Source organism: Microcella sp. (assembly GCF_046293215.1).
Taxonomy (GTDB): Bacteria; Actinomycetota; Actinomycetes; order Actinomycetales; family Microbacteriaceae; genus Microcella.
The window spans coordinates 1-43,674 of record NZ_JBKBPI010000013.1 but is presented as its reverse complement, the minus strand read 5'-3'; the positions used below and the strand labels follow the sequence as shown (position 1 = coordinate 43,674).

The window sequence follows — 43,674 nt, the reverse complement described above, 5'->3', positions numbered from 1 at the left end:
GCGCGGATCGTCGTTCTGGGTAGTTCATACGACTCTTGCGTGGATGTGGGAGTCGCGGACTGCGTCGGCTACATCGCACCCGTCCCTGAACCCCCGAGGTAGACAGTGCGGCACTGCTGTCCTGGCGTGCCCCGTCCACACAGAAACGGGCCGCACCCCGTAAGGGTGCGGCCCGCAGTGACTCGCACAGCGAGGCTCAACCGCTACGCGGTCTGCCCCGCGTGCTCGCCCTCGTAGATCTCCTCGACCGTCTTCGCGCAGAAGGCGGGCAGGTCATCGGGCGTGCGGCTCGAGGTGAGGCCCTGGTCGACCACGACCTCTTCGTCGACCCACTCCGCGCCGGCGTTGATGAGGTCGGTCTTGAGCGATGGGTAGCTGGTGATTTCGCGTCCGCGCACCACGTCGGCCTCGATCAGAATCCACGCTCCGTGGCAGATCACCGACACCGGCTTGCCCTGCTCGAAGAAGTTCTTCGTGAACTTCACGGCCGCCTCGTCCATGCGCAGGTGGTCAGCGGCCACGACGCCGCCGGGCAGCACGAGCGCGTCGTAGTGCTCCGCGTCGACGGAGGTGACCACAGCATCCACCGCCTGGGTGTGGCCGTTCTTGCCGCTCACCTCCGAGGGCTTCGGCGACACGAGCAGCGCGCTGGCGCCCGCCTCGGTGACCGCCTTCCAGGGCTCGGTGAGCTCGCTGTCTTCGTATCCGTCGGTCAGCAGAAAGGCCACCTTCTTGCCAGTCAGGTCGTACGTCATGTGTCTCCTCCTTCGGTGAGATGACTCCACGCTAGGCAGACGATGGGATGCGCGTCACGGCTTCCAAGGCCTCCCTCACGTCGTTCCCACGCCCAGCCCAGAAAGTGCGTGACCAACGGGTCTGTCTGGGTTAGTCTCACGTCGTGGCTGCGGAAGAAATCTCGAAAAGCGCGGAGGCGCGACCCGCGTCGCGGCGCTTTTCGACCGTGACCGCGGCCTCGCTGTACGTGCTCGGGGCGACGATCGCCGCGTTCGCCACGGCCGTCGTCGTGGCGGTGCTGCGGCTCACGCCGGCGGCGCTGCTATCGCCCGGTTCGGTCCCTACCGCCGACCTCCTCGCCGCCATTGCCCGCACCGTCGAAGGGACGGCGTGGCTTCTGCCCATCACTCTCGCTGGGGCCGCCGTAGGCGGCATCGTGTCGCGCACCGAAAACCTCACGCCCCAGACCGGCATGGTCGCCGTCGCGGTGGGAGCAGCGGTGGGCGCCCTGTCGGCGACGCAGTTGATGCCGCCTCCGGGTGTTCTGCCGCACGACCTGGCCGCCTGGGCGGTGCTGGCCCCCGCCCTCGCCCTGCTGCTGGCGATCCTGCCGTGGCCGGGTGCGCTCGTGCACCCCGACGGCGGGACGGAGTCGATGGCCACGGAGGACGAGCTGTCGCCGGGTGAAGCAGACGGCGACCATGCGTAGTCTCGAGTCGTGACCACGAGCATCCCGAGCCGCGCCCTCGTTGTCGTCGACCCGCAGCGCGGATTCCTCGACCCGCGCTGGGGTCCGCGCGACAACCCCGACGCCGAGCGCAACATCGCTCGGCTGCTCGCGGCGTGGCGCGACGCTGGCCTGCTCGTCGTGTTGGTGCGCCACGACTCGGTGGTTGAGGGGTCTCCGCTCGCCCCCGGTACCGAGGGCAACAGGTTTCACGACGGCGTCGATGGGCCGCACGACCTTCTCGTGTCGAAAACCGTCAACTCAGCCTTCTACGGCACGCCGAATCTGCACGACTGGCTGCAGGCCGAAGGGGTGAGCGCCGTCACGATCTGCGGCATCACGACCGATCACTGCTGTTCGACGACGGCGCGCATGGCGGCGAACCTCGGCTACGCGGTCGACTTCGTACTCGACGCGACCCACTGTCACGATCGGCAACTGCCCGATGGCACGGTGATCCCGGCGGCGGAGGTCGCACGCGCGGCGGCCGCGAGCCTGCACGGCGAGTTCGCGACCGTGCGCTCGACCGACGAGGTCATCGCCGAGCTCGCGGAGCTGTACCCGGCGGCCGACTGAGGCCCGCCGTTCCGCACCGCTACGGTGCCGGAACTCGCGGTCTGCCCTGGTACTCGAGCGCCGGGTCTCGTCGATCCCACACCTTGACGATCGCCCACGCCGTCGCCGCGATGGGCACCGACAGGATTGCGCCGACGATGCCGCCCGTGATCGTGCCCACCGAGAGGGCAAGCAGAATGACGAGCGGGTGCAGCTTCAGCGTCTGGGCCATCACGACCGGCTGCAAGAAGTTGCTCTCCAACTGATTGACCAAGACGACGATGCCGACGACGATCAGGGCGGTCACGAGGTCGTTCGTCACGAGGGCAACGAGGGCGGCGAGCGTTCCGGCGAGCGTGGCACCCACAATCGGGATGAACGCGGTAATAAACACGATCACGGCCAGCGGCAGCGCCAGCGGCACCCCGAGGATCCACAGGCCCAGGCCAATGCCGACCGCATCGGCGAGCGCCACGATTGACGTGCCGCGGATGTAGCCGCCGAGGGTTGCGACCGATACGGCGCCAACGCGCTCCCCGCGGCGGAACCGCTCGCCCTCGAAGGGCTTGAGGAAGAACGCCCAGATGCGCGGGCCGTCTTTCAGGAAGAAGAACAGGATCACGATGAACAGGGCGAGCCCCGCGAGGAACTGGCCGACGTAGGTGACCCCGGTGAGCGCTCCCGAGCCGAACTGCGGGCTCGTCACGAAGTCGACCAGCTGGTCGAGCGCTTCGTCGAGTTCGACGTCGGCGATGAATTCCTCGGCGAAGGGTAGCCCCTGCAGGAGGTCGAGCAGCTCGGTGAAGCCTTCGGCGGCCTGAGCCACGAGATCTTCCCACTGGTTGCGTACGGCGATGACGATGGCCCAAATGATGCCGCCGAGCACGGCGAGGGCGCCGAGCAGCGCGATCCACGCTGCGGCCATGTCGGGCACCCCTTTGTCGCGCATCCAGCGCATCAGGGGGTTGAAGGCGGCGGCGATGATGAGCGCCAGCAGCAGCGGAATGACGGCGATGCTGACCTGCAGCAGGGCCCACACCGTGACGGTCGACAGGGTGAGAATGAGCAGGATTTGCAGGCTGCGCGTGCCCAGAACACCCAGGCGGTCGGTCCACATGCCGGCGAGGCTCGGCCGACCCGGGTCGGCGGGGGGAAGCGGGGGGCGGCGTCGGAACATGGTCAGCGGTCCTCTCCGCGGCGCAGGCGCACCTTGTGCAGTTGGGCGTTCGAGTCGTCCAGCTCCGCGATGTTCGCGCGTGAGGCAAGGAACTCGCCGAAGGTCGAATACCCGATGGCTTTTTCGTTGAACGCCGGGTCGAGGCGCACCATTTGGCGTTTGAGCTCTGACGTGTGCAGCCAGTCTTCGTCGTCGCGCTCGTGCATGAGCTCGAGCGCTCGAATGAGAAGCTGGCTCGACGCCTTCTTGCCCGTGGGAGTTTCCGTCGTCGCGGACTCGGCCTTGTCGGGTGAGGTCTCACGGGTATCGGCCTTTTTCGTTGCCGTCTTCTTCGTGATCGGCCGCACGCCGGGAAGTGTGTCGTAGTCGGCGAACTCGTCGCAGGCCGCGGCGAGCGACCTGCTCGTACCGCCCGCCACCCCCACGCCGACGACGTGACGGCCGAGCCGCTTCGCGCGCTGCGCCAGTGCGATGTAGTCGCTGTCGCCCGCGGCGATGACGACGTGCGTGACGTCGGGGAGACGGAAGAGGTCTTCCACCACGTCGACCGCGAGGCGGATGTCGGCCCCGTTCTTCATCTGCGCCGTAGCGGGAAACAGCTGGGTGAGATCGACGGCCCGCTCCATGAGCTGGCCCTGGTACCCGGCGTTCACCCCGATTGACCAGTCGGCGTAGGCGCGGCTCAGCACGGTGGTGCCAAAGCTCGTTGCGTAGTCGATGATCGCGCCGATATCGACTGTTGCGGCCTCGATTTTCGCGGCGATCTCGGGGCTTGCCTCGCCGAGGCCGGGGCCGAGCCGGTACACGTTGTCTTTGCGCCACGCGCCGCGCCCGTGCACCTGGTCGTAGCGGGAAATCACGATGTTGTCGAAGTCGATGTAGACAGCGACGCGGCTCTCGGGCTGCTCGGCCATGGTGCTCCCTGCTGATCGGCGGTCGGGGCGGGGCCATCCTTCCACGCCGCGCCCGCCGAACGCTCAGGCCGTGCCCAGGAGCCTGGGTCTCAGTTGCGCGCGAAGAGGGGAGCGCACTGGCGCCCGATCGCCTCGATGTGCCGAATGTCGGTTCCGCAGCAGCCGCCCAGCACCGTGAGTTCACCGAGCACGTCGAGTACCGCGGCGTATCGGTCGCCGAGATCGTCGGGGTCGCCGCTGTCGAGCTCCTCAGCGACGTCGAGCTCGGCGTGGCTCATCGTCGACGCGTTCGCCCGCAACCCGCGCACCCGGGTGAGCGCCGGCTCGGCGCTGTCGACGGTGTCGACGAAGTGCGTGGGGTGGGCGCAGTTGATCATGAAGTATTCGGCGGCGCTCGCCGTCGCGGCATCGACGGTGTCGATGGCGTCGGCGAGCGTGTCGCCAGACGGCAGACGCCCGTCCGTCTCGAGGGTGAACGAGATCACGACCGGTACGCCGACATCGACAGCCGCCATGACAACCCCCGCGGCCTCGGCCGACGAGGTCATCGTGAGGGCGGTCACGAGCTCGGCCCCACCGTCTGTCAGAGCGGCGATCTGCGCGCGGTGGTAGTCGGCCGCCTCGTGCGCCGTCATCGCGTCATCGGCGACATAGCCGTCGCCCCGAGGCCCCACGCAGCCGCTGATCACCACCCGGTCCGAGAGGTCGGCGTGACGGTCGCGCACGCTGTGGAGGTGCGCGACAGCCCGGCGGTTCGCCTCGGCGAGGGCGGCCGCGCTGTAGCCGAGCACGGTTCCCCAGTCAGGGTTTGCCCGCCAGGTGACGGTTTCGAGCACGAAACCGGTGCCGTAGCGCCGCGCGACATCCAGGTGCGCGTCGAAGTACGCGTCGAGGCGGCGTCGCCCCGTGTCGTTCTCGAGCAACGGGAACGCGGCGAACTCGGGCAGGTCGATTCCGTCGTGAAAGATCAGGGTCGTTTCGAGTCCGCTGTCGGTCAGATAGAGCCGGTCATCGTGGTGGGGAAGGGTGGTGGTCATCGCTGCGCTCCGGGTTCGCAACGGTCGGGTATCCGTTGCACAGCACCAGGGTTCTCCGTGAACCGCCGTTGGTCAAGGGTGTGGGCGGCTAGGGCTGCGGGTCGAGCGCGTCGTACGCGCGCAGGGTCCGCTGCACGCGCAGGATGACGGCCGCGGCCACCATGATCACGACCCCGCCGAGCAGCGGCGGGAACCACAGCAGCGCCGTCACGCTGAGCACGCCGACGTAGAGGTCGCCGACGCGAGGGCCGCCCGTGACCACGACCGTGAACAGCCCCTGCAGGCGACCCCGCATCTGGTCGGGAACGCTCGCCTGCAGCATCGTGTTGCGATAGATCATGCTGACCGAGTCGGCGGCGCCGGATGCCGCCAACAGGATGCACGCGGCAATCAGGGCGGCCCAGTTCACGTCGTCGAGACTCTCGCTGACGACCATCGGGCTGAGGGCAGCGAGCAGCAGCACGACGCCGAGCAGGAGGATCGTCGCCCCGTACACGCCCACGCCGATGCCGACCGCGAGCCCCTGGCGCCGCACGCCGCCGAGCTTGCCCGAGAAGACGCCGAGCACGAGCGTGCCGACCGCGACGGCCGAGGTCAGCACGCCGACCGTGATGGCGCCTCCACCGATCAGCACCGCGCCGATCGCGGGAAACAGCACGCGGGGGTTGCCGAACGTCATGGCGAAGATATCGAGCAGGAAGGAGGCGCGGATGTTCGGGGCGCGCTTCAGAAACCGGGCCCCGTCGATGACGGCCCGCATCCCGGGTTTGCCGGGCGAGCCCTCGGGGCGCAGTGACGGCAGGGTCCATAGGCCGTAGAAGGCGGCGACGAACAGGACGACGTCGATCGTGTAGGTCCAGGCGAATCCGACGGTGGCGATGAGCACGCCGGCGAGGGCCGGGCCCACCGTGAGCATGACGCCGCCGCTGATGCCGCCGAGCGCACCGGCGGCGGGCAGCAGTTCACGGCGAATGAGCCGGGGCACCATGGCCTGGCGGGCGACGCCGACCATCGTTGAGGCCACCGTGTTGACGGTGATCAGGGCGTACAGCGGCCAGGTGGGCTCGGCATCCGACCATGAGAAGGCGGCGAGACCCGCGGTGGTGGCCCACGCGACCGTTGCCGAGAGGAGGGCCACCGTTCGTCGGTCGAAGCTGTCGGCGAGCACGCCGCCGTAGAGCCCGAACAGAATCATGGGCCCGAGCGCGAAGGCGGCGACGAGCGAGACGGCGAACGTCGACTGGGTGCGGGCGTAGATGTCGAGCCCGACGGCGACGATCGTCATCTGGCTGCCGATGCCCGTGATCGACCCGCCGATCCACATGCGCGCGAACGCGGGGCTCTCGGTGAGCGGCCGCAGGTCGACGAGGTGGCCGCGGGCGCCACTACGCGCCGGAAGCGCGGCCGAGGGGCGAACCTCCTCGATGGGTCCGGTGGGCGGGTTGGACTCGCTGATGGTGACTCCCAGGCGACACGTGGTGCGTGGCGCGGTCGCGCCGGCCTGCCAGCCTAGCCCCGCGCATCCCTCGTTAGGGTCGATACATGCGCCAACGACTTCTCGGACACAGCGGAACCGCCGTCAGCGACTTCGCCCTCGGCACGATGACCTTCGGGGCGGAAAGCGACGAGGCAACGAGCCACCAGATTCTCGACGCCTACGCGGCCGCCGGCGGCACGCTGATCGACACCGCCGACGTGTACTCGGCGGGAGAGAGCGAGCGCATCGTGGGGCGGTGGCTGGCCGCCAACCCCGACGCCGCTGACCGGATGATCGTGGCCACGAAGGGTCGCTTCCCGATGGGCGAGGGCCCCAACGACGTCGGCCTGAGCCGCCGCCACCTGCGCCGCGCCCTCGCCGCGTCGCTCGAGCGCCTCGGCGTCGATCACGTCGACCTCTACCAGTTCCACGCGTGGGACCCGCTGACGCCCGTGGAGGAGACGTTGCGCTTCGCCGACGACGCGATTCGTGCCGGCGACATCGCCTACTACGGCTGGTCAAACCTCACGGGGTGGCAGCTCGCCGAGATCGTGCACACGGCCCGCGCGATGGGCGTTCCGCAGCCGGTCACGCTGCAACCGCAGTACAACCTGCTGGCGCGTGAACTCGAGTTCGAGGTCGTCCCCGCGGCCGAACGCTACGACGTGGGGCTGCTGCCGTGGGGCCCGCTCGCGGGCGGCTGGCTGACCGGCAAGTACGCGAAGGATGCGCGCCCGAGCGGTGCGACGCGCCTCGGCGAGAACCCGAATCGCGGCATGGAGGCCTACGACCGGAAGGCGGGCAGCGACCGCACGTGGGCCGTTCTTGACGCGCTCACCGCCGTCGCAGCCGAGGTCGACGCGAGCCCCGCGCAGGTGGCGCTCGCCTGGCTCGTCGACCGGCCCGCCGTCACCTCGGTGATTCTCGGGGCCCGCACGGTCGAGCAGCTGGAGGCCAACATGGCGGCGGCATCCGTCGCCCTGAACGCCCACCAGCGCGCGCGGCTCGACGCCGCGAGCGCGGTGCACGCCCCCGACTACCCCTACGGCGAGTTGGGGCTCGAACAGCGCTCGCGCAGCCTGGGCGGCGGCCGCTAACACCCGCGGCGTACGGGGTGTGCTACGCCCCGCCCGACATCAGCTCGAGCGACGTGATGACGGCGTCACGCGCTGCGGGGAACGCGATCAGAGTGAAGGCGATCAGTGTGACGAACACGGTCACCCAGAACGCGCCGACGAAGCTCGCCTTCGTCGTCTTGTGCCGGTACCAGCGCATCGCCGCGATGGCCCCGGGCCAGCCGCCGAGCAGACACAGCAACAGCAACGAGCTCTCCGACGTGCGCCAGCGGCCCTCCTCGGCGCGGCGCTTGTCGTCGGCGTAGGCGAACGCCGTGACGACCGAAATGAGAATCACCACCAGCGGGATCGCCGCGCTCATGTCGTAGAGCAGGACACCCGTGGCGAGCAGCACGGCGAAGCCCAGCACCGCGAGCATCTCGACCACGCTCCAGCGCTGCGGGCGGCGCCTCACCGGCGCGACCGCCTCGCCGGCGTCGCCGTGAACGGTAACGCGTGCCGCGTGCATCCGGCCACGATCATCGCGCTCGAGCGCGTAGTCGACCCGGTCGCCGACGTGCGGGCGGGGGGAGCCGGGCGCGAGGTCGGAGACGTGAACGAAGACGTTGGACCCGCCGTCATCGGGCGCGATGAAGCCGAAGCCGCGGTCGTTGTCCCACCGCACCACTTCGCCCACTCGCGTCGTCAGCACGCGGTCCCCCTCCTTGGTCGAGTCCCTAGTGTGACGGGCGCGCCTGAGATCGGCCAGGGTCTTTCGACCTTTGCGACGCGAAGTGGGGGAAGACGAATCGGTTTCGGCCGCTAGCGCGCCACGCCGAGGCCGAGCAGGCGTCGCGCCTGGGCGACGAACAGTTCGCGTTCGATGAGCGGAAGAGCCTTCGTGGGCCCGGCGAGCAGGGCGATCGGCACGACCGCCGACTCGTCAGACGGACCCACCTCGACGTTCAGCGTCGGCACCCGAATGAGGCTGTCGGTCATGGCTCCGAGCCGAACGTCGGTGATGCGGGACGCGGGAATGTGCAGCACGACGTCGGCCTCCTCGGTCGCGCGGCGGATGCTCACCCCCGACTCATCGACTTCGACCAGCGCCCACGAGAGGAAGAACACCCGCTGCGGGCGCAGGTTGTAGCGCAGCGCGAGGGTGCGCATGCCGATGCGGGTCGGGGTGAACGACGCGGTGGCCGCCCGAATTGCGTTCGGTGCTGCCGCCAGGCGGCTCGCCTCCGCGATTCCCATGCGAACGCCGCCGGCGAGCAGCGCTCCCACGATCACGATGGCCGCCCCTCCGACGGTCGAGGCGATGATGAGGTACAGCTCGCGCATCTGGTCGGGGCTCTCGGCGATGACCAGCGGGCGGCTGAGGGTCCAGCCGGCCGACCCGACGAGGCTCAGCATGCTGAACAGGCGCCAGAACGACCAGGTCGGTGCGTTGACCGACGGGTGGTCCATGCTCATCGTGTCACCGCCTCCGTCATCTGCCGCTGCGAGGCCGATTCTAGGCCGCGGTGCTCGGTGCGTGCTGGGATTGTCGGCCGCTACGGCAACAGCAGTGCGGCCTCGGCGACCGCCGCGCGCACTTCGGCTCGGTCCACCTCGAGCGGCCCATCACCGCTCTGCGCGCCGTAGTCACCGAAACTCGCGTGGTTGGCTCCCGGGATGCTCACCCGCGTTGCCGACGAGGGCAAGAGTGCGGTCGCTTCGTCGATCTGCGCGGGCGTGCTCAGCCCGTCGTTCGCGCCCTCCACGCTCACCGCGGTGAGGGCTGCCGTGCTGAGGTCATTGGCGCAGTAGCTGCCGAGCAAGAGCAGCCCGTCGACCTCACCCTCCGCGGCGACGAGGCACGCGCGAACGCCGCCGAGCGAGTGGCCCCCCACCGACCACGACGTCACGCTGGGGGCCGCCGCGGTGAACGTCGACAGGGGCCGCGTGTCGGCGATGGCCAGGTTCAGCGGCGGTAATGCGATGACGACGACGCGGCCGGTGACCGCGGCCACCTCGGCCATGACCGGCACGTACGCGTAGGGGTCGACACGGGCGCCCGGGTAGAACACGAGCCCGTCTTCGGCCTCGGCCGCCCGCGGGGTGAGCACGATGCCGGCGTCCGTGGTCGTGAAGTCGACCCGAGCATCCTCGATAACGGCGACGATCGCCGCGCGGTCGGCGCGGTAGGGGCTGTACGCCCAGACGAGGAAGCCGATCACAACGAGCAGGAGGGCGACGAGGGCGGTCCAGCCCGCGGTGCGGATGCGAGAAAGCGCGGTCATGCCTTCCAGTGTGCCCCGTTCCCAGCCAGAACCTGGCAGAATGGGGACACCATGAAGATCCTGCCCGCCATCGCCGCCATCGCGTTGTTTCTCGCCTCGTTCCCGATGTTCGCGTACTCGTTCGCGGTGCCGGAGGCGTTCGCCCCGTTCCTGTTCTTCGCAGGAATCCTGGCGGTCACGTTCTCGCTCATGATCCCGATCACGATTCTCGGGCGCCGCGACTAGCGTTCGGCGGTCTCGAGAATGCGTGCCGTGAAGGCGCGCACCCGCTCGCTGAGCCCTGTGCTGCGCCGGGCGACCAGCTCGTCGCGTCGCAGCAGCATCTCGCTCTGACCCGGGAAGATGCGAATCATGATGGGGCACGCCAGGTCGGCGCAGATGTAGGTGCCGATCGAGTTGCCGTCTCGTCCGGCAGCCCCGCCGCGCGCGGCGCTGAACATCAGAACCTGCGTCGCCGGCTGCGGCGTGTGGCACAGCGAGCACATCGCACCGATGCCGGGGCGCAACCCCTGTGACGAGGCTCGCACCATGACGCCCACCGCGTCGTCATCCATCCACGTCACGAGGTAGCCGCGCAGCGAGCCCTGCGGGTCGCGCCAGCCGAGGAACTCGCGCTCGTCCCACACGGTCTCGTGGAGTCCGGGAATCTCCATGCGCTCGAGTTCGGCCGCGGGAGCGTTGACGAAGCTCGCACGGATCTGTTCTTCGGTGAGGGGACGCATCGGCTCCAGGCTACGTGAGAGTGTCGAGAGGATGCGCGCCGCGTGAGGCGACGATCGCCGTCAGCGCGCGAAGGGGGCGGTGGCCAGCCAGCCACCGCCCCCTGTGTTGTCCGCGTAGGCGGTGCGCGTCGTTACGCCGCGTCCTGCTGCAGCTCGAACTGCGCCTCGATGATCAGGGTGACCTCGTCCCCGAGCAGCATGCCGCCGGTCTCGAGGGGAGCGTTCCACGTCACGCCGAAGTCGGTGCGGTTAATGACGGTCGTGCCGCTCGCCGCTGCCTTGACGGCACCGGTTGGGTCGGTCGCGATACCCCCGAACTCGCCGCGCAGGGTGATCGGCTTGGTGACGCCCTTCAGGGTGAGCTCGCCATCGAGCAGCACCTCTCCGCCTTCCTGGCGCACGCCGGTCGAACGGAACTCGATCGTCGGGAACTCGCTGGCCGAGAAGAAGTCGTTCGTGCGCAGGTGGGCGTCGCGCGTCTCGTTGCCGGTGTTGATGCTCGTCACGTCGATCGTCACGTGGGCGCTCGACTCGGCCGGGTTCTCGGCCGCGATCACGGTGGCGTCGAAGCGTTCGAACTTTCCGCGAACCTTGCTGATGGCGAGGTGGCGAACCGAGAAGCCAATCTCGGCGTGGGCGTGGTCAACCTTCCAGGTGCCGGCGCGGTACCCGGGGATCATGTCGGCGGTGATGGTCATGCGGAGTCTCCTTCGTCAGGTGGTCACGGTGTTAAGCGGGCTCTGGCGACGCGCATTTTCTATGCGTACGCATGAAGCACACCGAACCATAGCGCCCGCAACTGCAGCCGTATTCCCCGATCTCTCAGAATTTCCGAAAAGGACGGAATGCGTTTGACTGGCCTCGTGACCACCTCCGACCTCAGGGCCGACCTCCTCGCTGCCGACTACACGGTCGATCGGCTTCGCGGGCTGTGGGGACCCGTCGCCGACGCCGCGCTGGGACGCGATAATCCGGTGCCGGCGCGACGCGAACTTGCCGGCCGCGCGCATCCGGCCGCCGTCATGGCGCGCCTCTTCCTGCTCGGTGAGTCGCTCGCTGACGCGGACATTGACGCTGCGTTTCCCGGCACCGGTTCGGCGGGGCTTCGCGCACGCGGCATCCTCGATGCCGACGGGCGCGCGCTCGTGGAGGTGCGTCCATACTCGGCCGTCGATGCGACGGGCGTCGTTCACTGGTGGGTCGTCTCTGACCACGTCGAGATGGTGCGCCGCGGTCCACTCGCTCCCGACCACGTGCTGGGTGTCGGCGGCGCGTCACTCACCCTCGCCGGGCTCGTGCCGACGTCGCCAGCGCGCCGCGTGCTCGACCTGGGCACCGGCAGCGGAGTGCAGGCGCTGCACGCCCGACGCAGCGCCGAGCGTGTCGTCGCGACCGACCTCAGCGAGCGTGCGCTGGCGCTCGCCTCCCTCACCGTCGAGCTGAGCGGTGTCGATCAGATCGAGCTGCGGCGCGGCGACATGTTCGCCCCGGTCGCTGGAGAGCGCTTCGACCGGATCGTCTCGAACCCGCCGTTTGTGATCACGCCGCGCGAGCGAGGCGTCGACATCCTCGAGTACCGCGACGGGGGGCGCGTTGGTGACGGCATCGTCGAAGAGTTGGTGCGCGCGCTGCCGCACCATCTCGAGCCGGGCGGAACCGCGCACCTGCTCGGCAACTGGGAGTACCGCGCCGGCGCTGACGGACTCGACCGGGTTCGCGAGTGGGTGGAGGCCGCGGGTCTCGATGCCTGGGTGATTGAACGGGAGCGACAGGACGCCGCCGAATACGCCGAGACGTGGCTGCGTGACGGGGGAGTGCGGACCGCGACCGACGCTTTCGAGCCGCTCGCCGAGGCCTGGCTCGACGACTTCGCCGCCCGCACTGTCACCCACGTCGGCTTCGGCTACCTGACGCTGCGTCGGCCGGTAGATGAGTCGACACCGCGACTGCGCCGCTTCGAGCGGGTGACAACGGCGGCGCCCGGTGGCGCGTCCGGTCTGGGCGATGCGATCGCCGCCGGCTTTGCCGCGCATGACCGCGTTGCAGCGCTCGATGATCGCGCGTTCGCGCGGCTGCACGCGACGGTCGCCGCCGACGTGACCGAGGAGCGCCACTTCTGGCCCGGCGCCGAGCACCCGACGGTGATGCGTCTCGTGCAGGGCACGGGTCTCGGACGCGTTATCGACCTCGATACGGGGCTCGGCGCCGTCGTCGGCGCCTGCGACGGTGAGCTGCCCATCGGCGTGATCGTCGACGCTGTTGCCGAGCTGCTCGATCTCGACGCCGCCGCCCTCGCCGGCGACGTGCTTCCACGCATGCGCGAACTCGCGGTGGTCGGCATGATCACGCTGGCCGACCACCGCGAGTAGCGGTGACTGTTCTGCCTCTCAGTCGCGCGGTGTCGCCCAGCGCAGCACGAGATACAGGGTGAGGGTGGCGGTCGCCGTGACAACGAGTGTCCACGCGGCGGTGCCGAGCACGCCGGCGTCGACGAAGAACCGGCCGACTGTGCCCCAGTTGTCGGTGTAGCCGATGAGCGCCGCGGCGCCGACGGCGGCAACGGCCAGAGCCGCCCAGAAGATGTACATGCCGGTTGCCCGCCACCGCACGTAGACGGCGGCGACCGCCCCGCCGATGCTCATGAACAGCAGCAGCAGGAGGAACGAGAACAGGAAGGCCGGCCCGAACTCGTCGAGCCCGAGCGACGGGTCGCCAAAGAACTGCAGCCCGCGCCCCCAGCCGTTGGTCGCCCGTTCGATCACGACCATCACCGCGACGAGCAGGCCATAGCTGAGCGACATCAGTGCGAAGAACGCGAGGGTGCCGAGCGCGAAGTCGCGTCGCGTGGCGCCCCAGCCGAGGGCGATCGAGAACGAGGTGTTCACGGCCTGGACGGCGATGATCAACATGTAGATGAAGAGGAACGCGACGCCGCCGTTGATGGCGATCGTGACGTCGGCTTCGCCACCTGCCTCTGACGCGCTCTGCACGGCCTGTTCGACAACGATGCTGATGCCGACGTTGAGGAGCAAGACGAATGCCAGCACGCCGAGTGGCCAGGCGATCACATTGGCGACGTTGGCGGTCTGCAAGCGCAGGATGGCGGCGATGCGCGTCGCGAACGGTCGGGCGGTGGGTGCCGTGCCGCGAGTATCCGTGGTCGATGCTGTGGTGGGGGTGGTCATGCCGACGCCTCCTCGGTGTTCCAGCCGCCCGAGCGGCGAATGATCAGTTGTTGCAGCGACACGGGCCCGACCTCGAGTCCTGCCCCATGGGCAGCCACCCGCTCGGCGGGCGAGAGCGCACTGACGGTGGCGGTGGCGAGGCCACCGAGCTGCTGGTGGTGCATCACCTCACGGTCGGCGCAGAACGCGTCGACGGCTCCCGCGGGGCCGCTCACGGTGACAGCGCTCGCACGCAGCTCGTCGACGGGAGCGTCGAGCACGATGCGGCCGTCGTCGATCACGATGGCGTGCTCGAGCAGGTTGGCGACCTCGTCGATCAGGTGCGTCGAAAGGATGATCGTGCGCGGGTGCTCGCTGTAGTCGGCGAGCAGGTGGTCGTAGAAGTTTTGCCGCGCGATCGCGTCAAGGCCGAGGTATGGCTCGTCGAAGATCGTGACGGGTGCGCGTGAGGCAAGCCCGACGATGATGCCGACGCTCGAGAGCTGCCCCCGCGAGAGCTTCTTGATGCGCTGCTTGCGCGTCAGGCGAAACTCGTCGACGAGCCTCTCGGCGTACTCGGCGTCCCACTTCGGGAAGAAGCGCGGGGCGACGGCCATGACGTGGCGAATACGGAAGTCTTCGGGGTACTTCTGCGCCTCCTTCACGAAGCACAGCGTGCTCATGACCCGCGGGTTCTCAACGGGGTTTTCGCCGAGCACCCGTACCTCGCCCGTCGTCGCGAGCTCTTGGCCAGTGATGAGTTGCATGAGCGTGGTCTTTCCGGCGCCGTTGCGGCCGAGCAGTCCGACGATGCTGCCGCCGGGAATGGCGAAGCTGACGTTGTCGACGGCGCGCAGGGCTCCGTAGCGCTTCGTGAGGCGGTGTGCCTCAACGGTGAGCGTCATGAGGGGGTGTCCTTTCTGATCAGGTCGATGAGCTCGTCGGTCGTCAGCCCGAGCGTGCGGGCCTCCGCGAGCAGGGGGGCGACGTGGCTGTCGGCGAAGCGTTTGCGTCGCTCGGCAAGCAGCCGCTCGCGTGCGCCGGAACTCACGAACATGCCGACGCCGCGCCGCTTGTAGACGAGTCCGGCGTCGACGAGCTTCGTGATGCCCTTGAGTGCCGTCGCGGGGTTGATGCGGTGGAACGCGGCGAACTCGTTGATCGATGGCAGTTGGCCCTCGTCGGGGTAGGTGCCGTCGATGATGCCGTCTTCGATGTGCTCGGCGAGCTGCAGGAAGATCGGTCGTCCATCATCCATGCACGCCTCCGTCCGGTTATGCGGTTAGTTACATGACTAACTAACCAGATAACCGGATGCGCGTCAAGCGTCTATCGACGCGGCCTCCGCTTCCAGCGCGGCACCGTCAGCACGATCGCCACGCAGCAGAGCAGAACACCGACAAGCCCGAAGCCCGATCGCCAGCCATCGGCGTCACCGAGCGCGACGCCGGGGCCGAGGGCGCTGGCAAGGCCCGGGGCCGCGGCGGGTGCGAACCACGCGACGATCAGCGCGGCGCCCGCAATCGCCGCCAGCGCGACAATCCGGCACGGGGAGGCCAGTCGGCTCGCGAGTGGGCCGTCGGCACGACCGGCGAGCCACAGTGCCGCCGCCGCGACGAGAACGGCAACGCTCCAGATGCCGAGCCCAACGGCGAACAGCACGCTGCCGCCACCCCAGAGGCTGTACGTCTGCCCGAGTGTCAGAGCGTCACCGCTGAGAGCAGCAGGAATCGCCGCTGCGGCGATGAGCACGCCCCCGACGCCCAGCACAACGAGTCCGATCGACGAGGCGAGGGCTGCGCTACGCCGAGCCAGACGTCGCTCGGCGTCGAACGGATCAACGGTCTCGTCATTGTCGGGAAAGATCAGTCGCTGACGCGGCTCAAGCGGCTCGGACGGTGCGGCGCTCTGGCCGTCAACGGCGCGCAGCATGTCGTCGACCGCGCGCCCATCACTCACCCGGCGCACACCGCGCACCACGGCGGCGACGTTCAGCGTGCCGCCAGCAACGATCGCGATCAGTGCCGTCCATAGGAGACCGGGAAGGCCGAGCGCCCAACCCCCAACCGCGAGAAACGGCACCATCAAGAGCACGCTGAGTCCCCAGCGAAACAGGTCGGCAGTCAAACGCATGGGGCTCCTTCGCGGGCGAGGCTCGGCGTGTGCGGCAACCCTAGCGCTCGCCGCTCGCGTAGCGTCTCCGCGTGGATCGCTACGGAAACGATGTGCTCGCCGGTGACTGGCGGTCAGCGGGTCGCGCATCCGTCGCGCGGGTGCCGGCTGACCCCGGGCTCGTCGTCGAGCTACCCGACTCGGGCTTCGTGGGCGCGGTTGTGGGCGTCGAGGTCGGCAATGTGCACCTGGAAGACCGGCACGGTCGCGTCCGGGCATTTCCGCTCGGGCCGGGCTTCGTGATCGATGGTGCACCTGCGACCCTCATCGAGCCGACGGTCGCCGCGCCCACCGGTCGCGCGCGCTCGCTGAGCGGGTCGTTCCACGTCGCCGACCAGCGCGCACGCACGGCCAGGGCGAGTCGCCTGTGGGTCGAAGGTCGTCACGACGCCGAACTCGTCGAGAAGGTGTGGGGCCACGACCTGCGGGTCGAGGGCGTTGTCGTCGAGTACCTGGAGGGTGTCGATCACCTTGCCGACCGCCTCGCGAGCTTCGCCCCCACACCGGCGCGTCGGGTGGGCGTGCTCGTCGACCACCTCGTCGACGGCTCGAAGGAGGCACGCATCGCCGCTGCGGCTCTGACGACCGTGCCCCACGGCAGCGTTCACATCGTCGGCCACCCGTTCGTCGACATCTGGCAGGCCGTGAAGCCTGCCCGCCTCGGCATCGAGGGCTGGCCCGAGGTGCCCCGCCACCTCGAGTGGAAAAGGGGAGTGTTGGCCGAGCTCGGACTGCCGCATGACGACCAGGCCGACATCGCCCACGCCTGGCAGCGCATTCTGTCCCGCGTGCGGAGTTTCCACGACCTCGAGCCAGCGCTGCTTGGCCCCGTCGAGGAGCTCATCGACTTCGTCACGGAGGCCTGAGGCCGCTTAACGGCGAAAACCGCCCGGCATCGTCGACGGGCGGTTTTCTGTCGGCGCTCACCCTTTCGGGTTCACGCGTCAGGGTTGCTCTGGTGCGAGCGGGTGGTGCTGGTTACAGCGGGCGAATGTTCTCGGCCTGCAGACCCTTGGGGCCCTGCGCGACGTCGAATTCGACCTTCTGGTTCTCGTCGAGCGAGCGGTAGCCGCTCGACTGGATGGCCGAGAAGTGCGCGAACACGTCGGCGCTTCCGTCATCGGGGGTGATGAAACCAAAACCCTTTTCGGCGTTGAACCACTTCACGGTGCCAGTCGTCATGACTAACTCCCTTTCCTTCTTGTTTCACGGAGTTTCGACTGTCGAAACCACCAGTCGAACTACTCGTGAACCGGAATCCATCGGGGAGTGCAACGACCTGCAAACTGCAAGACGCCCTGGACACACGAGGCGCATCAACTTTCTGCGCCTCACACTAGTGCACGGCACCCATTCGCTTCCGACTGTGACCCAGTTGTTACCCAGGGTGTCGCTCATCGTTTCCCCAGCGCACAGCGAGACTTCGTGCGTACCGTAGGGCCGACCCCAGCCGACGCGGAGGCAACGACGTGAGTTTCTTCGACCGATTGTTCGGCGCATCCCGTGATGAGGACGCACGGCAGCCGTCGCGCGCCCGCAGCGACGATGCGCGCGCCGTAGAGCGCTACCGCTACCTGTTGCAGACAGCGCCCCCCGAGGCGATTAAGCGGGTGCACCGCGAAGCGTTCGAGCGGTTGACCCCCGAGCAGCGGGCGCTGCTGCTCGACGAGCTGCGGCGTGACGCCCCCGAGGGCGAGCAGCCAGCGGACGACCGACCTGACACGCTGGCGCGCGCGGCAACGCGTGCCGAAATGCGCGATCCGGGGTCGATGGAGCGCACCATGCAGGCGCCCGTGTTCGGGCAGGTGCTCGGGGCATCGTTGCTCGGAACCGTGGCGGGCTACGTGGTCGGCTCCGCCCTCGTGTCGGCGTTCCTGCCGCCCGTCGACGCGGGAGGCGAGCTCGCCGGGGGAGGAGCCGTCGACGCATCCGGCGACGCCGGCACCGACTTTGGAGCCGACTTTGGCGGCTTCGGAGACTTCGGGTTCTAATGCGACGGCGCACCCCTGACGTTCCGGGGCCCGGCCAGGAGTCGGTCTGGGACTACCCGCGGCCGCCGCGCGTCGAACCCGTCCGCGGCCGGGTGACGGTCGAACTCAACGGCCGGATGCTCGTGGACACAACGCGCGCTCTGCGCGTTCTCGAGACAAGCCACCCGCCAACCATCTACCTGCCGCGCACCGACATTGCTCCCGGTGCTCTGCGCGAGGCCGACGGCACGTCGTTCTGCGAGTTCAAGGGGCGTGCCGGGTACCTCGACGTGGTTGCCGGAGACGTCGTCGCCGCCCGCGCCGCCTGGTACTACCCCAATCCGAATCGGGGGTTCGAACTGCTCGTCGATCACGTGGCGATCTACCCCGGCCGCATGGACCGGTGCACCCTCAACGGCGATGTCGTCACCGCTCAGGAGGGCGACTTCTACGGCGGCTGGATCACCCCCGCCGTCGTCGGGCCGTTCAAGGGCGCACCCGGCACCTGGGGCTGGTAGCCACCGCCGTTTTCGGATCGCCGAACGGCGTGGCACGGCGGAGTTTGCCAGGATGACGGCATGACCCGTGCCGCTCAGCTCGCCCCGACGCGCGCCCAGCTGCGTCGGTGGCGCCGCTATCTCGCCGACGAGCGCGCGGAAGCGGCCGTCTACCGCGACCTGGCGCAGCGTCGCACGGGTGAGGAGCGCGAGATTCTGCTGGCGCTCGCGGAAGCCGAGCGGCGACACGAGCAGCACTGGGTGGAGTTGCTGGGCGAGCACGCGAAGACGGTGCCCGCGGTGTCGCTGCGCACGCGCATCCTCGGGTTCTTCGCCAGGCGATTCGGCTCGATCTTCTTTCTCGCCCTCGCGCAACGGGCCGAAGGGCGGTCGCCGTACGAGACAGACGCGCACGCGACCGACGCCATGGCCGCTGACGAGCGTGTTCACGCCGAGGTGGTGCGCGGGCTGGCCGCGCGCGGCCGCAACAGGCTGGCCGGCACGTTTCGGGCTGCCGTGTTCGGAGCCAACGACGGCCTCGTGTCGAACCTTGCGCTTGTTCTCGGAATCGGTGCGACCGGTGTGGCTCCTGCCGTGGTGCTGTTCACGGGCCTCGCGGGCCTGCTCGCGGGGGCTCTGTCGATGGCGGCGGGTGAGTACGTGTCTGTGCGATCGCAGCGCGAGCTGCTGGACGCTTCCACGCCCGATGACGCCTCGCACGGGGCACTGCCGGCGCTCGACCTTGACGCGAACGAGCTCGCGCTCGTGTACCGCGCCCGGGGGCTGGATGCACGGACGGCCGACGAGCGGGCGCGCGCCGTTCTGCAGAGCGAGCGCCCGGAGGACGCCTCGCGGGCGCACCTTCCCGCGGTCGACGAGTACGAGGAGGTCGGCTCCGCGTGGCGCGCGGCGCTGTCCAGTTTCGCGTTTTTCGCCTCGGGCGCCGCGATCCCGGTGATCCCCTACGCGATCGGTCTCTCCGGGCTCACCGCGGTCATCTGGGCCGCGGTGTTGGTGGGCATTGCCCTCGTCATCACGGGCACCATCGTCGGCGTTCTGTCGGGGGCATCGCCGCTGAAGCGGGCGCTGCGGCAGCTGGCGATCGGCTATGGGGCCGCCGCCGCGACCTACCTCCTCGGCCTCGCCTTCGGAGCGACCATCTCGTAGCAGTCGTTACCCGTTTGTAATCTTTGCGCGAGGGTTTGCTACACTCGAACCCTGTTGGCTCCGTCGCCAACGCGAGCGAGTGCCCGGATGACTGTGATCCGCGAGCGCCATGACCTCGTCTCCCGCCTCGCGTAGTGAGAGCGGTGACCCTCTCGCGATGCCGCGATCGACCGTGTTCGAGGCGCATCGCGCCGTTCACCGGAAAGCCCCTTTTTCGCATGCTCCAGCCCCGCCCCGACGTGCCGCCGCGCGCGCACTTCTCGCGCAAGCCCGCGACCGCCCTGCTCGCGTCCCTCCTCGCCGCGAGCTTCTGGACCGGCCACCCCATGACCGCCGAAGCGGCCGAGGTCGCCGTCGAGCTCGAAGCGGCGGAGGCGCCGGCGCCGCAGTCGTATGAGGTCCCCGTCACCGCGATCGCCGCATCCACGGTTCTCTTGACGGCCGAGCGCGACAGCGTCGAGATCACGTGGCGTGCGCCGGTGCAGTGGCCGGTGGCGGAGGGAAGCCCCATCGGCAATGGCTTCGGCTATCGCGGCGAGGTGTGCGCGGGATGCTCGACCTACCATCTCGGCGTCGACCTGTTCCCGGGCTACGGTGCTCCGGCAATGTCGATCGCCGACGGGGTTGTCACGACGGTCAGCAGCAACGGCGGCTGGGGCAGTTACGTGGTGGTCGAACACACCATCAATGGGCAGCGAGTCAACTCGCTCTACGCCCACTTGATCCCCGGCTCGGCACCCGTTGTCCCCGGGCAGTTTGTCGAGGTCGGCCAGAGCATCGGCCAGGTGGGCAACAGCGGCACCACGACCGCGACCCACCTGCACTTTGAACTCACGGTGGGCGGTGCGCACGTCGACCCCGTCTGGTGGTTGCGCAACAACATTCCCGCCGACCCCACCCTGTAGGCGCACACCGAACCGTTTCGTCTTCGGCTCCGAACCCTTCACATAGACACTGACCGCAGGGCGGGCCCCCCATCGTCGGGGCGGCCTCGTGAAGGGGAATTATGACGCTCGTGTCCTTCGTCCGCCGCGTGGAACTCGCCACGCGTCCCATCCACCCAGAGACCCGCGCCGCGCTGGATAGGCGGTGGGCCGAACTCCCCCCGCACGCCCAGACTCCCGAGCAGTTACTCGGTCGGTGCGCAGTGGGGTGTGAAGGCACCCACGGGGTGTTCCCCAAGTGCAATCTGACCTGCTCACCCTGCTACCACTCGGCTGACGCAAACAAGGTGCGTATCGACGGTGACCACACGGTCTCCGAGGTGACCAAGCAGATGGGGCTGTTGCGCCAGATTCGCGGGCCCCGCGCCCACGCGCAATTGATCGGCGGCGAAGTGAGCCTGTTGCCCGCTGCCGCCCACCGCGAGACGCTGAAGGCGATGCGCGCGGTTGGTCGCGAACCGATGTCGATGACGCACGGCGACTTCGACTACGACTACCTTCTCGAGGTTGTGCTCGATGACGACGGCACCCCCGCATTCGACAAGGTGTCGTTCGCTGCGCACTTTGACTCGCTCATGCGGGGCCGCCGCGGGGCCGTTCGGCCGCGTAGCGAGGCCGAACTGAACCCCTTCCGAGAGAAGTTCGCCCAGATGTTCGTCGACCTGAAGAAGCAGACCGGGGTGACGTCGTACCTCGCGCACAACATGACCGTCACGCCGACGAATCTCGACGAGGTTGAACAGGTCACGTGCGATGTTCTCGGCATGCGCTACGACATGATGTCGTTTCAACCGGCAGCCTTCATCGGGGATGACCGGCGCTGGAAGGAAGACTTCCAGGAGGTCACGATCGACAAGGTGTGGGAACGCATCGAGGCCGGTGCCGGCCAGAAGCTGCCCCACAGGGCCGTGCAGTTCGGCGATCCGCGGTGCAACCGCCACACGGTGGGCGTGATGGTCGACGGGGTCTTCGCCACCGTGTTGGACGCCGATGAGCCCAAAGACATCGCCGCGCGCGACCGCTTCCTCGCCCACCACGGCGGCATGATCTTCGGCGATATTCCGCGGTGGGCTCTCACCGTCAAGGTGATCCGCGCGATTCTGCGCTACCCCGGTGACGTGCCGCCGCTGATCGGGCTGATGACGCGCATCCTGAAGCGGGCCGGGGGCCTGCGTCGCGTGCTGCGCGCTGCCCGGCAGGGAAAGGTGTCTTTCAGGACCTTCGTCGTGCACAACTTCATGGACGCCGAGCAGGTGAAGCCCGCGTGGGCCCTGATGAAGGAGGGAAAGACCTCCGACGACCCGCTGATTCGTGAGACGCAAGAGCGGCTCGGCGCCTGCATGTACGCGATGGCGCACCCCGAGACGGGCGAGCTGGTGCCGGCGTGCGCTCAGCACTCCGTGCTTGACCCGATCGAGAACATCGGGCTGCGGAAGCTTCTGCCGCTCGAACCCAAGAGCAGCCGCCCCGCGGGCATCACGAACGGGCGCGCCGCCGAACTCGCCGAGTCGAACGGCTCGCGCTGGTAGCTAGCGCGCGCTGTCGGCAATGACCGTGCATCCCGATCGGGGGATGCACGCGGTCACCTGCTCGCCAGGCTGCGGTGCCGCTCCGGTCGCCACCTCGCACTCGAGCACGGCGTCGGGCAGGGTCAGCGTCACGCGCGTTCGGGGTCCGCGCTCGGCGACGGCCGTCACGGAGGCGACGACCGCGTGGTCGTCGGGCATCGGCGAGCCGAGCCGAATGAGCTCGTGCCGCACAACGAGCATGCCGCCACCGGACGGCCACTCCTCGCCGAGGGGCGATGCGATGGCGCCCAGCGGCGAATGGTGCACCCCGCCGCGCACGACTCCCGGTATGGCGTTGCGGCCGCCCATCAGTTTCGCCACCTCGAGGCTCACCGGGCGTCGGTAGAGGGCGGTGATCGGGCCGGATTGCAGCACCCGCCCCTGGCGCAGCAGCGCCACGCTGTCGGCAACGGCCGCTGCCTCATCGCGGTCGTGGGTCACCATCACGATCGTCGGTGACAGTTCGGCGCGAATGCGCGCGAGCAGCTCATGCATGTCGGCGCGCAGCTCGGGGTCGAGCGCGCTAAACGGCTCATCGAGGAGCAGCACGCGCGGGTCGGCGGCGAGGGCTCGAGCGAGCGCGACGCGCTGCTCTTGGCCACCGCTCAGCGCCGACACGGGGCGCTGCCCAAAGCCCTCGAGTTGCACGAGTTCGAGATACGTCTCGGCGTGTGCGCGCGCTCGACGTTTGGGTACGCCGGCGACGATGCCCGCAAACGCGACGTTGTCGAGCACGCTCAGGTGCGGAAAGAGCAGGGGGCGCTGAAACACCATCGCCATCCCGCGGTGTTCGGGCTCGATGTGGCCCACGTCCGCGCCGTCGACGATGATGCGACCGCGCGTGGGAATCTCGAGTCCCGCGATCGTGCGCAAGACGGTCGACTTGCCGGACCCCGATGGGCCCAGCAGCGCGAGACACTCGCCGGCGGCCACCGCGAGGCTCACCTCCGCGATCGCGGGATGCTCGGGATCGTCGTACTCGACGGTCACCTCGTCGACGACGAGCGATGCGCTCATGAGACCTCCTGGAGGGATCGGGGGCGGGGGGAGGCGCTCGGGGTCGCTCGACCGCCCGCGTATCGTCGCCCGAAGCGTCCGAGCGCGATGAGCACGATGAGCGGCGGAACGATGGCGCCGAGCGAGAGCACGGCGACCACGGCGTCGTTACCCACGCCGGAGGCGTACCCGCCGACGAGCAGGGGAAGCGTGACGAACCGGCCTCCGCCGACGAGCACGGTGACGACGTAGTCGCTCCAGCCGACGAGGAAGGCGAGGAAGGCCGCGCGGGCGAGGCCGGGCGCGACGAGCGGCAGGTGCACCCGGGTGAGCACGTGCCACCGCGAGGCGCCGAGAGTGCGCGCCTCCTCCTCGAAGGCGAGATCGTGCGCGGCATACGCCACCCGCATGGTGTACACCGTGTAGGGCAGGGCAGCGGCGACCAGCAGCAGGAGCACGCCGAGAACGGCGGGTATCTGGGCGCGCAACACCACCACCGCGAGCCCCATCACCGCGACGAAGGCCGGCAGAGCGAGCGGGGCAAGCAGGATCGCGCTCACGAGGCGCGGGGCCGGAACGCGTCCCACGACGAGAGCGCGCGCGGCCATCGCGCCGATCGGCGTGGCGATGGCGGCGACCGCGAGGCTCAGCAGCAGCGAGCGACCGAAAGCCGGCACGGCGCCCTGCGCGAGCGCCAGCTCGAGTCCGCGCAGGCCCCACTCCGTCGGCAGCGGCGCGGGAAAGCTCCACCGTTCGGCAACCGCCCAGAGGAGGAGCGGCACGAACGGCAGTGCGAACCACGCCGCGAGCAGGGTGGCGACGATCCACCGCGCAAGACGGCCGAGCGGTCGGGGGCGGAACAGCCCCCGGCGTCGTGTCGTTGCCCCGGGCGGGGTGACGCGGGTGCCGTAGGGAATCAGCATCGTCACGGTGTTACCTCCACAGGGGCGTGCGGCGAAGGGCGAGCATGCCGACGATCACCACGATGAGCGCGATGAGGCTCGTAATGACGGCGACGGCTGCTGCCTCGGGCCGTGCCGTCAGCGACACAGCCGTGAACAGTCGATAGGCCAGCACGGGCAGTGGTTCGGGGAAGGGGCGCCCCAGCAGCCACGCGACTTCGTACGAGCCGAGCGTATAGACGAAGATGATCACGCCGCAGACGATGAGCGCTGGCCGCGCCAGGGGCAGCACAACATGGCGCAGCCGACGAGCCCGGGATGCCCCGAGCAGGGCGGCCGTTTCGTCGTAGCGGGCCACCCGGGTGGCGAGCACCCCGGCGACGACCAGCGCGACGAACGCCGATTCCTTCCAGGTGTATTCGAGAATGACGGCGACCCACCACGGGCCGCCCACGAGCTCCGGCCAGTCGGCTCCGGGCACGCCCAGGACTCGCGGCAGGAAGCCCGCGTCCGCGACGAGTAGCCCGATCGCGGCCGCGCCGATGAGGTGGGGAACGGGGATCGTCGCCGCGCCGAGAGCCGCGACCAGTCGGCCCGTCCAGCGTCCCTGGGCGATCACGAGAGCGGCGCTGAAGCCGATCACCGTCGACAGTGCGGTCGACACGCTCGCGATGCCCAGCGAGACTGCGACAGCGCGCCAGGCGTCGGGGGCGACACTGCGAAAGGCATCGAGGCTGAGCCGTGGCTCGCCGACGAGGGGAAGCAGGCCAATGCTCTGGACGACCGCCATTCCCATGCCGCCGAGCACCACGCTTCCCGCGATGACGACCGCAGGCACAACCAGCAGCGTCGAGCGCAGGCGTGTCCGCCGGGCGCGACGACGGTGGGAGCCCCGCGCGGGGACCCCCACCGTCTCGGTGACCGGGGCGGGCGTCAGGGTGCCGTCTCCTTAGCGGGCGAGCACGAGTCGGCGCCACCCGTCATCGATGGCGGGAACCCACTCGGCGGCCAGTTCCGCGTGCGCGTTCGCACTCAGCACCTCGTACGGCGGTACGATCGGCGATGCGGGAAGCGCATCGAAGGCGGCACGATCGTCGGCATCGACACGCTCGACATCGAGCACGGTGAACTGCCCCCACACGTCAGGGTGGGCCTTGATGGCCTGCTGCTGCGGTGACAGCGCGAGGTTTGCGACGACCATGGCGCCGGCGACGCTTCCCGACGTTGCGGGCAGCCCGAGGAAGCTTGCGTTGCCCACCGTGCCCTCCTCGAGGGTGAGCACGGTCGTTCCGGACGGGTAGGTGCCGTCGGCCACGAGGGCCGTCAGGGTGGCCGGCCCGTACGTCATCGTGAAGTCGACCTGGCCGTCGGCGAACAGCTGATCAAGCTCCGTTGACGACTGCGGGTAGGTGCTGCCGGTGCGCCACAGTGACGGCGCGAGCTCGGCCAACGCGTCGAACAGCGCGGGAGTCAACGCGTCGAACGCCGCCTGGTCGAAGCCCAAAGGCACGTTCTCGCTGCCCCCCGACACGCTCGCCAGCACCTCGCGCACGAACACCGAGCCCGTGAAGTCCGGCGGCGCCGGATAGGTGAAGCGGCCGGGGTTGGCGCGCACCCAGTCGAGCAGCTCGGCCATCGTGCTCGGCGGCGACGCCACGGTGTCGGCGTTGTACACTAGCGTGAACTGCGCCTTGTGCCACGGCGCCTCACAGCCGTCGACCGGCGTGCCGAAGTCGTTCTCGAGGAGCGGATCGGCCGGGTCGGTGAAGGCCATGTTCGGCAGCAGGTCCGTCCAGTTGCACAGCCACGCACCCGCCTCCTTCCCGGTGCCGAAGTTGCTGCCGTTCACCCAGACGAGGTCGACGTCCCCGTCGGTCGTGCCGGCCTGCAACTCGGTCAGCACCCGGTTGAGGGCGTCGGCGGTGTCCGTCAGCGGCACACGCTCGAGAGTGACTCCGAATTCTGCGGCCGCCGGTACGAGGTAGTCGTCGACGTAGGCGTTTCCCTGCGGGTCGCCGCCCCACATCCACAGCGAGACCGTCTGACCCTGGGCGTCGGCGAGCACCTGCTCCCAGTCGCTATAGCGGGTGTCGGCCTGGCCGCTCGGTGCGGCGCAGGCGCCAAGCCCTGTGACGAGACCTGCCGCGATGAGGCCGACGGTGACTCGCCGGAACCGGCTAGCTGTGTTCACGGTGCTCCTTTGGTGGTGTGGGCACTCATAGACTGACCCACTCATGGACGAATCGACTGCAACGCGCCCCGACGCCGATCGGAGGACATCGTCGCGCACGGCGATCGTCGTCAAGGCGGTCACTCTTGCCGTATTCGTCGCCCTGGCCGTCACGGTTGGGATGCTCGTGGATCTTCCCGAGCTCGAAGAGATTCAGCAGACGGTCGCCGACCTCGGCCCCGCCGCCGTGTTCGCCTTCATCGGCGCGTACGGTCTCATCACGCTGACCCCGGCGCCGAAGGCCGTGCTGTCGATGGCGGCCGGTGCGGTCTTCGGTTTCTGGGCGGCCGTGCCGATCGTCATCGCGGGCGCCATGATCGGCGCGACGGCCGCGTTCTTCCTCGGACAACTGCTCGGTCGCAGTGCGGTCGAGCACTTCATCGGCCCCAAGGTCGAGAAGATCGACCGCCTGCTGTCGCGGCGGGGGCTCGTTGCCGTCATCGGGGTGCGCATGGTGCCGGTTATTCCCTTCACGGCAATCAACTACGCCTCCGGTCTCACCGGGCTGCGCCGGCGCGACTACCTGCTCGGCACCGCGATCGGCATGATGCCCGGCATCGCCGCCTATGTCGCGATCGGCGCCTTCGGCTTCGACCTGGACTGGCCATTCTGGCTGGCCCTCGGCTCGCTCGGCGTGCTCACTGTCGGAGCGGGGCTGTTTGCCTGGCGCTGGAAGAAGCACGACGAGGACAGCGACGACGAGAGCGACGGCGAGAGGGCCTGATGCTCGATCGCTCGCTTCGTCGCGCCCTCGAGGCTCCGCTGGCGGCCGCAGCGCGCATCCTCGACCGTCCCGGGATCACGCCCGATGGGCTGACCCTCACGGGGCTCGGGCTGGGCATCGCCTCGGCGGCGCTCGCCGCGGTGCAGTGGTGGGGGTGGGCGCTTGCCCTGTGGCTCGTCTCCCGCGTGATCGACGGCCTGGACGGTGCGCTGGCGCGTCGACGTCGCGCTGACGGGAGGGGGACCGACAGCGAGGCGGGCGGATTCCTCGACATCACCGCCGACTTCGTCGTGTACGGCGCGGGCGTGTTGGGGGTCGCCATCGGGGCGACGGCCGGCTTCGACGCGGCCTGGTGGCCGTTCCTCGTTGTGCTGCTCGCTTACTACGTCAACGGCGCCGCGTTTCTCGCCTTCTCGTCGATCGCCGAACGCACGGGCCGACGCATCGACGACGGGCGCTCGCTGTCGTTCCTCGGGCGCATCGCCGAGGGCACCGAGACGATCGTGGTGCACGCCCTCTGGCTGCTGCTGCCGTTCTGGGCCGAGCCAATCGCCCTGGTGTGGGCGATCGTCGTCGCCATCAGTGCGGTGCAGCGCGTCGTCGCCGGCTACCGCGCGCTCCGCTAGCGCGCACGGGCTTTCGCGAGGGCCCTCAGCGCACGACGAGCGTGCGCAGGCGCCGCAACACGGCGATGACCCGGCGAAGCGTTGGCCGCTCGAGCCGGGCCCGCACGTCAGCGATCGCGGCGTTCCAGAGCGCGTCCGAGTAGGTGGGGTAGGCGTGGGTCACAGCGCCCAGCGCGCTCGTCGTGAGACCCTGCGCGACGGCCAGGCTCGCCTCGCCCAGCGTCTCGCCGGCGCGCGGGCCGACGATCGCGGCGCCGCGAACCCGGCCCCGAGCATCCACGACGAGTCGGGCAAAGCCGACGGTCCGACCGTCGGCGATCGCCCGGTCGGTGTCGGCGAGCGGGACCTCGCGAACCGTGAGGCCGAGTCGCTCAGCGTCGTTCGGTGACACCCCGACCGCCGCGACCTCGGGGTCGGTGAAGGTCACGCGGGGCACGGCGGTCAGGTCGAGTCGGCGCCGCAGGCCCAGCACGGCGTTCGTCGCCGCGAGCGAGCCGCCAACGCCGGCTAGGTGTGTGAATGCGGGCAGTCCCGCGACGTCGCCCGCGGCCCGGATGCGGCGGTTGCTGGTGCGCAGCGTCGCGTCGACGCGCACGAAGCCGCGCTCGTCCGTTGCGACACCCGCGCGGTCGAGGCCAAGCCCCGCCGTGCGCGGGGTGCGACCCGTCGCCACCAGGAGGGCATCGAAGGGATGCTCGGAGCCGTCATCGAGCACCAGCGCGCCGCCGCGCCCCTCGGCCCGCACCCGTGCTGCCCGTGCCCGCAGCACGACCGTCACGCTGTCGCTGCGCAGCGCCTCGGCGACGATCGCGGACGCATCGACATCCTCTTTGGGAAGCAGTCGCTCTCCGCGGTGGACGAGTGTGACCGCGCTGCCGAGCCGCGCCCAGGCCTGCGCGAGCTCGCACCCGATCGCGCCGCCGCCCAGCACCACGAGCCGAGCGGGACGCTCGCGCAAGCCCCACACCGTCTCGCTGGTCAGCGGGTTTGCGTCGGCCAGCCCCGGGATGTCGGGAAGGGCGGGGGAGGAGCCGGTCGCGATAACCGCCTGCCGGAAACGCACGGAGGCGCCATCCACGCTCGCGGTGGTCGGCGAGGTGAACACGGCGGTGCCGGCCACGACCCGCGCCCCCGTCGCTTCGACCGACGCGACCGAATCGGCTGGCTCGATCGTGCGGATCGCGTGGTCGATGTGGTCGAACACGCTCGTGACGTCGATGCGAGGCGGCTGACTGCCGACACCGAGCGCGTCGCGGTCGCGGAGGGCGACGGCGGCGTGGGCGGCTGCGATCAGGGCCTTCGATGGGACACAGCCCGACCACAGGCAGTCGCCGCCGAGGCGCTCGCGCTCGACCAGCAGCACGTCGGCGCCGAAGCGGGCGGCGCTCTTTGCCGCCACGAGTCCGGCGGTGCCGCCACCGACCACAAGAACGTCGACGCGCGAGGGAGGAGGCGTAGGCGAGGGCACGCTGACCGTCATGGGCTGAGGCTAGCGGGCGGTGGGGCTTGTTAGCCTGTGGCGGGCCCGCACATCGCCGGTGCCCCTCTTCTACCCGTGTTGTCTTGCCAGGAGGCGATGGTGCCGAGCCGCGAACGCTATCGCCGCGGGGCGCGGCTCTACGACGTCGTCTCGGGCGAGTGGCCCGTGTACGGCGCCGGGAGGCGGGCCGCCCTCGACCTTCTCGCCCTGCGCCCCGGCGACCGGGTCATCGACCTCGGGTGCGGTACGGGTCTCAACCTGCCGGGCATTCTTGCCGCGATCGGGCCGGCGGGGCGCGTCGTGGGCGTCGACCGCAGCCCGGAGATGCTCGCCGTTGCCCGGCGCCGCGTGCAGAAGGCCGGCGCGACCGCCGCCGTGAGCTTCATCGAAGCCGACGCGACAACTCTCGACCCCGCAGCGGTAACGGATGCCCTCGGCGCCCCGGCCGATGCCCTCATCGCCACCTACACGCTGTCGATCATGTCGGATGCCCGCTCGGCCTGGCGTCGCGCGACCGCCGCCTGCCGACCCGGCGCGCGGGTCGCGATCGTCGACATGCAAGACCCCGTCGGGCCGTTTCGTGTCTGCGCTCCGCTCGCGCGGGCGTTCGCGGGTTTCGGCGGAGCGAATCTCGACGCGCATCCGTGGCGCATGATTGACGAGGATGCGCGGAACGTGACCGCGCGCGCATTGCGGGGGGCGCATATCCAGGTTCGACAAGGAGTTCTGCCATGACGAGTGCCCCCGCCCTGCCCGCTGGCGTGCGCCTGCGCCCCCTCACCCCGGCCGACGCGCACGCCCTGGCCCCCCTGAACGACGCGGCGACGCCAGCGGTGCCGATCACCGCGCCCGACGATCTCGCGCGCCTCATCGCACTCTCGGCGCTGCCGCTCGGCCTCGACCGCGCTGGTCGCCTCGTCGGCTTCGTGCTTGCTCTCGAGCCGGGAGCCGACTACGACAGCGAGAACTACCGATTCTTCGAGGAACGCGGTGTTCCGAGCATGTACGTCGATCGCATCGTGGTGAGCGAGAGCGAGCGCGGCTCCGGGCTCGGGCAGGCGCTCTACGCCGCGGTGTTCGAGGCGGCCCGCGAGCGCGGGTTCGCCGAGGTGACATGCGAAGTGAACCTCGACCCGCCGAACCCGGGATCGCTCGCCTTCCACGGCCGCCTCGGTTTCCAGCAGGTCGGCGAGCAGGCGACGAAGGGCGGCACCGTCACGGTGGCGCTGCTCGCCGCGCCCGTGTCGGGGCGCAGCTCGTGACGACCCCCCTCACGGTCTCGATCGTCATCCCGGCGTACAACGAGGAGACGACGATCGAGCCCTGCATCGTCGCCGCCCTGACGCAGACCGTTCCGGCGCACGAGATCATCGTGGTCGACAACCGGTCGACCGACCGCACCGCGGCGATCGTGGCCGAACTGCAGGCGGCCCACCCCGACGCACCCCTGATCTACCTTCCCCAGTTCGACGAGCAGGGTCTCGTGCCGACGCGCAATGCGGGGCTCGACGCCGCCACCGGTGAGGTGCTCGGCCGCATCGACGCCGACAGCGTGCTCGAACCGAACTGGGTCGAAGAGGTGCAGAAGGCGTTCGCCGACCCCGAGGTCGCCGCCGCCACCGGGCCGGTGCTCTACTACGACATGCCGCTGCGACGGTTCGGCTTGAAGGCCGACGACACGCTTCGCCGCGCGATCCTGCGGCTGGCGCGCGAATACCACTTCGTGTTCGGCAGCAACATGGCCCTGCGCGCCTCCGCCTGGAGGGCGATCCGCAGCGAGGTGTGCCGAGACGAAGACGACCTCTTCCACGAAGACATCGACATCTCGGTGCACCTGTACGACGCGGGCTTGACCGCACGCTACGTGCCGACCATGGTGGCCGGCATGTCTGCCCGTCGCATCGACGACAGCCCCCGCGACTACTACTCGTACGTCGGCCGTTTCGACCGCACCTACACGCACCACGGCGTGCGGAGCCGCCGGCTGCGGGCGCCAGCGTGGGTCTTCCTCGCCATCTACCCGGTCGCGAAGGGGCTGCGCTGGGGGCAGGGCGAATGGGATGCTCGACGCCCGCATCCTCCTGGCTCGCGTCGCTGACGGCGCGCGCGGTCGCTAGTAGCGCAGCAGGCCGCTCAGCGGAGCGGGCGCATCCTCGTCCGTCACAACGATGCGGGCCGCCGTCGCCAGTACCGCACTGAGCAGCTCATCGAGGTCCTCGTCCTGACGCGTCGTAGCCTCAGTCGTGACGACGAGGGTGCCGACCCGGCCCTCGAGCGCGGCGGTGAGTAGCTCGGCCGGATCGCTCGTCGCCGAGCCGTCGTGACGCCCCAGCGACGCGGCGACGCTGTCGACAGCGTCAGCCCGCTGCTCGTTCAGCTGGGCCTCGATCGCCGCAACGGCGTGGGCGTGCAGCTCCTCGGCCGACAGGGCGTCGGGGTTGTGCTCGACGTCCGCGGAAAAGAGCCCGCTCGGTCGCAGCAGCCCCAGCATGTCTGCACCCGCGACGAGCACGATGCGCTCGTGCCGGTCGTTTGTCGCAGCGCTGAGCGCCTGCACGATGGCCTGCGCGTGGTCGTGCTGCCGTGTTTCGCGCCACTCCGGCGGGGCGTCACCGTAAACCTGGGCGTTGCTGATGGTCGCCGTGCCCGTGTTGGGCCGCAGCGGCGGGCTCGCCTGCACCGGGTTCTCGTAGTCGTTCTCGACGGCGTCATCCTGGGCGCTGTCGGGCAGTCCGGCGTCGAGTTGCTCGCCAAGCCCCGCGCGCGACGCACTGTAGAGCCGGGCGCTGTCGTGCGTGGCCGTGACGATCAAGAACGCATCGTCGGCGTCGAGGAGCGACAGTGCCGGGGCGATGCGAAAACGGCGTCCGACGCTCACCTGCGCGTCAACCTCCATGGGAAGCCGAATGAGGCGCGGGGAATGACCGCGGGCCACGAACACACCGAGACCTGCACCCTGGTTCTGCCAGAGTTCGTGGTCGTCGAGCAGGGCGGCCACCGGGGTGAGAAGGGCGGCACGTTCGTCGTCATCCGCTCCCGCCTCGCTCAACTGCTCGCCCGCATCACGCAACGCGTTTTTCAGCACCGTGCTGTTCGCTGCCGTCTCTTTGCCGGTCGTGGCCATCGGCACGAGGATGCTGACCGCGAGTTCGGGCTCAGCGGTGGCGAGGTCAATCAGTGTCTGTGGCGTGGCGGTTTCGGTCGTTGCGTACATGCGTTCCTCCGTGATCGAGCACCCGCGGGGGCGGGCGCAGAAGAACCGCCGAGGCTAGTTGTGGGCCCTGGACGCCCTCTCAGAATGCTCGCGGTGTGCGCGTGGCGCTACGAATCCGACGGCGAGCGCTTGGGCAGCCACTCGGCCGCCAGGACGGCCGCCTGCGTACGGCGTTGCATGCCGAGTTTGGCGAGGATGCCACTCACGTAGTTCTTAACCGTCTTTTCGGCGAGGTACAGGCGCGCGCCGATCTCTCGGTTCGACAGCCCCTCGGCGATGAGGGCGAGGATGTCGGTCTCGCGGCGGGTCAGCCCGTCGAGCGGCGTCGTTTCGTTCGCCGCCTGGCGAACGCGCGCGGTGACCCGCTCGACGACGGCGGGCTCGAGGAGCGTCGCACCGGCGTTCACCAGCCGGATCGCCTCGACGAGCCGGGTCGCCCGAACCTCCTTGAGCAGGTAGCCGTTGGCGCCCGCGAGAACGGCCGCGAAGACGGCCTCGTCATCGTCGTAGGAGGTCAAGATCAGGCAGCCGATGTCGGGATTCGCCGACTTCACATCGCGGCACACGTCGATGCCGCTGCCATCCGGCAGCCGTCCGTCGAGCACGGCAACCGTGGTCTGAGTAGCGAGGATCGCCTCGGCGGCCCCGGCGACCTGGCCCGCCTCACCGACCACCTCGATTCCGTCTTCTGCGTCGAGCAGGTCGGCCAGGCCGCGCCGCACAATCTCGTGATCGTCGAGAAGGAACACGCGAACGGGGGTGGTCATGATGCTCCCCAGGGTACGCGCCACAGCAGCTCAGTACCGCCCGTCGGGGGCGAGGTGACGGCAAAGGTTCCGCCGCGCTCGACGGCTCGGCCACGCAGATTGTCGAGGCCCGACCGCCGGGTCGATTGCCCCAGCCCCCGCCCGTCGTCGACGACCCGGATGCTGACCTCGGCACCCTGGACCGCGACCGCCACGTCGACGCGGCGCGCCTGGGCGTGACGGACGGCGTTCGAGAGGGCCTCACGCACGACGGCGACGACCTCGTCACCGAGTTCCGAGTTGACGAGGGTGTCGACCGGCCCCTGAAACTCCAGGCCCGAGTCCAGGTCTTCGCCCTCGAGGGTTTCCCGCACAAGCGTGTTGATGCGCGCGCGCAGACTGTACGCGGTGGCCGATGGGGGAGCGGAGAGCCGGTAGATCGCCTGACGGATCTGCCGAATCGTTGAGTCGATCGCGTCAACCTGGGTGGCGATGCGCGCCCCCGTCGGCGTTGTCGGGTCGCCCACCACGCTCTGCAGACTGAGGCCAACGGCGAACAGACTCTGGATGACGTGGTCGTGCAGGTCGCGTGCGATGCGGTCGCGCTCGTCCGACAGGGCGATGCGCTGCTCATCGACCCGCGCGCGTGCGAGCTCGCGGGCAATCGTGACGGATTCGACGAAGCGGGTGAGCGTGGCCTCATCGTCAGCGAAATCGCGCGTGCCGCCGCGTGCATCCGAGTGCGGATCAACCACGAGCCGATCATCGTCGTCGACCGTGATCGCCTCGGCGGTGCCGCCGGTCAGCGCCATCGCTGCAGCGACGATGGCGCGCCCGTCGTCGGCCGACAACTCGCCCGCGAGCAAGCGCCGAGAAATCTCTTCGGCGGCCTCCAGCCACACCCGGGAGCGCTCAGAGCGCGCATATAAGCGCGAGTTGGCGATCGCAGTGCCGGCCATGGCGGCCAGACTCGCGATCACGCTCGCGTCCAGGTCATCGAAGGGGCCAGAGTCGCGCTCGGTGAGGTAGAGGTTGCCAAACGCCTCGCCTGCGACATGAATCGGAACGCCGAGAAACGAGTTCATGGGGGGATGGTGCTCAGGGAAGCCGACGGACCGCGGGTCGTCCGACAGGCGGGGAAGGCGAATGGTGGCGTCGTCGGCGATGACCGCACCGAGGATGCCCCTCCCCGTCGGCGGCGGACCGAGTCGCGCGACCGTCTCGTCGTCGAGGCCGGAGTGCAGGAAGCGCTCCAGACTGCCGTCGCGGGCGATCACCCCGAGGGCACCGTACCGGGCCCGCACCAACTGGCGGGCGGCCTCCACGATGCGTTGCAGCGCCGTCGTCAGGTCGAGGTCTCGGGTGACGGCCTGCGCCGCCGAGAGGAGGAGGCTGACCCGGTGGCGCCCTTCCGACTCGTCGGCCGCATCGTCGAGCACTCGGCGAACGAGAGTCTCCAGCTCGTCGCTCTCTCCCGCCGTCGCAGCCATGACCGGAGTCTACTGAGCGGCGGCCCACCGGCCCATCGGCGAGGCGTACACTGGGCTGCGTACACGGGAGCCCGACTGTCGGGCTGAGAGGAAGCCGCTCGGGCTTCGACCGTCGAACCTGATCCGGGTCATGCCGGCGCAGGGAGGACATCTCGCACCCGTGCCGTTACGGGAAACGGTGCGTGCCACGCGCGCGCACCCCAACGAAAGGCACGTTTCATGACTGCATCTTCCGCCCCCCAGGCGCGCTCGACGCGCAGCCTCGGCCGCCTACGCTGGCGCGTCGTCGACATCGTCGTCGCCAGCATCGTCGGCGTCGCCGTGGGCCTCGTCTTCTTCGCCTGGAACCTCACCTACAACCCGATCGGCAGCGCCCTCGGCGCTCTCCTGCCCGGCGTGCAAGGCAGCGTCCACGGCGTGTGGCTCATCGGCGGCGTGCTCACGGCGCTCATCGTGCGCAAGCCCGGTGCCGCCATCTACGGTGAGATGGTCGCCGCGACCGTGTCGGCCCTGTTCGGCAACCAGTGGGGGCCGCTGACCCTGCTCTCCGGACTCGTGCAGGGTCTTGGCGCCGAGATCGTGTTCGCGATCCTGCTGTACAAGGCGTGGGGCATCGTCGCCGCGATGCTCGCTGGAGCCGGCGCCGGCGTCGGAATGGTCATCCTCGACCTGACCCTCTGGTACGCCGGGGCGGGCGCCCTGTTCGCCACCGTCTACGCCATCTCGGGCATCGCCTCGGGCGCGATCATCGCCGGACTGCTGTCGTGGCTGGCCATGCGAGCGCTGGCCCGAACGGGCGCCCTCGACCGCTTCGCCGCCGGCCGCGAACGGGGCAGTGACGACGACCTCGACGATGTCCCCGCTGAACCGGCGTCCGACGGCGAGCCCGCCGCGACCCGGTGACCTCAGCGCTACCGGCGGGCGCCGGCACCCTCACGCAGCCCAGGGCGGCTCGGCTCGCGGCGCACGGCTTCGGCTGGCGTCCGCGCGGTCGCCGCGCCCCGGTGCTCGCCGACATCGATCTCACGATCGAACCCGGCGAACGCGTGCTGGTGCTCGGCGCCTCCGGTAGCGGCAAATCCACCCTGTTGCAGGCATTCGCCGGGGTGTTGGGCGGCGATGACGACGGCGATCGAAGCGGCACCATCACGGTCGACGACCGCGACCCGCTGGATGCCCGTGGCCGGGTCGGACTGCTGCTGCAAGACCCCGAGGCCGGCATCGTTCTCGAGCGCGCCGGCGACGACCTCGCCTTCGGCCCGGAAAACCTCGGCGTGCCGGTGCCCGTCATCGCCGAGCGTCTCGACGGCGCCCTCGACCGGGTGGGCCTCGACATCACGCCCGCCCGCCGAACGCCCGAACTGTCGGGCGGCCAGCAGCAGCGGCTCGCCCTCGCCGGCGTGCTCGCGCTCGAACCCGGCGCGCTGCTGCTCGACGAGCCGACCGCGCAGCTCGATCCCGCGGGGGTCGGCGAGATCGTCGAGGCCGTCATCGCCGCCGTCGAGCGGCACCAACTCACCCTCGTCGTGATCGAGCACCGCGTCGACGTCTGGCGCGACCACATCGACCGCGTCATCGTTCTCGACGGCGGCACCGTCGTTGCCGACGGTGACCCCGCCGACGTGCTCGACCGCGAGGGAGCGGCGCTCGCCGATCGCGGAGTGTGGGTTCTTGACCGGCCGCCCGTGCATCCGCCCGCCGCGGTGACGCCGATCGTCGACCGCGCCGTGCTCATGCAGGCGCGGGGGGTGACGGCCGGTCCCGTCGGGGCCGCGCCGGTCGTGCACGACGTCGACCTCACGGTGCGCGAGGGCGACATCGTGGCGATCACCGGCCCGAACGGCGCCGGAAAATCGACCCTCGCCCTCGCCCTCGCCGGGCTGCTGCCGCGCGCGGCGGGTGTCGTCACGACGGGTGACGGGCGCGACCCGGCGGAGCTGAGCTCCGTCGAACTCTCGCGGGCCATCGGCGTTGTCTTCCAGAACCCCGAACATCAGTTTGTCGCCGCCACGGTGCGCGACGAACTCGCCCTCGGCACGGGCACCGTGCCTGCCGAGCTGCTCGACCGACTCGGGCTCGCGCGCCGCGGAGGCACGAGCCCGTACCGGCTCAGTGGTGGTGAGAAACGACGACTCTCGGTCGCGACCGCGATCGCCGCCGGCCCCCGCGTGCTGATCCTCGACGAGCCCACGTTCGGTCAAGACCGGCGCACCTGGGCAGAACTCGCCGCGCTGCTTGCCGAGCACCGCGACCGGGGCGGTGCCGTCATTATGGCCACGCACGACCGCGAACTCATCGCCGCCCTGGGCGCGCGCGAGCTCCGGCTGACGACACGCTCGGGCGACGACGCGGACGGCCCGGCGCGCGAGACGGCAGAGACACCACCCTCGGAACCCGAGCGCTCGACGGCGCGCGAGCCACTGCTCAGCCGGCTCAATCCGGTCGCGGCGCTCGCTGCCGGCCTGTTCCCGGCCCTCATCCTCGTCGCGACGATCGACATCGTGTCGGCGGCGGTCGCTGTGACCCTGCAGGTGCTCCTGCTGCCGCTGCTCGGCGTCGACGCGCGCACGCTGATTCGCCGCACGGCCCCCGTGTGGATCGCCGCACCGTTGTCCGGCCTCACGATCCTGCTCTACGGCCAGACCCGCGGCCAGGTCTACGTCGAGTTCCTGTTCGTCCGCATCAGTGACGGCTCCATCGAGCTCGCGATTGCCACCGTTCTGCGTGTGCTCGCGATCGGCATTCCCGCCGTCGCGCTGTTCGCCCGCGTCGACGTGACCCGCTTCGGCGACGCGCTCGCGCAAACCCTGCGCCTTCCGGCGCGTTTCGTGCTCGGAGCGGTTGCGGCCCTGCGCATGCTCGGGCTTCTCGGCACCGACATGCGCATGCTCGAACGTGCCCGGCGCGCGCGGGGCCTCGGGGACCGGTCACGGCTGCGCCGGCTGCCCGGTCTCGTGCTCGCGTTGCTCGTGCTCGCCATCCGCCGTGGAGCGGCACTCGCGGTCGCGATGGAGGCGCGGGGTTTCGGTGCGCCCGTCACGCGCACGTGGACGCGCCCGGCGCCCTGGCGCGCGATCGACACCGCGACACTCACCGTCGCGCTCGGCATCGCCGTCATTGCGACCATCGCGGCCGTGGCGACGGGCCAGTGGAACAGCATTCTGACGGGGCGCGAGTTTGGCTAGCGGCGCGCCCCCGATCATCCTCATTGACGGACGTTCGGGCGCGGGCAAGACCACGATCGGTCGCGCGCTCGCCGACCGCGAGGGTGCCACGCTCCTCAGCCTCGACGATGTGTACCCGGGCTGGGATGGACTAGAAGCGGCGGAGCACCACGTCCTCACCCACGTGATCCGCCCCTTCGCCGCGGGCGGTCCAGCGCGGTACCGGCGGTGGGACTGGGCACGGGCATCCGCCGCCGACTGGGTCGACGTTGACGGCGGCCGCCCTCTTGTGATCGAGGGCTGTGGGGCGATTGGTCCGGCGGCGAAGCGTCTCGCGGCGCGCGCCATCTGGGTCGAACTCGACGACGCCGAGCGGAGGCACCGCGCGATTGAGCGCGACGGTGAACTGTTCGCTGCTCAGTGGGAGCGATGGGCGCGTCAAGAGGAGTGGCACGCCCGGCTGCACCGGCCGCGCGCGCTGGCCGACGAGGTGATCAGCGGTTCCAGCGGTCGATGACCGTGAACGGATCGGCGAAGCGCCAGCCGACCCCCGGTTCCGTGATCGTGTCGGCCGCCTCGAGAATGACGACGGATCGGCCGTCGCCGGTGGTAACGACCATGCGGCCCACGGTGGTGCCGCGCAGCACGGTCGTGCGCTCGTCGATCTCGAAGGTCACCTCGACCTCCCCGGGGCTGAGCGCGGTCGTCTCCACCGTGTCGTTCGCGACGATGCGGGCCGTCTGACCCCAGTCGGAAACGTACTCGGCGACCGTGTCGCCCGGTGAGACGATCGTCGTGGTGCGCAGGTTCTCTTCCAGCGCGGTCACCACCGAGCGCAGGGCCTCCTCCGCAGCGGGGTAGCTGGGCTGGCCGTACAGCGCGATCGTGACGGTCGTGCCGGCGATCTGCACCGAGGTGAGAATGCACACCCCCGCCTCGTCGGTGTAGGTGTTGACGTAGCCGTTCGCGCCGATTTCGGGCAGGAAGCGCGTGTTGTCGCTGAAGCTCGCCCCGGTCGACACGGTCGAGGGCCGCAGCGCGTAGATGTCGGCCATCACGGGCTGCTGCGCAGTGAGCTGGGCAAGCAGCGCAAGGTCGGAGGCCGTCGCGGTCGTTCCCGGGTTGATGCCCGACACGTCGGCGACCTGAGTGTTCTCGAGGCCGTTCGCGTCGAGCCAGGCTCGCGCCGCCGACTGGTAGGCGCCGAGATCGCCGAAAACGTCGATGGCGAGGAACTCGGCGAGGTTGTTGCCTGAGCCGAGCAGCGTGGCAACGAGCAGGTCACGCCGCGTCCACGGTTCGCCGACGAACACCGGGACAGTGCGGATACCGGCGCCGGCCAACTCTCGGGTGCGGGTGACGTGCCCGGCGTCGATGATGAGTGCCGGACCGGTGCGCCCCACCTCCAGCGGCTCGCGGTCGAGTACGACGTGGGCAAGAATCAGCCGCGCCGTGCCCGCGATGGGTCGTTGACCGTCGTCGCCGGCTGTAATGGGGTCGCCGGTCGGCAAGACGACGGCGGAGGCGCCGACGTCGGGCAGCTCCAGGGCCGCGCCGGCCTCTCCGCCGGTCTCAATGCTGCGCTCGACCACCTCAAGCGGCGGAATGGGGCTCAGCATCGCTCCAGCGGCATACACGGCGCCCGCCGCGACGGCGAAGGCCATGAGCCCGCTGATCACTCGTCCGATGCGTCGTCCTGCCCCCATACCGCAAGGCTAATTCAGCCCCACCCCAGGCGATGCAGTTCTTCGTCATCGATTCCATAAAAATGAGCGATCTCGTGCACGAGCGTCACGTGAATCTGCTCGCGCAGCTCATCCAGGTCGCCTCCGGCGTGGGCCATGAGCGGCTCGCGGTACAGGATGATCCGGTCGGGCAGTTCGCCGAAGCCGTACTGGCCCCGGTCGGTCAGCGCCACGCCCTCGTACAGGCCGAGCAGGTCGAGCGAGCCGTCTTCCGGTCGCGCCTCCGTGACGAAGATCACGTTGTCGAGGCCGTCCACCATGTCATCGGGCAGCGCATCGAGTTCGTCGACCACCAATTGTTCGAACTCGGCTTCCGTCAACGACAGCGGTTCGGGATGCTCGGTGCCGCTATCGTCCGCCATCGAGCGCCCTCACCAGGTCGTCTTGAATCCAGGCGAGCCACCGGTACAGGTCGGCCGCTTCGGGCGGGTCGCTCGCCCCCTCGTCTCCGTCGACGACGATCCCGAGCCGGTCGGCGAGGATCAGGCGCAGATCGCCGATGGCGCGCATCCAGTCGACGGCTTCGCTCTCGGTGACCGAGAGGGGAGCGGGGCCGTCGCCGGCGGCGATCGCGTGCAACGCCGTGGTCATCGTCGCGGCGAACGCTCTCTTGCGCTCGATAAGGCCGCGGCGGCTCAGTTCGCGCCACTCGAGCGCGGCCTCGTCATCGTCGCGGTACGCGTCGGGAAGAACCCGGTGCAGTGCCGCGTCGGCCGCGGTGTTGCCGCCCAGCCCGTCGGTCAGGAGCTGCTGCAGCTGCTCGCCCAGTGAGATGAGAATCGTCGCCTCGTACGGTTCGAGCACGGCCTGGTAGCCGCCATCGTGCGGCTGGAAGCCCCTCACCGCTCGACCCGTTCAACGGTCGCCCACAGCCCGTACTCGTGCATGGCTTCGACGTGACGCTCCATCTGCTCGCGGTTGCCCTCGGCGAGGACCGCCCGCCCGTCGGTGTGTACCTGCATCATGCGACGCTCGGCGGTGGCGGCATCCAGTCCGAAGTGGCGACGAAACACCCACGAGACGTAGCTCATGAGATTCACGGGGTCGTTCCAGACCACCGTTCGCCACGGCACTTCGGCCGCGTGCTGGGGCGTCTCCACGACCTGGTCGTCGAGGGCGGGAAGCGGTGCGGCGGTCATCACCCCATTGTCTCGCACGTCGGTTATGCGCACCCGAGAACGGCACGAGGCCCCGCAGTACTGCGGGGCCTCGTGCTAGCTGGGGTGAGTAACGGGGCTTGAACCCGCGACCTCCTGGACCACAACCAGGCGCTCTACCGACTGAGCTATACCCACCGAGCGTCGCACAACGGCGACCGGTCAATGGTAGTACAGGCTAGTGCCCGCCGCGCACCACGGGCAGGTGGGCGGCCCAGTCGTCGACGACCTCACCAGATACGACCTGCAGTGTCTCCGTTGTCGGCCCGGGGTCGGCCACAAAAGCCGCGCGACGGTAGTAGGCGAGTTCGCGGATGGACTCGAGGATGTCGGCCAGAGCGCGGTGGCCACCATTCTTCTCGGGGGCGTTGAAGTAGATGCGCGGGAACCAGCGTCTGGCCAGTTCCTTGATCGACGACACGTCGACCGAGCGATAGTGCAGGTGCGCGTCGACCGACGGCATCGAGCGCTGCAGGAAGGCGCGATCCGTGCCGATCGTGTTGCCCGCGAGCGGGGCGGCGCCGGCGGTCGGAACGTGTTCGACGATGTAGTCGAGCACCGCCTTCTCGGCGTCGGGAAGGTCGGCGCCCAAAGCCAGCTCGTCGAGCAGGCCCGATGACTCGTGCATCTGCCGGACGAAGTCGCTCATGTTCGCCAGCGCCGTCGGCGAGGGGGCGATCACGATCGAAAAGCCGGGATGCACGGGGGTGAGGTCGTAGTCGGTGATGACGACGGCGACTTCGACGAGTTCGTCGACGGCGAGGTCGAGCCCCGTCATCTCGCAGTCGATCCAGACGAGACGGTCGTTGGCTGCACTCACCCGGGCAGTCTACCGGCGGCTTCTGACACGGGCGGCGGAAGCCCGTCGCGGTAGGGAACACCGAGCGCCTCGATCGCTCGCCGAGCGAGAATTCGATGCCCGGCCGGCTCCAGGGTGAGTCGCTCGATCGCGCCGAACGGCCGAGCGCGAACCTCGGCGATGCTCCACGCATCCACCACCGTCGCGCCGCGTTCCCGGGCGATCGACCAGAGTTCGGCCGTGAACTCCGCGCTGCGCTCCACCCGTCGGCGGGGGATCAGCGGCGACGACGCCCGCAGGGTTGACACGAGCACCACATCGCATCCCACGCCCCGCAGTTGGGCCACTGCGTGGTCGACGAGCGCGGCGAGAGCTTCCGGGCTCGCGCGACCGGCGACGAGTTCGCTCGAGCCGGTCATGATCGTCACCAGGTCGGGCAGATCGCTGAGCGTCGCGTCCAGTTGGGCGCCGGTGACGTCGGCGACGCGCGCCCCCTCGCGAGCGTACGATCGCACGTCCACGACCGGACACGGCCGCGAGGCGCGCGCCGGCGGGTCGGATGCGCGTGGTGCGGCGACCGCATCCAATCCGATCGCGAGGCGGTCCACCCACGTCCACAGAGCCTCCCGAACGTGATCGGTGCCCGCCGCACGGCGCAGGGAGCTGGCGGAATCACCGAGGGCTCGCACGCGCATCCATGCCTTCACGAGAGCAGTGTGCTGCCTCGAGCGGGTCGCGACCCGAGAAATCGGCCCAGGGCGAGCATCCGTCACGCACTGTTCATCCGCGGTTCGCCGAGGGAGCGCGGCGTAGCATGGGGCCGTGCGACTCGAGCTCTACACGTCAGCGTTCTGCGACCCCTGCCACCGCGCGCGCGACGTCATCGCCGAGGCGCAGCGACTCGTACCCGCGCTGGAGGTCGTCGAACGCGACGTCGCGGCGCACCAGGAGCGCGCTGCTGACCTCGGGATCCGCTCGACCCCGACGACCGTCATCTACGCGGCAAACGGTGACGAGCACCTGCGCGCCGAAGGCGTGCCGACGCTACCGCGGCTTCTCACCGCTCTCGCCGCCGTCGCTGACCGCTGACGCCCCCTCGCCGCTGAGGCCCGCTTCTCGCTCGGCCTTCGCCTGCTCGTCGACCTCCTTGATGCGATCCACGAACCACGACGCCAGCGTCGCCGTCACCGACCCCACGAGCGCGATCCCCGCGATCATCAACCCCGATGCGATGATGCGGCCCGTGCCGGTGATCGGGTAGAGGTCGCCGTAGCCGACCGTGGTGATGGTGACGAGCGCCCACCAGAGAGCATCGGGGAACGTCGTAATCAGCGCGCCGTCGACGTTCTGCTCGGCGTCGAGCACGCCCAGAGCGCCGATGAGAATGATGACGAGCGCCGAGACCGTCACGTAGACGGTGACCTTCCCCCGGAACGCCGACCCGGTCGCCTTCCGCAGCACCGTGAGCAGGGTGAGCAGGCGCAGCAGGTACAGGGGGCGGAAAAACGGCAGCGCGACCATGAGCAGCAGCGGGATGTTTCGCCAGAACCAGCGCGCGCGGGGGCGAGCAAGTGCCAGCCGCGCCACGTAGTCGACCGCAAACACGACCCACAGGATGAGCAGTGCCACATCCAGCACGATCAGCGTCGTGCCGGTCGGCTGCCCGATCACCAGCCACGAATACACGCCGAGAAAGACGACAGCGGCCGACGCGATCGGCCATTCCGCAACGCGGATCCAACGCTCGTACGTCATGTCATCCACGGTAGGCAGACGGCCCGGATCCGCGGCGGGGGCGCGCCGCTCCGGTACCCTGAACGCGGTAAAGCCCTCGTAGCTCAGCGGATAGAGCAGGAGCCTTCTAATCTGAAGGCTGAGGTTCGTCTCCGTGCTCTAGCCAGTCCTCGTCTACGCCGGTTTCTTCGGCCCAGGCTTTGAGGACGTACTTCTTGATCTGGCCGGTCGTTTCGTATTTGCGTACGGAGTCGCGGTGGAGGCCCATCGTTTCTGCGAAGGCTTTTTGGTCGAGCCCTGTCAGCTCGCGTGCTTTGCGTAGCCGGTCGCCTTTGGTGAAGGTTGGCCGGATTGTCTGAATAGTCATGATGCCGATGTTACGGCACTAGGGCGTGAGGGCGCAAGACCAACTCACACCACGACACGCCGATGAATCGGCAAAAGTTGACGCAACGCGACCCGCGCCGTATCTTCGGCACATGCTGAAAAACCAACCCGACC

At 69.6% G+C, this 43,674-nt stretch carries 51 protein-coding genes, 1 tRNA gene and 1 riboswitch; of the genes, 20 read left to right on the top strand and 32 right to left on the bottom strand.

Annotated features, from left to right (window positions below; genetic code table 11):
- Window positions 1–203: 203 nt before the first annotated feature.
- Window positions 204–755 (bottom strand): type 1 glutamine amidotransferase domain-containing protein, encoded by a 552-nt coding sequence (locus tag ACK4SC_RS11265; protein WP_409618014.1) that lies wholly within the window; start codon window positions 753–755, stop codon window positions 204–206.
- A 143-nt stretch (window positions 756–898) separates the two neighbouring features.
- Here ACK4SC_RS11265 and ACK4SC_RS11260 point away from each other — a divergent pair, with 143 nt between their 5' ends.
- Entirely contained in the window at window positions 899–1,444 is a 546-nt protein-coding gene (locus tag ACK4SC_RS11260) for a hypothetical protein (protein ID WP_409618012.1), read from the top strand.
- A gap of 9 nt (window positions 1,445–1,453) precedes the next feature.
- A complete protein-coding gene (locus tag ACK4SC_RS11255) occupies window positions 1,454–2,038 on the top strand; it encodes a cysteine hydrolase family protein (protein ID WP_409618010.1) in 585 nt (194 codons plus the stop codon).
- Between the two features lie 19 nt (window positions 2,039–2,057).
- Here ACK4SC_RS11255 and ACK4SC_RS11250 read toward each other — a convergent pair whose 3' ends face one another.
- The 4 genes from ACK4SC_RS11250 to ACK4SC_RS11235 all read right to left on the bottom strand — a co-directional run bounded on the left by ACK4SC_RS11250 (window position 2,058) and on the right by ACK4SC_RS11235 (window position 6,505).
- Window positions 2,058–3,194 (bottom strand): AI-2E family transporter, encoded by a 1,137-nt coding sequence (locus ACK4SC_RS11250; RefSeq protein WP_409618008.1) that lies wholly within the window; start codon window positions 3,192–3,194, stop codon window positions 2,058–2,060.
- Between the two features lie 2 nt (window positions 3,195–3,196).
- The gene (locus ACK4SC_RS11245; RefSeq protein ID WP_409618006.1) at window positions 3,197–4,108 is read right to left on the bottom strand and encodes an NYN domain-containing protein; all 912 of its coding nucleotides are present in this window, start codon (window positions 4,106–4,108) and stop codon (window positions 3,197–3,199) included.
- Window positions 4,109–4,197: 89 nt separating this feature from the next.
- Complete coding sequence (locus ACK4SC_RS11240; RefSeq protein WP_409618004.1) at window positions 4,198–5,145, bottom strand: homocysteine S-methyltransferase family protein; 948 nt, start codon at window positions 5,143–5,145, stop codon at window positions 4,198–4,200.
- 88 nt (window positions 5,146–5,233) lie between these two features.
- Window positions 5,234–6,505, bottom strand: a complete 1,272-nt coding sequence (locus ACK4SC_RS11235; RefSeq protein WP_409618017.1) for an MFS transporter — start codon at window positions 6,503–6,505, stop codon at window positions 5,234–5,236.
- 182 nt (window positions 6,506–6,687) lie between these two features.
- On the opposite strand from ACK4SC_RS11235, the gene ACK4SC_RS11230 reads away from it, so the two are divergent.
- Window positions 6,688–7,719, top strand: a complete 1,032-nt coding sequence (locus ACK4SC_RS11230; RefSeq protein WP_409618003.1) for an aldo/keto reductase — start codon at window positions 6,688–6,690, stop codon at window positions 7,717–7,719.
- A gap of 22 nt (window positions 7,720–7,741) precedes the next feature.
- Here the strand turns inward: ACK4SC_RS11230 and ACK4SC_RS11225 are convergent, their stop codons facing one another.
- From ACK4SC_RS11225 to ACK4SC_RS11215, 3 genes are all read right to left on the bottom strand, one after another.
- Window positions 7,742–8,389 (bottom strand): DUF1294 domain-containing protein, encoded by a 648-nt coding sequence (locus ACK4SC_RS11225; protein WP_409618002.1) that lies wholly within the window; start codon window positions 8,387–8,389, stop codon window positions 7,742–7,744.
- 110 nt (window positions 8,390–8,499) lie between these two features.
- Window positions 8,500–9,153 carry a hypothetical protein gene (locus tag ACK4SC_RS11220; RefSeq protein WP_409618000.1) on the bottom strand — a complete coding sequence of 218 codons (654 nt, stop codon included), beginning with the start codon at window positions 9,151–9,153 and terminating at the stop codon, window positions 8,500–8,502.
- 80 nt (window positions 9,154–9,233) lie between these two features.
- On the bottom strand, window positions 9,234–9,962 hold the full coding sequence (locus tag ACK4SC_RS11215) for an alpha/beta hydrolase (RefSeq protein WP_409617998.1): 729 nt from the start codon (window positions 9,960–9,962) through the stop codon (window positions 9,234–9,236).
- Between the two features lie 51 nt (window positions 9,963–10,013).
- Here ACK4SC_RS11215 and ACK4SC_RS11210 point away from each other — a divergent pair, with 51 nt between their 5' ends.
- A complete protein-coding gene (locus tag ACK4SC_RS11210; protein WP_157985640.1) occupies window positions 10,014–10,187 on the top strand; it encodes a hypothetical protein in 174 nt (57 codons plus the stop codon).
- Here ACK4SC_RS11210 and ACK4SC_RS11205 read toward each other — a convergent pair.
- Both ACK4SC_RS11205 and ACK4SC_RS11200 read right to left on the bottom strand, forming a co-directional pair.
- On the bottom strand, window positions 10,184–10,684 hold the full coding sequence (locus ACK4SC_RS11205) for an FBP domain-containing protein (RefSeq protein ID WP_409617997.1): 501 nt from the start codon (window positions 10,682–10,684) through the stop codon (window positions 10,184–10,186). The genes ACK4SC_RS11210 and ACK4SC_RS11205 overlap by 4 nt on opposite strands.
- A gap of 131 nt (window positions 10,685–10,815) precedes the next feature.
- On the bottom strand, window positions 10,816–11,382 hold the full coding sequence (locus ACK4SC_RS11200) for a YceI family protein (RefSeq protein ID WP_409617995.1): 567 nt from the start codon (window positions 11,380–11,382) through the stop codon (window positions 10,816–10,818).
- 165 nt (window positions 11,383–11,547) lie between these two features.
- On the opposite strand from ACK4SC_RS11200, the gene ACK4SC_RS11195 reads away from it, so the two are divergent.
- The gene (locus ACK4SC_RS11195; RefSeq protein ID WP_409617993.1) at window positions 11,548–13,053 is read left to right on the top strand and encodes a methyltransferase; all 1,506 of its coding nucleotides are present in this window, start codon (window positions 11,548–11,550) and stop codon (window positions 13,051–13,053) included.
- Window positions 13,054–13,071: 18 nt separating this feature from the next.
- Here ACK4SC_RS11195 and ACK4SC_RS11190 read toward each other — a convergent pair whose 3' ends face one another.
- The 4 genes from ACK4SC_RS11190 to ACK4SC_RS11175 all read right to left on the bottom strand — a co-directional run bounded on the left by ACK4SC_RS11190 (window position 13,072) and on the right by ACK4SC_RS11175 (window position 15,981).
- Window positions 13,072–13,869 carry a hypothetical protein gene (locus ACK4SC_RS11190; RefSeq protein ID WP_409617991.1) on the bottom strand — a complete coding sequence of 266 codons (798 nt, stop codon included), beginning with the start codon at window positions 13,867–13,869 and terminating at the stop codon, window positions 13,072–13,074.
- Window positions 13,866–14,753 (bottom strand): ABC transporter ATP-binding protein, encoded by an 888-nt coding sequence (locus ACK4SC_RS11185; protein WP_409617990.1) that lies wholly within the window; start codon window positions 14,751–14,753, stop codon window positions 13,866–13,868. Before ACK4SC_RS11185 ends, ACK4SC_RS11190 begins: the two co-directional genes overlap by 4 nt.
- Window positions 14,750–15,106: a GntR family transcriptional regulator gene (locus ACK4SC_RS11180; protein WP_409617989.1), complete on the bottom strand. Its 357-nt coding sequence runs from the start codon at window positions 15,104–15,106 to the stop codon at window positions 14,750–14,752. Before ACK4SC_RS11180 ends, ACK4SC_RS11185 begins: the two co-directional genes overlap by 4 nt.
- A 71-nt stretch (window positions 15,107–15,177) precedes the next feature.
- Window positions 15,178–15,981: a hypothetical protein gene (locus ACK4SC_RS11175; protein ID WP_409617987.1), complete on the bottom strand. Its 804-nt coding sequence runs from the start codon at window positions 15,979–15,981 to the stop codon at window positions 15,178–15,180.
- Between the two features lie 71 nt (window positions 15,982–16,052).
- Here ACK4SC_RS11175 and ACK4SC_RS11170 point away from each other — a divergent pair, with 71 nt between their 5' ends.
- On the top strand, window positions 16,053–16,886 hold the full coding sequence (locus ACK4SC_RS11170) for a DUF3097 family protein (protein ID WP_409617985.1): 834 nt from the start codon (window positions 16,053–16,055) through the stop codon (window positions 16,884–16,886).
- Window positions 16,887–16,998: 112 nt separating this feature from the next.
- On the opposite strand, the gene ACK4SC_RS11165 is transcribed toward ACK4SC_RS11170, so the two are convergent.
- Window positions 16,999–17,202 carry a cold-shock protein gene (locus tag ACK4SC_RS11165; protein ID WP_047567327.1) on the bottom strand — a complete coding sequence of 68 codons (204 nt, stop codon included), beginning with the start codon at window positions 17,200–17,202 and terminating at the stop codon, window positions 16,999–17,001.
- A gap of 287 nt (window positions 17,203–17,489) precedes the next feature.
- On the opposite strand from ACK4SC_RS11165, the gene ACK4SC_RS11160 reads away from it, so the two are divergent.
- The 5 genes from ACK4SC_RS11160 (at window position 17,490) to ACK4SC_RS11140 (ending at window position 22,127) form a co-directional block, all read left to right on the top strand.
- On the top strand, window positions 17,490–18,011 hold the full coding sequence (locus ACK4SC_RS11160) for a hypothetical protein (RefSeq protein ID WP_409617983.1): 522 nt from the start codon (window positions 17,490–17,492) through the stop codon (window positions 18,009–18,011).
- Window positions 18,011–18,508 carry a DUF427 domain-containing protein gene (locus tag ACK4SC_RS11155; RefSeq protein ID WP_409617981.1) on the top strand — a complete coding sequence of 166 codons (498 nt, stop codon included), beginning with the start codon at window positions 18,011–18,013 and terminating at the stop codon, window positions 18,506–18,508. The genes ACK4SC_RS11160 and ACK4SC_RS11155 overlap by 1 nt, the downstream gene beginning before the upstream one ends.
- 60 nt (window positions 18,509–18,568) lie before the next feature.
- Window positions 18,569–19,654, top strand: coding sequence for a VIT1/CCC1 transporter family protein (locus tag ACK4SC_RS11150; protein WP_409617979.1), 1,086 nt, complete (start codon window positions 18,569–18,571; stop codon window positions 19,652–19,654).
- A gap of 218 nt (window positions 19,655–19,872) precedes the next feature.
- Window positions 19,873–20,559 carry a M23 family metallopeptidase gene (locus ACK4SC_RS11145; RefSeq protein ID WP_409617977.1) on the top strand — a complete coding sequence of 229 codons (687 nt, stop codon included), beginning with the start codon at window positions 19,873–19,875 and terminating at the stop codon, window positions 20,557–20,559.
- Window positions 20,560–20,885: 326 nt separating this feature from the next.
- On the top strand, window positions 20,886–22,127 hold the full coding sequence (locus ACK4SC_RS11140; RefSeq protein ID WP_409617975.1) for a hypothetical protein: 1,242 nt from the start codon (window positions 20,886–20,888) through the stop codon (window positions 22,125–22,127).
- Here the strand turns inward: ACK4SC_RS11140 and ACK4SC_RS11135 are convergent, their stop codons facing one another.
- The 4 genes from ACK4SC_RS11135 to ACK4SC_RS11120 form a co-directional block, all read right to left on the bottom strand.
- Window positions 22,128–23,183, bottom strand: a complete 1,056-nt coding sequence (locus ACK4SC_RS11135; protein ID WP_409617973.1) for an ABC transporter ATP-binding protein — start codon at window positions 23,181–23,183, stop codon at window positions 22,128–22,130.
- Window positions 23,180–24,085: an ABC transporter permease gene (locus ACK4SC_RS11130; protein WP_409618016.1), complete on the bottom strand. Its 906-nt coding sequence runs from the start codon at window positions 24,083–24,085 to the stop codon at window positions 23,180–23,182. The genes ACK4SC_RS11135 and ACK4SC_RS11130 overlap by 4 nt, the downstream gene beginning before the upstream one ends.
- 10 nt (window positions 24,086–24,095) lie before the next feature.
- On the bottom strand, window positions 24,096–24,902 hold the full coding sequence (locus ACK4SC_RS11125; protein ID WP_409617972.1) for an ABC transporter permease: 807 nt from the start codon (window positions 24,900–24,902) through the stop codon (window positions 24,096–24,098).
- Between the two features lie 111 nt (window positions 24,903–25,013).
- The gene (locus ACK4SC_RS11120; RefSeq protein WP_409617970.1) at window positions 25,014–26,255 is read right to left on the bottom strand and encodes an ABC transporter substrate-binding protein; all 1,242 of its coding nucleotides are present in this window, start codon (window positions 26,253–26,255) and stop codon (window positions 25,014–25,016) included.
- Window positions 26,256–26,298: 43 nt separating this feature from the next.
- Between ACK4SC_RS11120 and ACK4SC_RS11115 the strand changes: the two genes are divergently transcribed.
- A complete protein-coding gene (locus ACK4SC_RS11115; protein WP_409617968.1) occupies window positions 26,299–27,018 on the top strand; it encodes a TVP38/TMEM64 family protein in 720 nt (239 codons plus the stop codon).
- Window positions 27,018–27,644, top strand: a complete 627-nt coding sequence (locus ACK4SC_RS11110; protein WP_409617966.1) for a CDP-alcohol phosphatidyltransferase family protein — start codon at window positions 27,018–27,020, stop codon at window positions 27,642–27,644. The genes ACK4SC_RS11115 and ACK4SC_RS11110 overlap by 1 nt, the downstream gene beginning before the upstream one ends.
- Before the next feature lie 25 nt (window positions 27,645–27,669).
- Here the strand turns inward: ACK4SC_RS11110 and ACK4SC_RS11105 are convergent, their stop codons facing one another.
- Window positions 27,670–29,124, bottom strand: a complete 1,455-nt coding sequence (locus tag ACK4SC_RS11105) for a dihydrolipoyl dehydrogenase family protein (protein WP_409617964.1) — start codon at window positions 29,122–29,124, stop codon at window positions 27,670–27,672.
- 99 nt (window positions 29,125–29,223) lie between these two features.
- Between ACK4SC_RS11105 and ACK4SC_RS11100 the strand changes: the two genes are divergently transcribed.
- Genes ACK4SC_RS11100 through ACK4SC_RS11090 form a run of 3 tightly spaced genes read left to right on the top strand, consistent with a single transcriptional unit; the run spans window position 29,224 to window position 31,222 of the window.
- Window positions 29,224–29,859, top strand: a complete 636-nt coding sequence (locus ACK4SC_RS11100) for a class I SAM-dependent methyltransferase (protein ID WP_409617962.1) — start codon at window positions 29,224–29,226, stop codon at window positions 29,857–29,859.
- The gene (locus ACK4SC_RS11095; RefSeq protein ID WP_409617960.1) at window positions 29,856–30,386 is read left to right on the top strand and encodes a GNAT family N-acetyltransferase; all 531 of its coding nucleotides are present in this window, start codon (window positions 29,856–29,858) and stop codon (window positions 30,384–30,386) included. The genes ACK4SC_RS11100 and ACK4SC_RS11095 overlap by 4 nt, the downstream gene beginning before the upstream one ends.
- On the top strand, window positions 30,383–31,222 hold the full coding sequence (locus tag ACK4SC_RS11090; RefSeq protein ID WP_409617958.1) for a glycosyltransferase: 840 nt from the start codon (window positions 30,383–30,385) through the stop codon (window positions 31,220–31,222). The genes ACK4SC_RS11095 and ACK4SC_RS11090 overlap by 4 nt, the downstream gene beginning before the upstream one ends.
- Window positions 31,223–31,237: 15 nt before the next feature.
- Here ACK4SC_RS11090 and ACK4SC_RS11085 read toward each other — a convergent pair whose 3' ends face one another.
- The 3 genes from ACK4SC_RS11085 to ACK4SC_RS11075 form a co-directional block, all read right to left on the bottom strand.
- Window positions 31,238–32,338 (bottom strand): hypothetical protein, encoded by a 1,101-nt coding sequence (locus tag ACK4SC_RS11085; protein ID WP_409617956.1) that lies wholly within the window; start codon window positions 32,336–32,338, stop codon window positions 31,238–31,240.
- A 107-nt stretch (window positions 32,339–32,445) separates the two neighbouring features.
- Window positions 32,446–33,105 (bottom strand): response regulator, encoded by a 660-nt coding sequence (locus ACK4SC_RS11080; protein WP_409617954.1) that lies wholly within the window; start codon window positions 33,103–33,105, stop codon window positions 32,446–32,448.
- A complete protein-coding gene (locus ACK4SC_RS11075) occupies window positions 33,102–34,574 on the bottom strand; it encodes a GAF domain-containing protein (protein ID WP_409617952.1) in 1,473 nt (490 codons plus the stop codon). Before ACK4SC_RS11075 ends, ACK4SC_RS11080 begins: the two co-directional genes overlap by 4 nt.
- 53 nt (window positions 34,575–34,627) lie before the next feature.
- Window positions 34,628–34,736, top strand: a riboswitch (TPP riboswitch).
- A 57-nt stretch (window positions 34,737–34,793) separates the two neighbouring features.
- Here ACK4SC_RS11075 and ACK4SC_RS11070 point away from each other — a divergent pair.
- The 3 genes from ACK4SC_RS11070 to ACK4SC_RS11060 are packed head-to-tail and all read left to right on the top strand — an operon-like array spanning window position 34,794 to window position 38,255.
- Entirely contained in the window at window positions 34,794–35,477 is a 684-nt protein-coding gene (locus tag ACK4SC_RS11070) for an ECF transporter S component (protein ID WP_409617950.1), read from the top strand.
- A complete protein-coding gene (locus ACK4SC_RS11065) occupies window positions 35,474–37,759 on the top strand; it encodes an ATP-binding cassette domain-containing protein (RefSeq protein WP_409617948.1) in 2,286 nt (761 codons plus the stop codon). The genes ACK4SC_RS11070 and ACK4SC_RS11065 overlap by 4 nt, the downstream gene beginning before the upstream one ends.
- The gene (locus ACK4SC_RS11060; protein ID WP_409617946.1) at window positions 37,752–38,255 is read left to right on the top strand and encodes an ATP-binding protein; all 504 of its coding nucleotides are present in this window, start codon (window positions 37,752–37,754) and stop codon (window positions 38,253–38,255) included. Before ACK4SC_RS11065 ends, ACK4SC_RS11060 begins: the two co-directional genes overlap by 8 nt.
- Here the strand turns inward: ACK4SC_RS11060 and ACK4SC_RS11055 are convergent.
- The 7 genes from ACK4SC_RS11055 to ACK4SC_RS11025 form a co-directional block, all read right to left on the bottom strand.
- Window positions 38,233–39,444, bottom strand: coding sequence for a hypothetical protein (locus tag ACK4SC_RS11055; protein WP_409617944.1), 1,212 nt, complete (start codon window positions 39,442–39,444; stop codon window positions 38,233–38,235). The two genes, ACK4SC_RS11060 and ACK4SC_RS11055, sit on opposite strands and share 23 nt — an antisense overlap.
- 14 nt (window positions 39,445–39,458) lie before the next feature.
- Window positions 39,459–39,845, bottom strand: coding sequence for a metallopeptidase family protein (locus tag ACK4SC_RS11050; RefSeq protein ID WP_409617942.1), 387 nt, complete (start codon window positions 39,843–39,845; stop codon window positions 39,459–39,461).
- Window positions 39,832–40,326, bottom strand: a complete 495-nt coding sequence (locus ACK4SC_RS11045) for a DUF2017 family protein (protein ID WP_409617940.1) — start codon at window positions 40,324–40,326, stop codon at window positions 39,832–39,834. The genes ACK4SC_RS11050 and ACK4SC_RS11045 overlap by 14 nt, the downstream gene beginning before the upstream one ends.
- The gene (gene clpS / locus ACK4SC_RS11040; RefSeq protein ID WP_409617939.1) at window positions 40,323–40,622 is read right to left on the bottom strand and encodes an ATP-dependent Clp protease adapter ClpS; all 300 of its coding nucleotides are present in this window, start codon (window positions 40,620–40,622) and stop codon (window positions 40,323–40,325) included. The genes ACK4SC_RS11045 and clpS overlap by 4 nt, the downstream gene beginning before the upstream one ends.
- An 80-nt stretch (window positions 40,623–40,702) precedes the next feature.
- Window positions 40,703–40,778 (bottom strand) — tRNA-His (locus ACK4SC_RS11035).
- Between the two features lie 40 nt (window positions 40,779–40,818).
- Window positions 40,819–41,460 carry an oligoribonuclease gene (gene orn / locus ACK4SC_RS11030; protein WP_409617937.1) on the bottom strand — a complete coding sequence of 214 codons (642 nt, stop codon included), beginning with the start codon at window positions 41,458–41,460 and terminating at the stop codon, window positions 40,819–40,821.
- A complete protein-coding gene (locus tag ACK4SC_RS11025) occupies window positions 41,457–42,146 on the bottom strand; it encodes a GDSL-type esterase/lipase family protein (protein WP_409617935.1) in 690 nt (229 codons plus the stop codon). The genes orn and ACK4SC_RS11025 overlap by 4 nt, the downstream gene beginning before the upstream one ends.
- 115 nt (window positions 42,147–42,261) lie before the next feature.
- Here ACK4SC_RS11025 and ACK4SC_RS11020 point away from each other — a divergent pair, with 115 nt between their 5' ends.
- Window positions 42,262–42,528, top strand: a complete 267-nt coding sequence (locus ACK4SC_RS11020) for a glutaredoxin family protein (RefSeq protein WP_409617933.1) — start codon at window positions 42,262–42,264, stop codon at window positions 42,526–42,528.
- Here ACK4SC_RS11020 and ACK4SC_RS11015 read toward each other — a convergent pair.
- Entirely contained in the window at window positions 42,484–43,194 is a 711-nt protein-coding gene (locus ACK4SC_RS11015) for a potassium channel family protein (protein WP_409617931.1), read from the bottom strand. The genes ACK4SC_RS11020 and ACK4SC_RS11015 overlap by 45 nt on opposite strands.
- Window positions 43,195–43,300: 106 nt before the next feature.
- Entirely contained in the window at window positions 43,301–43,540 is a 240-nt protein-coding gene (locus tag ACK4SC_RS11010) for a helix-turn-helix domain-containing protein (RefSeq protein WP_409617929.1), read from the bottom strand.
- Between the last annotated feature and the right edge of the window lie 134 nt (window positions 43,541–43,674).

What these genes read in the sequence shown, in the direction of transcription:
- ACK4SC_RS11175 (WP_409617987.1), bottom strand. Translation starts at nt 15,981, where the DNA reads ATGCGTTTGACTGCCGACCTGTTTCGCTGGGGACTCAGCGTGCTCTTG.
- ACK4SC_RS11245 (WP_409618006.1), bottom strand. Translation starts at nt 4,108, where the DNA reads ATGGCCGAGCAGCCCGAGAGCCGCGTCGCTGTCTACATCGACTTCGAC.
- ACK4SC_RS11080 (WP_409617954.1), bottom strand. Translation starts at nt 33,105, where the DNA reads ATGACCACCCCCGTTCGCGTGTTCCTTCTCGACGATCACGAGATTGTG.
- ACK4SC_RS11135 (WP_409617973.1), bottom strand. Translation starts at nt 23,183, where the DNA reads ATGAGCGCATCGCTCGTCGTCGACGAGGTGACCGTCGAGTACGACGAT.
- ACK4SC_RS11240 (WP_409618004.1), bottom strand. Translation starts at nt 5,145, where the DNA reads ATGACCACCACCCTTCCCCACCACGATGACCGGCTCTATCTGACCGAC.
- ACK4SC_RS11205 (WP_409617997.1), bottom strand. Translation starts at nt 10,684, where the DNA reads ATGCGTCCCCTCACCGAAGAACAGATCCGTGCGAGCTTCGTCAACGCT.
- clpS (WP_409617939.1), bottom strand. Translation starts at nt 40,622, where the DNA reads ATGACCGCCGCACCGCTTCCCGCCCTCGACGACCAGGTCGTGGAGACG.
- ACK4SC_RS11215 (WP_409617998.1), bottom strand. Translation starts at nt 9,962, where the DNA reads ATGACCGCGCTTTCTCGCATCCGCACCGCGGGCTGGACCGCCCTCGTC.
- ACK4SC_RS11265 (WP_409618014.1), bottom strand. Translation starts at nt 755, where the DNA reads ATGACGTACGACCTGACTGGCAAGAAGGTGGCCTTTCTGCTGACCGAC.
- ACK4SC_RS11155 (WP_409617981.1), top strand. Translation starts at nt 18,011, where the DNA reads ATGCGACGGCGCACCCCTGACGTTCCGGGGCCCGGCCAGGAGTCGGTC.
- ACK4SC_RS11185 (WP_409617990.1), bottom strand. Translation starts at nt 14,753, where the DNA reads ATGACGCTCACCGTTGAGGCACACCGCCTCACGAAGCGCTACGGAGCC.
- ACK4SC_RS11110 (WP_409617966.1), top strand. Translation starts at nt 27,018, where the DNA reads ATGCTCGATCGCTCGCTTCGTCGCGCCCTCGAGGCTCCGCTGGCGGCC.
- ACK4SC_RS11150 (WP_409617979.1), top strand. Translation starts at nt 18,569, where the DNA reads ATGACCCGTGCCGCTCAGCTCGCCCCGACGCGCGCCCAGCTGCGTCGG.
- ACK4SC_RS11070 (WP_409617950.1), top strand. Translation starts at nt 34,794, where the DNA reads ATGACTGCATCTTCCGCCCCCCAGGCGCGCTCGACGCGCAGCCTCGGC.
- ACK4SC_RS11050 (WP_409617942.1), bottom strand. Translation starts at nt 39,845, where the DNA reads ATGGCGGACGATAGCGGCACCGAGCATCCCGAACCGCTGTCGTTGACG.
- ACK4SC_RS11075 (WP_409617952.1), bottom strand. Translation starts at nt 34,574, where the DNA reads ATGGCTGCGACGGCGGGAGAGAGCGACGAGCTGGAGACTCTCGTTCGC.
- ACK4SC_RS11085 (WP_409617956.1), bottom strand. Translation starts at nt 32,338, where the DNA reads ATGTACGCAACGACCGAAACCGCCACGCCACAGACACTGATTGACCTC.
- ACK4SC_RS11015 (WP_409617931.1), bottom strand. Translation starts at nt 43,194, where the DNA reads ATGACGTACGAGCGTTGGATCCGCGTTGCGGAATGGCCGATCGCGTCG.
- ACK4SC_RS11165 (WP_047567327.1), bottom strand. Translation starts at nt 17,202, where the DNA reads ATGACGACTGGCACCGTGAAGTGGTTCAACGCCGAAAAGGGTTTTGGT.
- ACK4SC_RS11010 (WP_409617929.1), bottom strand. Translation starts at nt 43,540, where the DNA reads ATGACTATTCAGACAATCCGGCCAACCTTCACCAAAGGCGACCGGCTA.
- ACK4SC_RS11115 (WP_409617968.1), top strand. Translation starts at nt 26,299, where the DNA reads ATGGACGAATCGACTGCAACGCGCCCCGACGCCGATCGGAGGACATCG.
- ACK4SC_RS11220 (WP_409618000.1), bottom strand. Translation starts at nt 9,153, where the DNA reads ATGAGCATGGACCACCCGTCGGTCAACGCACCGACCTGGTCGTTCTGG.
- ACK4SC_RS11250 (WP_409618008.1), bottom strand. Translation starts at nt 3,194, where the DNA reads ATGTTCCGACGCCGCCCCCCGCTTCCCCCCGCCGACCCGGGTCGGCCG.
- ACK4SC_RS11230 (WP_409618003.1), top strand. Translation starts at nt 6,688, where the DNA reads ATGCGCCAACGACTTCTCGGACACAGCGGAACCGCCGTCAGCGACTTC.
- ACK4SC_RS11055 (WP_409617944.1), bottom strand. Translation starts at nt 39,444, where the DNA reads ATGGGGGCAGGACGACGCATCGGACGAGTGATCAGCGGGCTCATGGCC.
- ACK4SC_RS11095 (WP_409617960.1), top strand. Translation starts at nt 29,856, where the DNA reads ATGACGAGTGCCCCCGCCCTGCCCGCTGGCGTGCGCCTGCGCCCCCTC.
- ACK4SC_RS11210 (WP_157985640.1), top strand. Translation starts at nt 10,014, where the DNA reads ATGAAGATCCTGCCCGCCATCGCCGCCATCGCGTTGTTTCTCGCCTCG.
- ACK4SC_RS11200 (WP_409617995.1), bottom strand. Translation starts at nt 11,382, where the DNA reads ATGACCATCACCGCCGACATGATCCCCGGGTACCGCGCCGGCACCTGG.
- ACK4SC_RS11145 (WP_409617977.1), top strand. Translation starts at nt 19,873, where the DNA reads ATGCTCCAGCCCCGCCCCGACGTGCCGCCGCGCGCGCACTTCTCGCGC.
- ACK4SC_RS11180 (WP_409617989.1), bottom strand. Translation starts at nt 15,106, where the DNA reads ATGGATGATGGACGACCGATCTTCCTGCAGCTCGCCGAGCACATCGAA.
- ACK4SC_RS11105 (WP_409617964.1), bottom strand. Translation starts at nt 29,124, where the DNA reads ATGACGGTCAGCGTGCCCTCGCCTACGCCTCCTCCCTCGCGCGTCGAC.
- ACK4SC_RS11130 (WP_409618016.1), bottom strand. Translation starts at nt 24,085, where the DNA reads ATGCTGATTCCCTACGGCACCCGCGTCACCCCGCCCGGGGCAACGACA.
- ACK4SC_RS11190 (WP_409617991.1), bottom strand. Translation starts at nt 13,869, where the DNA reads ATGACCACCCCCACCACAGCATCGACCACGGATACTCGCGGCACGGCA.